A 57,237-nucleotide genomic window follows, 5' to 3' on the forward strand; every position below is an offset into this window, starting at 1 on the left:
TAGCCGGCCGGGTGGCCCAAAGTCAGGTCCAGGCTGGCGGACGTCACGCTCAGCGACGGCACGGCCTTGCCCGTCGCGATCAGGCGAACTGGAATCATGTTGGCCTTAACAAAGTAAAGTAAATATGGTTATGAGTTAATCGCGTGCCAGCGGCGGCAATGCGACACCGCAGTTCTTGCAGAAATTGGCATCGTCATCGAGCCCTTCTTTCAGGCACGTGGGACAGGTACGCGTGGTGACCAGCTTGGAACTGCGCTGTACCGTCATTTCGGCGCTGATAATGCCGGTAGGCACTGCCAGGATGCCCCAGCCGAGCAGCATCATCAGCGAAGCGATGGTGCGCCCGATGTCCGTCTTCGGCGTGATATCGCCGAAACCGACCGTGGTCATGGTGCTGATGGCCCAGTAAATCGACGTGGGGATACTGCTGTAACCGTTTTCCGGCCCTTCCACGACATACATCACAGTACCCAACAGAAAGACCACCATCATGACAAAAGACAAGAAAATGAGGATCTTGCGCCGGCTGGCCAGCAAGGCCCGCCCCAGCACCGTGTATTCATGCACATACGACGTGAGCTTGAGGATACGGAACATGCGCAGCAGGCGCAAAATCCGCACGTCGATCAGCACGTGCGCGCCCGGCAGCAGCAAGCCGATGTAGGTCGGCACGATGGCCAGCAAGTCGATGATGCCGAAAAAACTCTTGGCGTAGCGCACCGGATGCTGCAGGCACGCCAGGCGGGCGAAATATTCGATGGTAAATAAAATGGTGAAAAACCATTCGAGCGCCGTCAGCCAGCTGCCATAGCGCTCGGCCACGGAGGCGACACTGCTGAGCACGACCACCGTCACGCTGATCAGGATGGCGGCGATCAGCAGCAGGTCGAAGGCGCGGCCCGTGCGCGTTTCCGCCTCGAAAATGACGGTGTACACCTGCTCGCGCCAGCCCCGCTCGGGCTTGCCATATTTCTGTTGCGTTTCCTGCGCGGCAATTTGCTGCGGCGTCAACGGGGCCGCCCCGCTCTTCGTCGCGGCTTTCATGTGGGTAATGTGCTCATATACTATTATTGTATAGATAATTTACAAAGCACGGCCACACGCACTGTTGCGTTACGACAGCTTCTTCGCCAGCAGCACGGCATTGCGCCGGTCGCGCTCGGCCTGCACGATGTCCGTCGTGCGCGCTTCCGACAGGCCCACCGTGTGCAGCACGGTAGCCGTCAGCTGCAGCGCCGATTCCAGCGCCTCGGGCACGACGAGGGTGGCGCCCGCCTGTATCAGGGCCACCGCATGCGCCTCGTCGCGGGCCCGCGCATACACGGGCAGCAGCGGATATTCGCGGCGGATCGATTTCACGGCGTGCAGCACGGACGCCGCATGGTCCATCGTCAGCACCACGGCCGCGGCCCGGTCCGCATTGACCTTTTGCAACAATTCCGCGCGCGACGCATCGCCGAAATACACGGGAAAGCCGCGCGGATGCAGGGTCGTCACCAGCCGGGCATCGTTTTCAATCGCCACATACGCGATGTCCTGCTCCGTCAGCACCTTGGCCAGCAACTGCCCCACCCGGCCGAAACCGGCGATGATGACGGTGCTGCCCTGCGGCGGCGGCGCGCCGTGCGCCAGGTCGGCCAGCTGATGGTGGTGGCGCTTTTCCCACCAGTTGCCGAAGGCGCGCGCCGCCTTGGCCAGCGCCGGCGTGGCAAACAGGCTCAGGCCCACCACCAGCATGACGAACTGCGCCACCTGCGGGCCGATCAGCTTCGTGCCCAGCGCATATGCGACGACGATGAAGGCGAATTCGCCGCCCTGCCCCAGCAGCACGCCCGTTTCCACGGCGCGCCCCCAGTGAAAGCCGCCGAGGCGGAAAATCACGCTGATGACCAGGGTTTTTACCGCAAACAGGCTCAGCACGGCCAGCGGGATCAGAATCGGCGACTTGAGGATTTCGCGCACGTCGATCTGCATGCCCACCGACATGAAGAACAAGCCCATCAGCAAACCTTTGAAGGGCTCGATCGTCACTTCCACTTCATGGCGGAATTCCGTTTCCGCCAGCAGCAAGCCCGCCAGCAAGGCGCCCAGCGCCATCGACAGGCCCGCCAGGTAGGTCAAACCCGCGATGCCCAGGGTGCTGAGCAGGGTCAAGGCCATGAACACGTCGGGCTGGCGTTTCTTGACGAAAAACTGGAACAGGGGACGAATCACGCGGCGCCCCAGCAGATAGATCAGCAGGATGGCGCCCGCCGATTTCACGGCCGCAAAGCTGAGCAGGTAGGCCAGGTCATCGCTGCGCCCGCTGGCGAACACGTCGATCAGGATAAACAGCGGCACCACCATCAGATCCTGGAACATCAGGATGGAAAAGCCCGCCTGGCCGGCCGGCGTCTGCAGCGAGCGCTGATCGGTCAGCAGCTGCATCACCACGGCCGTGGACGACAGCGACAGCACCAGGCCCAGCACGATGGACGCTTCCAGCGACAGGCCGAAGTAATACGCGACGCCGCCGATCAGGCAGGCACTGACGGCCACTTGCCCCACGCCCGCGCCGAATACCCAGCGCCGCAGCGCCCACAGCCGTTCCGTCGACAATTCCAGGCCGATCATGAACATCAAAAACATCACGCCCAGCTCGGCCAGGCCGCTGACCTGCTCGGCGCGCACGAACGAGAAATACGTCAGCCACGTAAAGTCGCCCGCCCACAGGCCGAAGCCGAACGGACCGAACAGGCAGCCGACGGCCAGAAAACCAAGCACCTGGTTGACCTTCAGGCGTTGCAATAGCGGAATAAAAATCCCGGCCAGGGCGAGAAACAGCAAAGTTTCCCGCAAATACGGTAAGGCGTGTTGCTCTTCCAAGATAATCCTAACTTAATGACATCTATGTCGAATTGATAATTGTCGCATGCACTGCCGCAGCGAAGTCAGTGCACACCCGATATTTTTGCCACAAGGCAATATATTCGCTCCCGGCACCCTATTTCGGCGGCGCCAGCATGTCCGCGCGGGGGCGGTCCCAGCCCGGCACGTAGGCGGGACACGGGCGGCTGCGGAACTGCTGCAGTTCCACGGTCGTGAAATTGGGCAGCATGCCGGGATTGAAGCGCACGTCCGTCAGCTTGTCCGCATTCAATCTGGGCATGCGGGCAAAACGGAACCAGGCGTCCACATAGCAATTGTCTTCCTGCAAGGCACGCAAAGCGGCCAGGCTGCCGGCCGCCTGAGCGGAGACGGCGATGCCGGGCGCCAGTTGCTGGCCCCGCTTGCCCGTTTCCGCCAGGCCGGCCGGGCAGGCGGCGGGCGCCAGCGCCCCAGGCAACAGGCTCAGGGTGCCGCGCCGCAGAGTGTACACGTCCGTCTTGCTGTCGAGCGAAACGTAAATCCAGCACAGCGGGTTGCTGGGAAACGCCGTCATCGCCACGTCCCACACGCGCGTGCCCGGGTCCAGCCGCTGCACGGCCGCCTCGATGCGGCTGCGGCCGAGGGCCGACGCCACGCCCTGCGTGCCGATGAACGTGGCCGCCAGCGCAAAGGCCAGCAGCAGCGGTCCGCGCCCCCGCTCGCCGGCCCGCCCTTGCAGCACGGCCAGCACCACGCCCAGCCCCAGCAAGACGGCCAGCGAGGCGGGCGCCAGATAGGTTTTATAGGTGAAGAAGCACAGGGCCGCCGCCAATCCCGCCAGCAGCACGCTTTTAACGATGCCGTAGCGCAAAGACATGATCACGGGCACGCCCAGCAGCACCCAGAACATGGGCTCGACGATGAAGACCATATCGCCATACAGCCAGCGGCTGTTGAACGGATAAAACGGGTGCAAGCCATAGGAATTGAGGAAATCCATGCCCATGTGCAAGCAGAATCCCAGCAGCAGACAAGCCGCCAGGCCGATGCGGGCGGGCACGCTTTCCTTCAGCAAGCGCCGGGCGCCGGGCCACAGCAGCCACAGCAGGGCCAGCAACAGCAGCGCCTGCGGCAAGGCCAGCAGCAAGGTATGCGTGTGGCCCCGGTGGTGCAGCATGTAGCCGAAGGGGCGCGGCAGCAGCCTGGTCAGCACCAGGTCCAGGTCGGGCGCGTTGCTGGCGAACCAGGCCGTAAACAGAAACAGCGCACGCCGGGTGCGCTGGGCGGGGGCTTGCGGCTCGGGCGGCAGGCTGCGGTGTACCAGTTCGCCGACCCCGAGGCCGATGACCGAATGCGTAATATTATCCATCGGGCAATTTTACAGGATACGGCCACCCCAAGAGCAAAGGCTGGGGTCGTACCCTGAGGGTACGACCCCGGATTCTGCCATTGGGTTTGTTCAATCAAGCGGCTACAGCGCCTGTAAATCTTCCCCACGCATGCCCACCAGCAAGGCGCGGCCATCGGGCAGCACGCGGAACTCGCCATAGCGGGCCTTTTCCCAGCGCGCCGCCTCGCCTTCCTTGAAGAACCAGGCATCGCTGACCAGCACCCAGTTGCCATCCTTCGGCGTCAGCTCGAGCAGGAATTCGCCGGGCGCCAGCGCCTCCTTGGTGTACGGGCGCAGCAGTTCCGCCACGCCCCGTGCGTCGCGCCTGGCCACGACGAGGGGCCGGCCTGGCGCCCGCTCCACGCTGGCCAAAGTGGACAGGACGCCCAGGTTGACGAAATTGAGGCGCATGTAGTCGCCCTGCATCAGCGAGCGGGGATCGACGGGTTCCAGCGCCACGAAGATCGCTTGCCCCTTGGCGATCAGCTGCTCTTTTTGCCAAATGCTGCCATTGGCGACCAGCAACACCAGCAGCAAGCCTCCCAGCACGCCCAGGCGGACATGGCGGCCTTGCGCAACCACGCCCGCCGGTTTGCTTTCCACCAGGTGCAGCACGGCGCCGCGCATGGCCAGCCACGACAGGGCGCACAGCAGCGCGCCGGCCACGGCCAGCAGCGCCGCCTTGCTGGCCAGCGGCCAGGCCAGCTGGTAATAAAAGCTGCCGATGATCCACGCCGCCGCCAGCGCGGCCGCCACGGCCACGCGCGAGCGCCCGCTCGTCACGCAATACGCGAGGATCAGCAGCACGGGCCCCAGCGCCGGCATGAACCACGCCAGCACGACCAGCACCAGCGCCACGCCGATGGCAGGCAGCTGGCGCAGCGCCGGCCAGCGCCATCCCGTCCAGGCAGCCCCCGCCGTGGCCAGCACGAGCGAGACGCCATTCAATGCTTGCGCATACCAGGCGCCGGCCTGGTGCCGGGCCACTTCGCGCGCCACGTCGCCCGTGAAGCCGCCGCCCAGGGCACCGCCCAGCATGAAGGTCATGCCGGACCAGAAGACCAGCCCCAGCAAGATGGCCAGGACCCACCCCGTCGACAGCGATTCCAGGAAGGCGGCGACGGGTGCGCCGCGGCCATCGTTGAAGGCCTGCTTTTGCAGCCAGTGGACGCCAAGCCAGCAAGCCAGGGCCAGCATCCAGGCCAGATACAGTTGCGTCGGATCGTTGTCGAAAATCCAGTCGCGCGTGCTGTCGATGATGCCCAGCCCCAGCAAGCCGCAGGCGACCAGCCCCAGCAGCACGCGCAGCCAGTCGCGCGGCAAGGCGGCAGCCACCACCAGGGTTGCCAGGCACAGCAGCAGCGACGCCGTCTGCGTGGAATAGTCGCGGTACAAGGCGTAGCCGAGCAAACCGCCGCCCACCAGCAGGCAGGGCACGGCCAGCTGTTCGAGAAACAGCGCCACGCCGCGCGTGCGGATCAGCAGCACGGCCGCCACCAGCACGATGGCGGCCACGACATACGCGCCGGGGCCGTGGCGCACGACGCTTTCCAGGCCCACGCCCAGCGCAATCATCAGGGGAATGGCGGCCAGCCAGGCGCCGAAGGCAGTCATCAGCACCAGCGGCCACGGCCGGACATCCTGCACGGGACGGGCGGCGTCGGGCGGCAGCAGGCCGGCGCGCGTGGCGTCGTCGATCAGGGTGGCGAGCGCATCGGCTCGTTGGCTATTGATATTGCTCATGCCGCCTCCTGGCGCGTACGCCACAAAATGCCTTGCACGGTCAGCGCCAGCAGCACGGCGGCGACCAATCCCAGCATGATCAGCTTGCCCACCTCACTGCCGCCGCCACCGTTGAACAGCAAATACATCAAGCCCCCCACCAGCAGGGTATTCAGGCCCAGCGCCACGGCGCTCAGGCCGAACACGTCAAAGAACTGACTCGTGGCCAGCACCGTAGCGGCGACAGCCAGCAAGACCAGCCCCGCCCAGTACGGCGACCCGACCTCGCTGCCGAACAGGGCGCTGACAGCCGTGCCCGTGATGAGGATGGTGGCCAGCACCAGGCCCAGGCGCAAGGACCAGCTGCCCGCTCCCGTCCAGCGCGCCAGCAAAGGCGACACGAACGCACACGCGGCCAGCACGGCCAGCCAGCCGCCGACGAAGATGGACAGATCGCTTGAATCGATGCGCCAGCTGTGGTGCGCATGCGCCTGCATCCACAGGGGGACGGCCGTCGAAAAGATCAGCATCCATGGCGTCCACAGCACGTCGCTGCGCGCGACTAAACACAGGGGCAAGGCCAGCACGGCCCACAGGGCGAACAATTGCCAGGGATCGGCGCCCGTCTGGTAGGTCTGGCCGAAATATGCGAACAGGCCGCCGATGGTCAGCAAGGCCAGCAGCAGCAAGGGGACTCTCGCCTTGGGCACGGCAAACGCACCCACGCAGGCGGCGGCCAGCATGCCTTGCAGCAGGGCAAAGCGGCCCACGCGGCCCAGGTCTTCCCAGTTGGCGGCGACCCAGAAAATCAGACCCATGCCCAGCAGCGCGGCGCCCAGCACGGCCACGCCGCGCGGCAGCCAGTAGGCCAGGCGCGCCGGTTCGCGCTGGAAGCCGGCCACTTCCTGCAACTGCCGGGTTTGTTGGGCATCGAGCGCATGGGTCGAGGCGAGCTGATACACGGCGAGGCGTAGATCCATCGTCTGCTTTCTGTGGGAATGGTGGGGAAATCGGGGAGTCGGGTCAGCGCTCGACGCTGACGCCGCGCCAGAAGGCGACGTGGCCGGCAATTTGCTTGGCGGCATCCTTGGGCTGGGGGTAAAACCAGGCCGCGTTGGCATTCGTCTGGCCATCGACGACGAGGTCGTAATAGCTGGCCGTGCCCTTCCATGGGCAAATGCTGGTGTGGCTGCTGGGACGCAGATAGGCCTGCGTCACCGCCGACAAAGGAAAATATACATTGTTTTCAACGACTTGCACCTGCGCATCGGTGGCTTGCGCGATGACGGCGCCATTCCAGCTGGCTGTTGGCATTTGACTATCCTCCTTCTGCGCCGAGTGTAGCGCAAAAAGTCCGCCATGGCGCGCGCCGTTGGCGCCTGGCTTAAGCGCCGCTGATGATCTGGCGCAAGGCTTGCTCAAACACTTCGGGCGGCTGGCCGCCGGAAATCAGGTGACGCTCGTTGATGATGACGGCTGGCACGGAATTGATGCCGTTCTGCTGGTAGAAGCGCTCCTGCGCGCGCACCTCGTCCGCATACGCATCGGAGGCCAGCACCTCGGCCGCTTTCGCGGTATCGAGGCCCACGTCGCCCGCGACTTTCAGCAGCACCTCGTGCGAGGACGGATTCTGGCCTTGCGTGAAGTAGGCATCGAACAGCGCCATCTTGAGTTCCTTCTGGCGCCCCTCCAGAGCGGCCCAGTGCAGCAGCCGGTGCGCATCAAACGTGTTGTAGATGCGGCCGCGCTTGTCCATGGCAAACGTAAAGCCCAGCTGCTCGCCGCGCGCGCGGATCGCTTCGCGCGACTGCGCCATCTGTTCCGGCGTGGAGCCGTATTTGCGGGCGATGTGTTCGCCGATATCCTCGCCTTCGGGCGGCATGTTCGCGTTCAGCTCGAAGGGCTGGAAGTGGATCTCGGCCTGGACGGTGCCGTCCAGCTTGTCCAGCGCCTGCTCCAGCGATTTCAGGCCGATCACGCACCAGGGGCAGGAAACGTCGGAAACGAAATCGATACGGAGGGGAACGGGGGAGGCGGAGGAGGTGGAGACAGTCATGGTGGGCAGCCTTTGCGCGGGTCGGTGGCGGCCGCACCGCGCGGCGCCGCAAGCACAGCATATGCGTGCGGGCCGCGGGAAATCAAGCGCTTACTTCTTCTTCGCGGGCGCCTTGGCCCCATCCTTCTTGCCGCCGATCTTGCTTTCCTTGCCAGAGAGCAAGTTCGCGATATTCTGGCTGTGGCGATAGGCCAGCAGCACGCTCATGACGATGACGGCCAGCAAGATGGGGTCGACGCCGAACAGCAAGCCATAGTAAAACGGGGCGAACAGGGCCGCCACCAGGGCTGCCAGCGAGGAATAGCGGAACGCATAGGCAATGATCAGCCAGGTGGCCAGGGTCGCCAGGCCCAGCCAGGGATTGATGCCCAGCAACACACCGAGGGCCGTGGCCACGCCCTTGCCGCCGACAAAGCGGAAAAACACGGGCCACAGATGGCCGAGGAAGACGGCGATGGCGACCAGGGCCACGGCCGTGTCGCCCACGCCCAGCGCGCTGGCAAAATGGTCGGCCAGGAACACGGCCAGCCAGCCCTTGGCGCCATCGCCCAGCAGGGTCATGATGGCAGCGCCCTTGTTGCCGCTGCGCAGCACGTTGGTGGCGCCCGGATTCTTCGAGCCATAGGTGCGCGGATCGGCAATGCCGTAGACCTTGCTCATCACCACGGCAAACGATATCGAGCCGAGCAAGTAAGCGGCCACTGTCATTGCCACGGTTGTGATTACTGGATTCATTTCTTCCCTTTATTGTGTTTATTGCACCAGCATCGGGGCTGGCGCAGCAGAATATACACCAGCGTCCAGCCTACGGACAGGGTGGCGTCTGGTTTTCTTAATCCTGCAGCGCGCACTGCACCGGCTTGGCCTTGAGCAAGTCGAGCAAGACCTGCGGCGCCAGCGAGACGAGGAAACCGCGCCGTCCGCCATTGATGTAGATGCGCGGCAATTCCAGGATCGACGCTTCCACGTAGACGGGCATGGCCTTCTTCGTGCCGAACGGCGACGTGCCGCCGATCATGTAGCCGGAATGGCGCTGCGCCACTTCGGGCTTGCACGGCTCGACGGATTTGCAGCCGATGCCGCGCGCCAGGTTCTTGGTCGATACCTTGCAATCGCCATGCATGAGCACGATCAGCGGCTTGGCCGCCTCGTCCTGCATCACCAGGGTCTTGATCACCGCATGTTCCGGCACCCCCAGCTCGCGCGCCGAGACGCTGGTGCCGCCGTGTTCTTCATACGGATACGGGTGTTCTTCGAAGGAAACTTGATGCTTGCGCAGCAGCTGCGTCGCCTGGGTTTCGGAAATATGCTCTTTTTTAGCCATGCGTGATACGCTGATCGTTCAGTGAGGAGTCCTAATTATGCAGCAAGAAATCCGCTTTGCCACCTTCAATGTCTGCAACCTGGCCCCCGCCGGGGCAAAATTGTATGACAACCTGGAACCGTTGAGCCCCGCGCAATACGCAGCCAAGGCGGAATGGACGGCGCGGCAGATCGACCTGCTCGACGCGGACGTGATCGCCTTCCAGGAAATTTTCTCGCAAGCGGCCCTGCGCGACGTGCTGTCGCGCACGCGCCATTACCGCGAAGCCACCCTGGCCGGCTACGATGCGACGGATATTGCCGGACGCATGCTGCCCACGGTGGCGCTCGTGTCGCGTTTGCCGCTGGCGGGCGCCGGTGTTGCCTGGACGGATTTTCCGGCCGGCGTGACCGCGTCCGCCGACGACAATGCCTGCCGCTTCGCCCGCGCACCGCTGCACGTGCAGCTGCTCTTGCCGGGAGGACAACTCACCGACGTGGTCGTCGTGCATCTGAAATCGCGCCGGCCCGACTACCGCCATGGCGACGGCAACGACGCCATCGCCTACGCGCTGGCCAACCTGCGCTCGCTGCAGCGGCGCGGCGCGGAAGCGGTGGCCCTGCGCGTGCTGGCAAGCGAACTGGGTCACAGCGGCCGTCCCCGCATCGTGCTGGGCGACTTCAACGACATCGCCAATGCCGTCACCACGTCCATCGTCATGGGCGCGGGCGCGCCGTGCGAACCGGGCATGGAAATGCGCGCGCGCCTGTACGACGCCAACGCCATCGCCCTGCGCCAGGATGCGGCGCGCCACGCGGGCTACACGAATATCCACGACAGCGCCTACATGACGATCGACCACATCCTCGTGTCCGAGCATTTCCACGCCGCCTCGCCGCGCGCCATCGGCGCCGTGCTCGATGTGAACTACCTGAACGACCATTTGCTGCTGGGCCTGCCGCATGCCTCCGACCATGGCCAGGTCTTGATGCGCATCAAGCTGCTGGGAAACATTAACTAATTCAATAACTTCGCCAGCACACTGCCCGCCACTTGCGCGCTGGCAAAGCGCCCCTGGTATTGCTGGCAGCCCTGCGCCCGCAGATACGCGAGCTGCTGCGCCGTTTCCACGCCTTCCGCGATCACCGTCAATTGCAGCTCGCGCGCCATGGCGATGATGGTGGCGGCGACGGCCGTGTCGGACTCGCCTGCCGCGTCGTCCGCCGCGGCGGGCAGGAAGGATGGGTCGATCTTGAGTTTATCCACCGGGTAATGGCGCAGATTGGCCAGGCGCGAATAGCCGGTGCCGAAGTCGTCGATGGCCAGCCTGGCGCCCAGCGCGCGCAGCTGCGCCAGCACGCCGGCCAGGCGCGCGCCGCCCTTCATCAGCAAGGACTCCGTCACTTCCAGTTCCAGGCAGCCGGCGGGCAAGCCCGACATGGCCAGCGCCTCTTGCACGCTGAGCAATAAATTATTGTGCTGGCATTGCGCCGGCGACAGGTTCACGGCCACCCTCCAGGCATGGCCCGCATCGTGCCAGGCGCGTGCGCGCAGGCAGGCGTGGCGCAGTACCCAGTTGCCAATCGACACCATCAAGCCGCACTCCTCGGCCACGGCGATGAAGCGCTCGGGCGGCAGCACGCCCAGTTGCGGGTGGCGCCAGCGCAACAAGGCTTCGGCGCCGACGATTTGCCCGCTGGCAACGTCCAGCGCGGGCTGGAACTCGAGCACGAATTCATCGCGCCCCAGCGCTTCGCGCAAGCCGTGCTCCAGGCTGGCCCGCTCGACGATTTGCGCATTCATTTCGGCATTGAAAAACTGGAAATTGTTGCGCCCGCTTTCCTTGGCGTGGTACATGGCGATGTCGGCGTTGTGCACGAGGCTCTCAATATTGTCTCCATCGCTGGGAAAGATGGCCACGCCGATCGACGCCGACACCTGCAGCTCATAGCCGCCCAGCTGGTACACCTGCGTGACGGCATGCAGCAGGCTGGCCGCCACATGGGCCGCCTGGTCGATGCCGCCCACCTCGGCCAGGATGATGACGAACTCGTCGCCCCCATGCCGGCTGACCGTGTCGACGCCGCGCACGCAGCGCACGAGGCGCCGCGCCACCTCCTTGAGCAGCAAGTCGCCCACGTGGTGGCCCATGCTGTCATTGATGTGCTTGAAGTGATCGAGATCCAGGTACAGAATGGCCAGCATGCTCAGCTTGCGCCGCGCCGCCGCCAGCGCCAGCGACAGCCGGTCCAGCAGCAGCACCCGGTTCGGCAAGTCGGTGAGGAAATCGTGCTCGGCCAGGTGGCGCGTGTGCTCCTCGTTCTTCTTGCGCTCGCTGATATCGCTGAGGATGGCCAGGTAATTGCTCAATTGCCCCTGCGGGTCGCGGATGGCCGTCAGCGACAGCCAGGCCGGATAACGCCCGCCCGCCTTGCGCTGGCCCACGATATCGCCTTGCCAATAGCCATTCGCATCGACTTCATCCCACACGGGCTCGAAAAATGCCGGCGTGTCCGGCTCCATGCCGTGCAGGATGAAGTGCTTGCCCAGCATGTCGTCCAGGCTGTAGCCGCTGATCTCGCTGTACGCGGGATTCATGCTGACGACGCGCTGCTGCGGGTCCAGCACGACGATGGCCTCGCGTGCGTGCTCCACCACCTGCGCCGACAGGTGCCACGCCTGCTCGGCCAATTTACGGGAAGAAATATCGCGGATCACGGCGTAAAACAGATAGGTGTGGTCGAGCGTGACGGAGGTGAGCAGCACTTCGCCCCAGAACAGTTCCCCCAGGCACGTCTGATAGCGCCAGTCATAGCGACAATTGCCGTCCGCGTGCGCCTGCGCCGCCATCTGCGTGCCGCGCAACGAGGACAATTGGCCATCGGGCTGGCGCAACGGTGAAAAATCGCTGAGGCGGCGCCCCAGCAGCCGTGGCCGGTCTTCGCATTGAAACAGGGCAATGGCGGCCGGATTCGCCTCGGCGATATGCTCGTCGCGCAGCAGCACGATGGCGTCGGCGGACTTGTCGTACAACTGGCGGAAATTGTCGCCCATCAGCAACAAGGCGCCCTGCGCCGCGCCATCCTGGCCGCTGGCCGTGATGTCGACATCGATGCAGACCACTTGCCGCACGCTGCCGGACTGCATGACAGGAAACACGGTGGAACAGATGCAGCGCGGCGCGGCGCCGTCGGCATCGAGCTTCCACAGGCGCATGCCGCGCGCCTTGCCGCTGTCCCACACGGCCGCCAGTTCCGCGTGGCCGTCGTCGAACCCGCCCTGGCCTTGCGGCAAGGCGGCGGCCACGCCGGCCCAGGCCTGGCCCAGGGCCAGTTCGGCCGGCACGCCATACAGGCGCGCCGCGCCAAAGCTCCAGTAGCGCACGATGCCGTCGCGGTCGATGCCGCGCACGGCCAGGCCAGGCGCCTGTTCGACGGCAGCGACGATGATGGACAGCAAGTCGAGCGCCCTGGCGGCCGGTCCTGCATCCGGCGCGGCGGCAAGCAAACGGCCCGGCGACGGGGCGGCTGCGGCAATCCGGTCTGACATCAGGCCCCCCGTGGCGCGGCCACACCGCAACCGGCGACCGAGCGGCCCGTCCGGTGGCGCAACCATCACTGCCATTCTTGCGCGCCGGCGAATCGGCTCATTGAGGATGCTCAAGCATCGTCGCATGCCGTATCGGTCTTCAGTCGCCGTTTTCTGCATTCCAGCCCCGATTTTGTGCAATCTGTCGCACGGCGATGGCGGCCGGACTTGAATCTTCCTAAAGTGGCAACATGCGCATCGCCGTGAACGGCCGCAGCGGCAGGCGTGCTGTCTGCGGCCGCCACGGTGATGCGCTACCCGAATTCCCCCCGGCCCGCCGCAGGCCGGCCGCACCGAGACCTGGCGCCGAAACCCTGCGCCGCTCCTGAAAAAACCTATGAAAAACGAGACCCTGCCCCCCGCCTCCCCTCTTGCCGCCACGCGCCGCCGGCGCTGGCGCATGCCCCTCTTGATCCTCGTCGTGCTGGGCCTGGCCGGCGGCGGCTGGACGGTGATGCAGTCGAAGCAACAAGCCGCCAAGGCTGCCGAACAGCAAGCCAGCAAGAAGAAGCAGCAGGCAAAATCCCCCGTGCATGAACTGGCGCAGGGCGACGTGGCCGCCATCGATGCGCGCGCGCTGGCAATCAGCCTGCCCTTGTCCGGCTCCTTGGCGCCCGTGACCCAGGCCACCATCAAGGCCAAGGTTTCCGGCGTGATCCAGGAGACGACCTTGCAGGAAGGCCAGCAAGTGGCCAACGGACAAATCCTCGTGCGCCTCGACGCGGCAGACCAGCGCGCCCGCCTGACGCAGCAGCAAGCCATGCTCGACGAAGCGCAGGCGCGCCTGTCCATGGCGGCCAAGAACGAGGCGAACAGCCAGGCGCTGCTCAAGCAAAAATACATTTCGCAAACGGCCTACGACACGACACAGAATTCCGTCGACCTGGCGCGCGCCAGCGTCAAGTCCGCCGCCGCCATGGTCGACATCGCCCGCATCGCGCTGGCCGACACGGTGATCCGCGCGCCGATGGCCGGCATCGTCAGCAAGCGCCACCTGCAGGCGGGCGAAAAAGTCTCGCCCGACATGCCCGTCTACACCATCGTCAACCTGGCGCAGCTGACCCTGGAAGCGCCCGTGCCCAGCGCAGAGATTCCCCGCATCAAGCTGGGCCAGGAAGTGCGCTTCAAGGTCGACGGCTTCGGCGCGCGCGACTTTGCCGGCAAGGTCACGCGCATCAATCCCACCACCGAGAGCGGCTCGCGCGCCATGCTCGTCTACATCGCCGTCGACAATGGCGATGGCGCGCTGCGCGGCGGCATGTTCGCCAAGGGCAGCATCGTCACCGAGCGATCAATCGTCGCGCCGCTGGTGCCGCTGACGGCCGTGCGCAACGAAAAGCAGGGCCCCGTCGTGTATGCGCTGGTGGGCAACAAGGTCGTCGCCCAGCCCGTCACCCTGGGCTTGCGCAACGAGGATGAAGGCTATGCGGAAGTCAAATCGGGCCTGGTGCCGGGCGCGAAAGTCATCATCGCCAGACTCGATGGCGTAAAACCGGGCCACGGCGTGACCTTCGCCACGCAATCAGCGACACCCGCCGCGCCGGCGGCCGTGCTGGCACGGAAGGATTAAGCCATGTGGATGACCAAAGTCAGTATTCAAAACCCCGTCTTCGCCACCATGGTCATGGTGGCGCTGGTGGTGCTGGGCATCTTCTCCTACCGGGGCCTGGGCGTGGAGAGCATGCCCAGCGTGCAATTTCCGTTCGCCGCCATCGAAGTGAACTACCCGGGCGCCTCGCCCGAAGCCGTGGAAAACGACATCACGCGCCCCATCGAGGACGCCGTCAATACCGTCAGCGGCATCAAGACCATCCGCGCCAACTCGTGGGAAGGACGCGCCGGCGTCTACCTGGAATTCGAGCTGTCGACCAACATGGACAAGGCCATGCAGGACTTGCGCGACAAGGTGGCGCTGGTCCGTCCGCGCTTCCCGAAGGAAGCCAAGGACCCGTTCATCGCCCGTGCCGAGGGCGACAACGAGCGCCCCATCGCCACCATCGTGCTGACCTCGACGGGGCATGACCTGCGCTCGCTGTCGACCATGACGGAACAGATCATCAGCAAGCGTTTTCAGGGCGTGGCCGGCGTGGGGCAAGTCAAGCTGCGCGGCCTGCGCGCGCGCCAGATCCTCATCAGCATGAAACCGATCGAACTCAATGCCCAGGGCATCGGCGTCGATGAAGTCATCCGCGCCATCCAGGCGACGAATACCAATCTGCCGGCCGGCTCCATCAGCCATGGCGCGGCCGAACAGCTGGTGCGCGTGGAAGGCAAGATCAAGGATGCGCGCGAATTCGGCAAGATCATCGTCGCGCGCCGCGCCGTCGGCCCCGTCTACCTGGACCAGGTGGCCACCGTCGTCGACGGCGAGCAGGAAGAACTGTCGATTTCGCGCATGAACGGCCAGCAAGCCGTGACCATGGAAATCACCAAGGTGCAGGACGCCAACGTGGTCGAAGTGGGCACCGGCATCCTGAAAGTGGCGGCCGACCTGCAAAAAACGCTGCCGCCCGATATCACCCTGCGCGTGCTCGATGACGAGTCGGAACGCGTGCAAAGCCAGCTCAATAACGTCAAGCGCACCATCATCGAAGGCGCCGTGCTGACCATGGTGATCGTCTTCCTGTTCCTGCACTCGTGGCGCTCGACCATCATCACGGGCTTGACCTTGCCGATCTCCGTGCTGGCCAGCTTCATCGCCATGAAGGCCTTCGGCTTCACCCTGAACTTTTTGACCCTGATGGCGCTGTCGCTGTGCATCGGCCTGTTGATCGACGACGCCATCGTGGTGCGCGAAAACATCGTGCGCCACCTGGGCATGGGCAAGAACCACTACAAGGCGGCCAACGACGGCACCAATGAAATCGGTCTGGCCGTGATGGCCACCACGTTCGCCATCGTCGCCGTGTTCGTGCCCGTCGCCTTCATGGACGGCATCATCGGCCGCTTCTTCCTGCAGTTCGGCATCACCGTGGCCGTCGCCGTGCTGGTATCGCTGTTCGTCAGCTTCACGCTCGACCCCATGCTGTCGTCCGTCTGGCGCGATCCCGTCAAGGACCGCTTCAAGTACGCGCCGTGGCTGGGCCGCTTCATGGCCTGGATCGAGACGGGCATCGACCGCCTGCACGTATGGTACGGCAAGGTGCTGGCTGTCGCCTTGCGCTGGCGCAAGACCACGCTGGCCACGGCCGTGGCCCTGTTCGCGGGCAGCCTGATGCTCGTGCCGATGATCGGCGGCGAGATGTTCCCGGAAACGGACCAGGGCTGGGTCAACCTGCGCTTCAAGACGCCCGTCGGCTCCAGCCTCGAATACACGGATTCCAAGGTGCGCCAGATCGAAACGGCGCTGAAGGAATTTCCCGAGATCGACAGCCTGGTGGCCAACGTGGGCACCCAGGATGGACGCAATGCGGCCGACGTGAACCTGAAACTGACGGACATCAAGACGCACAAGCGCCGCTCGCAGCAGGAACTGGAAAAGCTGATCCGCGAACGCCTGGCGCCGATTGCCGGCATCACCCTGTCCGTCGGCCAGCGCCCCATCTTCATCGCCATCCTCGGTACCGACGAAGGCAAGCTCGATGCCGTGGCGCACACCCTGATGGACAAGATGCGCAACATCAAGGGCCTGGCCGACATGGAATACAGCCAGGAAGGCGCCAATCCGTCGACCACGGTGAAGATCAACAACGAACTGGCCAGCGACCTGGGACTGTCGGTGCAGCAGATCGGCAATGCCCTGCGGCCGTTCGTGGCGGGCGACACGGTCAGCCACTGGTTAGCCAGCGACGGGCAAAACTACGACGTCAACGTGCAGCTGCCGAAATCGGGCCGTCAGAAAGTGGCCGACCTGGCCGACCTGTCGCTGGCGTCCAGCAAGCTTGACGCAAACGGCAAGCCCGTCATGATTCCGCTGCGCCAGGTGGTCGACTTCGTGCCGTCATCGAGCCCGCAGGTGCTCAAACGCCAGGCCTTGCAGCGCCGGGTCGCCATCTATGCGGGCGTGCAGGGCCGCCCTGCCGGCGACGTCGACGCCGACGTACAAAAGGCCATCAAGTCCATCGACCTGCCGCCGGGTGTGCGCTTCGACGTGGCCGGCAATGCGCAGCAGATGGCCGAAACCATGGGCGGCGCGATGATGGCGCTGGGGATCGCCGTGATCTTCATCTACCTGGTGCTGGCATCGCAGTTCGGCAGCTTCCTGCAGCCGATCGCCATCATGGTGTCGCTGCCGCTGTCCCTGATCGGCGTGCTGCTGGCCCTCCTGATCACGGGCAGTACCCTGAACATCTTCTCCGTGATCGGCTTCATCATGCTCATGGGCCTGGTCACCAAGAATGCGATCCTGCTGGTCGACTTCACCAACCAGCGCCAGCGCGAAGGCCTGGGGCAGTTCGAGGCGCTGATGGAAGCGGGGCAAGTACGCTTGCGCCCCATCCTGATGACGACCCTGGCGATGGTCTTCGGTATGCTGCCGATGGCCATCGGCATGGGCGACGGCGGAGAATCGCAGGCGCCGATGGGCCGCGCCGTCATCGGCGGCGTGATCACCTCGACCTTGCTCACCCTGGTGGTGGTGCCCGTCGCCTACACCTACCTCGACAGCCTGGGCAAGCGCGCCGCGCGTTTCTTCGGCGGCGGCGAGCATGCGCATGCCGAATCCACCGACGACGGCAAAGCACACGCCCACTGATTGACCGGTCGCCTTCACCGTCCCCGCATTGGCGGGGACGACGCGGCGGCTTCCTGAAGAGAGCTTCAGTTGACCAAAGCGGCCCCACTGGCTAGACTGTCCCCGTTATCAATGATATGGAGTGACTCGTGGGTGCTTGTTCCAGTGACAGTAGTCGATTGACCATCGGCGATCGGCCTTAGGCAAGACGCGCGCATTCCGCCCGCCCTGCCCTCGGCAAGGTGCGGTTTTACCAGCGGCAGTACTCTCTCGCCGCCACTTCCCCCTCATCGTTCCACCGTGATCGTCTGCTGCCCCCTTGCGGGCGGATTGTCTTCGCCCTTGCACTCGCCTGTTCCTCCCCAGCCGGGAGAAACTGATGGTGGTATTTGATTTTGCGCTGCGCGTTGCCGCAGCATTGACCCTGGGCGCCATGATCGGCGCCGAACGCCAGCTGCGCCAGCGCATGGCGGGCCTGCGCACGAATGCGCTGGTGTCCGTCGGCGCCTCGCTGTTCGTGATGGTTTCCGTGCTCGAAGGCGATGCCTCTGGCCATATGCGCATCGCCGCGCAGGTGGTGTCGGGCATCGGTTTTCTCGGTGCCGGCGTCATCATGCGAGAAGGCATGACGGTGCGCGGCCTGAACACGGCCGCCACCCTGTGGTGCTCGGCCGCCATCGGCATCCTGTGCGGCCTGGGGTTTGCGCTGGAAGCGGCCATCGGCACAGGCTTCGTGCTGATCGCCAACCTGGTGCTGCGCCACCTGGCGCAACGCATCAACGCCCACGGCAGCGAAGCGGGCATCGAGACGGAAAGCATCTACCGCGTGACGGCCGTGTGCGAGGCGGAGCAGGAAGTCCAGGTGCGCAAGCTGATGCTGCGCCTGATCAGCGGCATGCCGGCCCTGATGCTGCAATCCTTGCACAGCGAGGATGCGGCGCACGCCGGGCGCATCGAAGTGCGGGCCGACCTGCTCACGCCCTTGTCCAGCCTGGGATTGCTGGAGCAGATCGTCAGCCAGGTCAGCCTGGAAGGCAGCGTTTCGGCCGTGCGCTGGGCGCTCGTGAACAACGCGGAATTTGTCGCCGAACGGGGAGTATGATGATGAAAAAATTCTTCCATTGGTTTGCCCGGCGCGGCCCCGTCGTGGCCACCTACCGCCTGACCGTCACCTGCCCGGCGGCGCAAGCCGACCACGTGGTGCGCCTGCTGCTGGCCGAACTGCAAGGCGCGGGCCTGGCGCCGTCGCAGATGCTGCGCAGCTGGGACGCGGCTAGGCAAGTGGTGCGGCTGATCGCCACGGTGCTGTGCCAGGCCGTGCAGCGCGCCGTGCTGGTGCGCTTCGTCAACCGCGCTGGCGCCTGGCCGCAAGTGCGGCAGGTGCGCTGGGAAGGCGTCGCCCCTTCACTCTGAGGCCGGCAGGCGCATGGTGAACAGCGCGCCGCCTTGCGGGCGGTTGCATGCCTCGATGCGCCCGCCATACGCGTGCACGATGGCCTGCGACAGGGCCAGGCCCAGGCCGAAACCGGGCGCCTCGCCCGCGCGCGCCTGGGCGCCCCGGTAAAAACGCTCGAACAGATGCGGCAAGTCTTCCACGCCGATGCCCGGCCCCGCGTCCGCCACGCCGACCAGGGCATGTTCGCCCTCGCGCGCCACGTGCACGGTGATGCTGCTTCCGGGCGGCGAAAACTTCACGGCGTTATCGAGCAGATTGGCCAGCACCAGGTCCACGGGGCCGGCCGCCACCCTGGCCTGCACGGCCACGCTGTCATCGAAGACGATGCGGATGCCGCGCTGCGCCGCCGTCTTTTCCAGCCGCTGCGCGGCCGCCCGCACGAGCGGGTTGAGCGCGATGGTTTCCACGGCATTGCGCTCCTGCCCCACGTCCAGGCGCGTGAGCATCAGCAATTCTTCCACCAGGGTCGTCAGGCGCTGCACTTCATCGAGGCAGGACGCCAGCGCATCGACATACTCGGGCGCTTCGCGCGGACGGCGCAGGGTGATTTCGATTTCCGTGCGCAGGCGCGACAGGGGCGAGCGCAATTCATGCGAGGCGTCGGCCGTGAAGCGGCGCTGCGCATCGTAGCCGTGTTCCAGGCGGTCCAGCATGGCGTTCAGGGTATCGACCAGGCGGCCGATTTCATCCTGCGTGCCGGGATGGGGCAGGCGCTGGTGCAGGCTGGCCTCGCCGATCGAATGCGCCTGGTCCACCACGTCGTCGATGGCGCCCAGCACGCGGCGCGTGAGCATTTCGCCGGCCAGCCCCACGGCCGCCAGCAAGGCCAACGCCATGGCGCCAAACAGCACGGTGGCCGCGGCCAGCACGTGATTCGTGTCGTCGAGCGAACCGGCCACCTGCACCGCCAGGCGCGAACCGGACGATGGCACGGGAATCGAGACCATGCGCAGCGGCTCCTCGCCGAACTTGGGCAGGGTCTCGAAGACGGTCTCGCCGGCCGCCAGGCGCGCCAGCAGGGCTGCCGGCGCCGGCAGCTGCGCCGCCTCCAGGTTGCGGCTGCGCGCCAGCACGCGCCCCTCGCCATCGATGATCTGCACCAGGCGGTCCAGCCGCGTCAACGACGGTGGCGCCAGGCCCGGCGCCACCTCGTGCACCTGCACGGGCTGGCGCGGCGCGGCCGGCAGCATGGCCATTTCCGTCTCCGCCAGCGCCAGCAGGGCCGCATCGAGCTGGCCATGCACGGCGCGCGACAAGCCCCAGTAGCCGGCCAGCGCCGTGCAGGCGACGATGGCGAGGATGACGGCCAGGTGCACCAGCAGCAATCGCTTGCGAAAGCTAGCCATCATGGTTTTCCGCCAGGCGGAAGCCGCGTCCGCGCACCGTGTGGATCAACGGCGGCAGGCCAGGTGCATCCACTTTTCCCCGCAAATTGCGCACGTGGACGTCGATCAGATTGTCGATGCCGATCAGGTCCGCCTGCCAGATCTGCTCGGCCAGGCGCGCGCGGCTGACCACTTCGCCCGCCTGGCGCAGCAGGATCAATAGAATCGCGTATTCCTTGGGGGTCAGCACCAGCGGCGCGCCGGCGCGCGTCGCCTGGTGGCTGACGGGATCGAGCGTCAGGTCGGCCAGCGCCAGCACCAGCGGACGGCTGATGTCGGAGCGGCGCAGCAAGGCGCGGATGCGCGCCAGCAGCTCCTCGAATTCGAACGGTTTGGTCAGGTAATCGTCGGCGCCCGTGTTCAGGCCCGCCACCCGGTCGACCGTGGCGTCGCGCGCCGTGAGCATCAGCACGGGCGTCTGGATGCCGCGCGCGCGCAAGTCGCGGCAAAAATCGATGCCTTGCTTGCCCGGCAACATCCAGTCCAGCACGATCACGTCGTAGTCGACGGCGTAGCTTTCGTCCTCGCCCTCTTCCGCGCTGTGCGCCACGTCGACGACAAAACCTTCTTCCTGCAAGCCACGCGCCAGCAGGCGCGCCGCCTTGCGGTCGTCTTCCACCAGGAGGATTCTCATGCCTGCCTTTCGCGTCGCGCCTTGTTTTCCATGCTGGCATTTTACCGCGCCGCACCATGCGCACACCGAACCTGAAGAATGATTCAGGCGTTCTTGGGCGCTTCTTCAGGAGCACATTGCTATGCTTTTCCGGCGCTGTCATACCGCTGCCCGCGCTCCCCTCTGACCGCCCGCCTGGGCACGGCATCCACGCATGCCCCATCACCATCAATAACAAGGAAACACGGGATGAACACGACCACCCGCAACGCCCTGGGCGCCAGCTGCGCCCTCGCTCTCGCCTGCTCGGCCCTGGCCGGCTGCGCCAAACCGACGGCGGCAGCCACGCCGCCCGTCCAATCGATGCATCTGGACGACGGCAGCATCGCCGTCGACAGGATGTCGCCGCTGCGCCGGCGCCTGCAGATCGCGCCCGTGCAGGAACAGGAGATCGCCACGCAGACGGAGGCGCCGGGCAGCATCGTAGCCATGCCGGAAAAACTGGTGAAAATCACGCCGCCCCTGGCCGGGCGCATCACGCGCTTGCAGCGCGCTCTGGGCGACAGCGTGAAGGCCGGCGATGCCCTGTTCACCCTCGATTCGGCGGAGCTGAGCGCCGCGCACGCGGACGACAGCAAGGCGAAATCCGCCCTGCTGCAGGCGCGCCAGGAACTGCAGCGCCAAAAAACCCTGTTCGAGGCGGAGATCGCCGCGCACAAGGATTACGAGGCTGCCCAGGCGGCCTTCGACCAGGCCAATAGCGATGCGCATGCCAGCGCCGACAAGCTGGCACAGTACGGCGCCAGCGCCGGCGGCTCGCGCCGCGACTACGTCCTGCGCTCGCCCATCACCGGCACCGTGATCGAGATGAGCGGCGCCCAAGGCGGCTACTGGAACGATATCAACGCGCCCATCATGACGGTGGCGGATCTCTCCACCGTGTGGCTGTCGGCCAACGTGGCCGAAAGGAACCTGGCGCAGGTGGCCGTCGGCCAGGCGGCCCGCATCACGCTCGACGCCTGGCCCGGCAAAGATTTTGAGGGCAAGGTCGCCTATGTGGGCGCCGTGCTCGATAGCGAGACGCGCACCGTCAAGGTACGCGTGGCCATCGACAACCGCAGCGGCATTTTCAAGCCGGGCATGTTCGCCCACGCCGGTTTCGCCGGCGCCACCCGGCGCGGCCTGGTGGTGCCTGCGGCGGCGCTGCTGCAAAGCGGTCTGGTGACGCGCGTGATGGTCGAACGCGGCCCGCTGCGTTTCGAACCGCGCGTGGTGCAGGTGGGCGCCAGCCGGGGCGACCAGGTGGAAATCGTCTCCGGCCTGAAGGCGGGCGAACGCATCGTCGTCAAGGAAGGAGTGCTGCTCAATGATTGACCGCTTCATCGCCACCTGCTGCCAGCGGCGCGGCATCGTCTGGCTGGTACTGTTGTGCGTGACCCTGTACGGCATCTACAGCTGGAAGCAGCTGCCCATCGAAGCCTATCCCGACATCGCCGACGTCACCTCGCAGATCGTCACGCAGGTGCCGGGCCTGGGCGCCGAGGAAATCGAGCAGCAGATCACGATACCGCTCGAGCGCGCCTTGCTGGGCACGCCCGGCATGCATGTGCTGCGCACGCGCAGCCTGTTCGCGCTGTCGCTGATCACCGTGGTGTTCGAAGATGGCAGCGACGGCTACTTCACGCGCGAGCGGCTGCAGGAGCGGCTCGCCAGCGTGAACCTGCCGTACGAGGCCAAGCCGGGGCTCGATCCCTACACCTCGCCCACGGGCGAAATCTACCGCTACACGCTGGAATCGAAAACGCGCTCCCTGCGCGAACTGTCGGAGCTGCAGTTCTGGACCGTGATTCCGCGCCTGCAGCAGGTGCGCGGCGTGGCCGACGTCAGCAATTTCGGCGGCCTGACGACGCAATTCATGCTGGAACTCGACCCCGCAAAACTGGACAGCTACGGCTTTTCGCTGGCGCAGGTGAAGGACGCCATCAACGCCAACAACATCAGCGGCGGCGGCAGCGTCATCGACCGCGGCCAGCAATCGTACGTGGTGCGCGGCGTGGGCTTGCTGCATTCGCTGGACGACATGGGCAACGTGGTCGTCAGCAGCAAGGACGGCGTGCCCGTGCTGGTGAAGGACCTGGGCAAGCTCGCCTACGGCAACGTGGAGCGGCGCGGCATCCTCGGCAAGGACAACAATCCCGACACCATCGAGGGCATCACTCTGCTGCTGAAGGATTTCAATCCCTCCGAGGCGCTGGCAGGCATCCATGCGGCCGTCGATGACCTGAATGCCAATGTGCTGCCGAAAGACGTCAAGGTGGTCGCCTACCTGGATCGCAGCTCGCTGATCGACGCCACCCTGCACACGGTGGGCTACACCCTGGGCGAAGGCATGCTGCTGGTCGCCCTGGTGCTGCTGCTGTTCCTGGGCAGCCCGCGCGCGGCCGCCATCGTCGCGCTGACGATCCCGCTGGCGCTGCTGATCGCCTTCATCTTCATGCACCACTTTAAAATTCCCGCCAATTTGCTGTCCTTGGGCGCGATCGACTTCGGCATCCTCGTCGACGGCTCCGTGGTGGTGCTGGAAAACATGCTGCGCCGTCGCGAGCGCGAACAGGAGCGGCCGCTCACCATCCATGACGCGATCGAGGCGACCCTGCAGGTAGCGCGCCCCATCATGTTCGGCATGGCCGTCATCATTGCCGCCTACCTGCCCCTGTTCGCCTTCCAGCGCATCGAATACAAGCTGTTCTCGCCGATGGCGTATGCGGTCGGCGCGGCACTCGTGGGTGCGTTGGTGGTGGCCTTGGTGCTGATACCGGGCCTGGCCTGGCTGGCCTTGCGCAAGCCGCGCCGCACCTTCCATAACCGCGTGCTGGAACAACTGGCGGCAGCATATGGCCGCTTCCTCGATCGCATGGTGGGCAAGAAGCGCTGGGTGGCGATGGTGTGCGCAGGATCGCTCGCAGCGCTTGCCATCCTGGGCGGCGGCATCGGGCGCGATTTTTTACCCTACCTCGATGAGGGTTCTCTGTGGCTGCAGGTGCAGATGCCGCCCGGGATCACCCTGGACAAGGCATCCGAGATGGCCAGTGAACTGCGGCGCGCCGCGCTGGAATTTCCGGAAGTGTCGACCATCGTCACGCAGACGGGGCGCAACGACGACGGCACCGATTACTGGACGCCGTCGCACATCGAGGCCAGCGTGGGCCTGCATCCGTATAAAAGCTGGAAGTCGGGCATGAACAAGCAGCAACTGATCGCCAAGATGAGCGAGCGCTTCGCACGCATGCCCGGCTACACGGTGGCCTTCATGCAGCCGATGATCGACGGCGTGCAGGATAAATTGTCGGGTGCGCACAGCGACCTGACGGTGAAGATCTTCGGCGACGACCTCGACGAAGTGCGCGGCATCGCCGGCAGGGTGGCGCAGGCGCTGAAAACAGTCCGTGGCGCCTCCGACGTGGCGGTGGACGTGGAGCCGCCGCTGCCCAACCTGAAGGTGGAACTCGACAGGGCAAAGGCGGCCCGCTACGGCATCAACGCGGCCGACGTGGCCGACCTGATTGCCACCGGCATCGGCGGCGCGCCCATCGGCCAGGTGTACGTGGGCGAGAAAAGCTACGACATCGCCGTGCGCTTCCCGCTCGCCACGCGTTCCAGCCCGGACGCCATCGCCAGCCTGATGCTCAACGCCGCCAACGGCGCCAGGATTCCGCTGGCGCAGGTGGCCACCATCAGCACCACCTCGGGCGAAAGCGTGATCGTGCGCGAAATGGGGCGGCGCCACATCATCGTGCGCCTCAATGCCCGCGGACGCGACCTGGCCGGTTTCCTGGCCGAAGCGCGCCCGCTGGTGGCGCAAGCCGTGGCGGGCGAGCACCAGCGCATCAGCGTCGAATGGGGCGGCCAGTTCGAAAACCTGCAGCGCGCGCAAAGCCGATTTGCCCTGATCCTGCCGATGACCCTGGGCGCCATGTTCCTGCTGCTGTTTGGCCAGTTCCGCAACCTGCGCCAGCCCGCGCTGGTCTTGCTGGCCGTGCCGCTGGCCATGCTGGGCGGCCTGGCCGCGCTGCACCTGCGCGGCATGACCCTGAATGTGTCGAGCGCCGTCGGCTTCATCGCCCTGTTCGGCGTGGCCGTGCTCAATGCCGTGCTGATGCTGGCGCAGATCAACCGCTTGCGCGCGGACGAAGGCCACAGCTTGCGCGACGCCGTGCTGGAAGGCGCGCGTGACCGCATGCGCCCCGTGCTGATGACGGCCACCGTGGCCGCCCTGGGCCTGACACCGGCCATGCTGGCCACGGGCCTGGGCAGCGACGTGCAGCGCCCGCTGGCCACCGTCGTGGTGGGCGGCCTGTTGACGGCGACGGCACTGACCCTGCTGCTGTTGCCGGCCCTGTATTACCTGATCGAGGCGTATGTACAGCAACGCCGGATCGATACCGAAGGAGTGAACCATGACACGTTTTAATGTAATGCTGGCGGCCTGGCTGATCGCCCCCTGCGCCAGCGCCGCCCCGTTGTCCTTCGAGACCTATTTGTCCGCGGTGGAGAGCCACAGCCTGGAACTGCAGGCGCAGCAGGAAGACATCGTCTCGGCCAAGGCCGGCATCGGCATCGCCGGCCTGCGTCCCGATCCCGAATTTACCCTGGGCGCCACGCGCGAGACCGTGCGCAGCGTCGAACACCGTCCCATCACGTGGAATCCCGCCATCAGCATGGCCATCGAGACGGGCGGCAAGCGCGCGGCGCGCTTAAAATCCGCACAGAGCCATGTCGCGCTGGCCGAGGAGACGGTGGCTGGCTTCAGAAGTGAACTGTATGGCACGGCCGCCGCCGCGTTCACGGAAGCGTGCCGCACGCGCGAGGTCCTCGCGCGCAAGGAGCAGACCATGGCGGCCCTGTCGAAGGTGGTCGAAGCGAATACCGTGCGGCGCAAGGCGGGCGACGTGGGCGGCATCGAGCTGCTGCAGTCGCGCGTGGAACGCGACCAGTTCCAGGCCGACCTGGCACAGGCGCGCAGCGAGGCGGACAGCGCCATGTTGAATTTGTCGCCCCCCTTGGGCCGCCAGTTCGACAGCCTGTTTCCGGACGCGCAGCTGGCCTGCGACTTCGCCGCGTATGAGAACAGGGATGCCTCGGTACTGGTGCCGCAGGCGCTCGAGGCGCGCAGCGATGTGCGCATCGCCCGCGCCACCGTGGACTATCTGCGCGACGGCGCTGCGCTCGTGCGCGCCAACCGCGCCGTCGACCCCACGCTGACGGTGGGCCTGGCCGCCGCGCGCGGCTACCATGACGGTTTTGACGCCAGCGGCAATCCCATCGACGGGTCGCCGCGCTCGCGCGCCTTGAGCGTGTCGCTGGCCATTCCGATCCCCCTGTCGCGGCGCGACAAGGGCGACGTGGTGCAGGCCGAAGCGGGCGTGACGCAGGCGATGCTGGCCCTGCGCCAGGCGGAACTGCAAGCGGAAACGCAGGTGCGCACGGCGCAGCGGCAGCTGCGTGCGGCGCAGGACAGGCTGGCGCGCTACCGCGACGGCGTGCTGGTCGATGCGCAAAAGGTGGTCGACGGCATGCGCCTGTCCTACTTCAGTGGCAATGCCTCGCTGCTGGAATGGCTGGCGGCGCAGCGTTCGGCCGATGAGGCGTATCAGGGCTATGTGCAGGCGCGCGCCGATGCTGCCAATGCCAGCACGCAGCTGCAACTGGCGATCGGCCAGCGGCCGCGCTTGTAGCGGAGGAAGGGGAAACGCGGGGAGACCGGCGCGGCGATGCCGCACCGGTCGTCAGGAACGGGGAATTACTGCGGCTGGGCGGGAGCGTCGGTGTCGTCCGCTTCAGGCTCTTCACCCTCGGCACCCTCTTCACCGTCGGCCGGCTTCGGATTGTTCTTCGCTTCCAGCTTGCGTCTGGCTTTTTCCTCGGCTTTCTTCTTCTTTTCCAGCTCTTTTTGCCGTTTTTCGTATTGGAAATTTGTCTTGGCCATTTACTACCTCTTTAGTTTTTTATTGTTACAGATAAGCACATAGGGCACATTATGACGTAATTGGACCAAACACCAAATGTTTAGCCGCGCGGATGATGCTGCGCATGCAGCAGTTTCAGCCGTTCGCGGGCCACATGCGTGTAAATTTGCGTGGTGGAAATATCAGAGTGCCCCAGTAACAATTGCACAACACGCAAGTCCGCGCCATGGTTCAGCAGATGCGTGGCGAACGCGTGGCGCAAGGTATGCGGCGACAGCGGCGCCGTGATGCCCGCGTTCAGCGCGTGTTTCTTGATGATGACCCAGAACATTTGCCGCGTCATGGCGCCCCCGCGCCGCGTGACGAACAGCGCGTCATCCATCTGACCGTCGAGGATGACGCCGCGCGCTTCCTTCAGGTAGCGCTCGATCCACAGCCGCGCCTGTTCGCCGAACGGCACCAGGCGCGTCTTGCTGCCCTTGCCCGTGATGCGCAGCACGCCATCGTTCAGGCTCAGTTCCACCGATTGCAAGTCCACCAGTTCCGACACGCGCAAGCCGCTCGCATACATGAGTTCGAGCATCGTGCGCTCGCGCAAGCCCAGCGGTGTGCTCACGTCGGGCGCCGCCAGCAAGGCTTCCACCTGCGCTTCGCTCAAGGTGTGCACGAAGCGCGCCGGCTGCTTGGCCGACACCATCTTCAGGCACGGGTCGGCGGCGATATGCTTGTGCCGCAGCGCCAGCTGGTAAAAGCGCTTGAGCACGGACAGACGCCGGTTCGACGAGGTCGCCTTGCTCTCGTCGTGGCGGGCGGCGAAATACGCCTCGATGTCGGCCGTGGATACCTCGTACAGCCCCTCGCGCCCGGGCCGCGCCACTTCCAGCCAGCGGGCGAACAGCCGCATGTCGCGCCGGTAGGCATCGAGCGAGTTTTTCGACAGGCCGTCTTCCAGCCACAGGCTGTCGCAGAATTCGTCGATCAGGGTGGCGTTGTCGGGCGCCAGCAGGCTGTTCATCATCGGTACGCTTCCACGCCTTCATGCGCCAGCAGCCAGCGCTTGACGCCCAGGTGGAATCCCGTCGCATCGTCGTGATGGGCAAAGCCGCCCAGGCCGCCGGCGGCCGTCACGCGGTGGCAGGGAATCACCACGGGAAACCAGTTGGCGCCGCAGGCCTGGCCCACGGCGCGCGGGGCCGAGCCGATCAGGCGCGCCACGTCGCCATACGTGCGCACCTGGCCGCGCGGAATCCCGGCGATCTCCGCCCATACGCGTTGCTGGTAGGCGCTGCCCGAAGCGGCCAGCGGCAAGTCGAACGGTGCATCGGGGTCGCGGAAATAGCGCGCCAGTTGCTGGCACGCCCGTTCGGAGACGGCATCCTGCGGCGCTTTCTCGTCGAAGTGCGGCGGCAAATACACCAGTTCGCGCAACTGGCCATCCTGCGCGCGCACGCCCATGGCGCCGAACGGCGCGGCCACGATGGCGCTGAACAGTTCACTGCCCTGTTGTTTTTTCATCTGCTGATCATTATTCAAGTGTGGCATATATGCAACCTGCCGGCGCGGAAACGGCGCCACGGGAATTATGCACCGACTTTGGGCGTGCCGGCGGACGTTTCCTGCGCGCGAAAAAAAAGCGCACCAGTCGGTGCGCTTCAAATATTGCTTCACGTTCCCGGTCGTTTGGGTCCGCCGGTGCCGGCTTGTGGCCGCAGACAGCTATGACTCAACAACTTCTGTGAAACGTGTGTCTCCTCAATATATCCCCGGTATCAATACCGTTTTTATAGACCACTCCCCCACTAACCTTGTTGCCAATTCTGTATTTCAGCCTTGCTACCGGGGCGTATATGCATATACGTGTTTCCCCTTAAGGCTGCCCATCATAGCGCATTTATTCGGCCGGATCGACTTTTTTTGCACCATGACGGGGACAACTGTTTTAGTTGTAAATTAAATTTGGCAGCCACAGCGAGATTTGTGGTACGTAGGTAATCAAGCCCAGGAAGGCGAGCATCGTCAGCAGCCACGGCATCACGGCTACGGTCAGCTCCGAGATGCCCATCTTGGTGATGCCGGACGCCACGTACAGGTTCAGGCCCACGGGCGGATGGCACATGCCGACTTCCATATTGACCACGATCAAGATGCCGAAGTGCACGGGGTCGATGCCCAGCTTCATGGCGACGGGGAACAGGATCGGCGCCATGATCAGCACGATGGACGACGGCTCCATGACGTTACCAGCCAACAACAGCAGCACGTTGACCACCAGCAAGAAGCTGATCACGCCCAGGCCCTTGCCCGTGATCCATTCCGCCATCGCCTGCGGGATGTTTTCGCTGGTCATCAGGAACGAGAACAGCACGGCATTCGTGATGATGTACAACAGCATCGCCGACATGGCGGCCGAATCGAGCAAGACCTTGCCCACTTGCTTGATCTTCAAGTCCTTGTAGACGAAGACGGCGATGATGAAGGCGTACACGGCAGCCATGGCGGCCGCTTCCGTCGGCGTGAAGGCGCCTGAATAGATGCCGCCCATGACGATGACGATCAGCAGCAGGCCCCAGGCGCTTTTCTTGAACGTGACGAAACGCTCGCCCCAGCTGGCCTTTTTCATGCGCGGATAGTTGTGCTTGCGCGCCAAAAACCACGTCGTCAGACCCAGCAGCATGGCCAGCATCATGCCGGGAATCACGCCCGCCATGAACAGCTTGCCAACAGAGGTATTCGTGCTGACGGAATACATCACCATCACGATCGATGGCGGAATCAGAATGCCCAGCGCACCCGAGGTGGTGATGACGCCGGCGCCGAAACCGCGCGGATAGCCCTGCTTGACCATGGCCGGCAGGATGATGGAGCCGATCGCCACCACGGTGGCGGGGCTGGAGCCGGAGACGGCCGCAAACAGCGCGCACGCCATCACGCCGGCCAGCGCCAGGCCTCCGTGCCAGTGTCCCACCATGGAGCTGGCGAAGTTGATCATGCGCCGCGCCACTCCGCCATGCGTGAGGAAGTTACCCGCCAAAATGAAGAACGGGATGGCCATGATTTCGAATTTTTCAATGCCCGTGAAGATCTTCAGGGCCACCGATTCGATGGGCACGCTGGTCATGGTGAACAGGAACGTCAGTACTGTCAGGCCCAGCGAGATGGAGATCGGCATGCCGGTCAGCATCAGCGCCAGCAGCAGCACAAAAATAATCAGCGCGTTCATGCCTTGGCTCCTTTTTCTTCCGCCGTCAGTTCGTCTTCCAGGCCCTCGACATGCGAGTGGTCGTGTTTTGGCAGGGCGCCCGTCTTGATGAAATGCACCATTACCTGCAGGAAACGGAAGCACATCAGGTAGGAACCGAGCGGCACGGCCAGGTAGACCAGCCACATCGGTACTTCCATGTCGGCCGAAGTCTGGTCCGTGTGGCCGATAGACCACACGAAGCTGGCGCCCAGGGTGCCCACGATACCGGTAAACAGGGCGCCGGCGGCCAGGCCGAAGACGATGAAACGGTCGCGCCAGCGGGGGTTCATGCGGTTGATCAGGACGTCGACGCCCACGTGGATGCCCGTGCGCACGCCATACGCGGCGCCGAACTTGGCCATCCAGACGAACATGTAGATGCACAGCTCCTGGGCCCAGCTGGTGTTGATTTGAATCAGGAAGTCTTGCAGGCCCGGTATCGGCAAGCCTGCCAGGTAGCGGTGCACGACCGCCACGAAGATGATGAAGGTGGCTGCGCCCATCAGGGACGCGATCAGCCACTCTTCCAGGTGATCCAGAAATTTCATGGTGGACTTTCAAAGAATGCGGGTACGCTGGCACCCGCGCAGGACGCGCAGGTGCCGTTGCTGCAGAAAGACAGGGATGTCCCTGAAAGCCGCGCCCGGTGGCGCGGCCAGCGCGGCTTACTTCGCGCTTTCCTTGTTGATGGCCGAGATCAGATCCTTGCCGATGCGCCCTTCCATGGCCTTCTGCACGGGCGCCAGCGCCTTGCGCCACTCGGCCTGTTCCTGCACCGTCAGCGTGTAGATCTGCGTCTTGCCCGCTTTCTTGATGGCGTCGAGGGCCTGGTCGTTGTCGCGCTGGGCGATGGCTTTCTCAAACGTGGTCGCCTCGCGCATGGCTTTTTCCAGCTGGCCGCGGATATCGGGCGGCAAGCCATCCCAGAATTTCTTGTTGACGATGACGGCATAGCCCAGGTAGCCGTGGTTGGACACGGTCACGTGCTTTTGCACTTCATGCATCTTTTGCGTGTACATATTCGATGGCGGGTTTTCCGTGCCGTCGACCACGCCCGTCTGCAGCGCCTGATACACTTCCGAGAAGGCCAGCACCTGCGGGTTGGCGCCCAGCGCGCGCATCTGCGCGTCGAGCACCTTCGACGACTGGATGCGCATTTTCAGGCCCTTGAAATCGGCCGGGGTGTGCAGCGGCTTGTTGGCCGACATCACCTTGAAGCCATTGTCCCAGTAGGCCAAGCCCGTGATACCCTTGGGTTCCAGCTTTTTCAGCAGGCTCTTGCCGATTTCACCTTCCGTGACGTTGTACAGCGCCGTCTTGGTAGGGAAGATGTAGGGCAGGTCGAAGGCTTCAAATTCCTTCACGCCCAGCGGGCCGAACTTGGCCAACGACGGCGCCAGCATCTGCACGGCGCCCAGCTGCAGCGCTTCGAGTTCTTCCTTGTCCTTGTACAGCTGGCTGTTCGGGTAGAGTTCGACCTTGACCTTGCCATTCGTGGCTTTTTCGGCCAGTTGCTTGAAGCGTTCGGCGGCCTGGCCTTTCGGCGTGTCCGTCGCCACGACGTGGCTGAACTTGATGACGATGGGCGCTTGCGCATAGGCATGGACGCCGGCGGTGGCGCCGATGGCCGCGCACAGTGCGACGAACAGGGTTTTCATTGGTGGCAGTTGCATTTTTGTCTCCTGAGTGGTTTTTAGAAAAACTTTATTATTTGTCTATTTGAATATTGTGCCAAAGAAACTGCCTCGGCTATTGTGGTTAACCACAATAGCCGCTTCCCGATAAGCCGCTACCCTGCCAGCCATGCCGACTCCCCCCACCCTTGCGCGCCGCTTCAAGCTATCGAGTCCGATGCGCTGGCTGCTGCCCGTCATCCTGCTGCTGCTGTTCCTCTCCGTCCTGTTCTGGCTGCCCTGGCAGGCGCGCCAGATGGAAAGCAACGAGCGCCAGGAGCAATTGATCGCCGACACGCTGTGGGTCGAGCAAACCATCCGTTTCCAGCTGGCGCGCAACGAGGAAAGCCTGTTCAACCTGGGCGTGGACATCGCCAGCGGCTCCCTGTCGGCGGAAAAAGTGCACGAACGGCTGCAGCAGATGCTGCGCAATGGCCGCGAATTGCAGCGCGTGCTGTGGCTCGACACGAGCGGCAAGGTGCTGGCCACCAGCGACAGCAATCCGCCGCACGCCCTGGCGTTTTCTCCCGCCTCGCTGACGGCGGCCGACAATGCGCGCCGCCTGCACCGGGGCCAGTACGCCCAGCCCTCGCAGCAGACGGGCTTTCCCGACGCGCCGCCGGGCGCCATGCTGATGGACTACCACCAGCCCCTGTTCGATGGTCAGCGCTATGTCGGCAGCCTGGTGGCCACCTATCAGATCAGCAGCCTGCTCGATGAAATGGTACCGTGGTGGTTCGCGCAGGATAACCAGATTTCGCTGATCGACCGCGACGACAAGGTGCTGGCGCGGCGCGCCGCCGCCGGTCCCGGCCACGGCGTGTACACGCACAAGCGCGCCCTCGACGTGCCCGGCGCCAGCATCACGCTGTTTACCGACAGCGTGAAAAGCCAGCCCAAGCTGCTGCCCAATCTGCTGGTCGGCTCCGTCATCGCCCTGTCGCTGGGTTTATTATGGAGCTTGCTGGCCCTGTGGCGCCACATTTCGCGCCGCCTGGTGGCCGAAGGCGCGCTGCGCCAGCAGATGCTGTTTCGCACGGCGATGGAAAACTCGCTGGTGACGGGCATGCGCGCGCGCGACCTGGAAGGAAGAGTCACCTACGTGAATCCCGCGTTTTGCCAGATCGTCGGCTATCCGCCCGAGGAAATCCTCGGGCGTTTGCCGCCCATGCCCTACTGGGTGCCGGAGGCGCTGGAGGAATACCAGCAGCGCTTCGTCAAGGCCCTGGCAGGCAATCCCACGCCGCAGTTCGAAACCTATTTCCAGCGCCCGGACGGCACGCGCGTGCCCGTGCTGATCTTCGAGGCGCCGCTGGTGGACAAGAACGGCCAGCAGACGGGCTGGATGGGTTCCGTGCTTGACATCTCGGACCGCAAGCGCGTCGAGGAACTCAATCGCCAGCAGCAGGAAAAGCTGCAAACGAGCTCGCGCCTGGCCACCATGGGCGAGCTGGCGTCGATGCTGGCGCATGAACTGAACCAGCCGCTGGCGGCCATTTCCAGCTACACGACAGGGGCCTTGAATTTGATCCGCCGCGCCATCGACAGCGGTACCCCCGTCGAGCCGAATACATTGAAACCGGCGCTGGAGCAGGCCAGCGCGCAGGCGCAGCGGGCCGGCCAGATCATCCGCAGCGTGCACGATTTCGTGCGCAAGAGCGAGCCGCAGCGCCAGGATATCGCCATCCGCACCCTGATCGACGGCATCCGCGCGCTGATCGACCTGCAGGCGCGCAAATACTATGTCACCATCCAGGAAGAGCTGCCGCCGGACCTGCCGCTGCTGCGCGCCGACCCCGTGATGATCGAGCAGGTGCTGCTGAACCTGACGCGCAACGCCATCGAGGCGATGCAGGACGCGGCGCCGGGACGGCGTATCATGCGCCTGCGGGCCAGCCACGACGCGCAGCAAGGCATGGTGACGGTGGACGTGATCGACCATGGCCACGGCATCCCGATGGACGTGGCCGAGCGGCTGTTTTCGCCGTTTTTCTCGACCAAGTCCGAAGGCATGGGCATGGGCCTGAACATCTGCCGCACCGCCATCGAATTTCACGGCGGCGCGCTGACCTTCGGCGCCAATCCCGCTGGCGGCACCATCTTTACCTTCAGCGTGCCGGCCGCGCCGCACGCCGCACCAGGCAATAACGCATAACGAATAACGAAACGACAAGCCGGAGACACCATGCTACACATTATCGACGACGAAGAGGTCGTACGCGACTCCCTGTCCTGGCTGGCCGCCTCGCGCAGCATCGAGGCGCGCAGCTACGCCAGCGCCCAGCAATTCCTCGATAGCCTCGACGGCGGCTTCGACGCCGCCGGCGACTGCGTGCTGCTCGACGTGCGCATGCCCGACATGAACGGCATCGCCATGTTCGACCAGCTGGTCAAGCGCGACCTGACGGCGCGCCTGCCCGTGATTTTCCTCACCGGCCACGGCGACGTGCCGATGGCCGTCGACAGCCTGAAACGGGGCGCCTTCGACTTCTTTGAAAAGCCGTTCAACGACAACGACCTGATGGACCGCGTGCAGCAGGGCCTGGCCAACTCGCGCCAGGCCGGCGAACTGGCCGCCGTGCACGCGCGCCTGGCCACCCTGTCGACGCGCGAACGCGAAGTGCTGGACCTGATTTTGGCGGGCAAGATGAACAAGGTGGTGGCCGACAAGCTGGGCATCAGCATGCGCACCGTGGAAGTCCACCGCGCGCATATCTTCGACAAGATGCAGGTCAAGACGGCGGTGGAGCTGGCGGGGTTGTTGAAGTAGTTGCGGTAATAATTGCGGTGATGTTGGATTACGCGGCGCTTGCGCGCCGCTAATCCAACCTACGCCGTATATTGCAACGTAGGTCGGCGTAGGTCGGGTTAGCGCAAAGCGCGTAACCCGACACCACTACCATCACGCATCGTGATGCTCATGGTGCTCCGCCGCCCCATGCTTCCAGTAACTGGCCACGTGCAGATGCTGCTTCGGCACCCCGGCGTCGATGAAATGCCCGCGCAAACCCTGCACCTGCGCATGCTCGCACGCCACCCACACGTAGCCATCTCCCTCTGACGGTAGCGCGATCTGGCGCAAGGCGTCGAGCAGCAGCGGTCCCTTGCGGCCATTGCGCGCCACCCAACGCACATCCAACTGCGCCGCGCACTCGAGCGCGATCTGCTCGCCGTCTTCGACGATCTCGATCACGGCGATAGCCAGCGCAGTGGCCGGCAGCTGCTCCAGGCGGCGGGCGATGGCCGGCAAGGCCGTCTGGTCGCCCACCAGCACATACCAGTCGAAGTCGAGCGGCACCAGCATGGAGCCGCGCGGGCCGCCCACGCCCAGGGTCTGGCCGGGCGCCGCTTGCGCCGCCCACAGCGATGCAGGCCCGTCGCCATGCAGCACGAAGTCGATTTCCAGCTCGCGCCGTGCGGCGTCGTAGCGGCGCGGCGTGTAGTTGCGGGCGATGGGGCGCGGCCCTTCCGCGTACTGGATCGGGTTGGCGCCGTTACCCAGCACGGGAAACACGGGCGTGGCCTGGCCCGGCGCGGGGAAGAACAGTTTCACGTGATCGTCATGCGCGGGCGAGACAAAGCCGTCCAGGTCATCGCCCGCCAGTGTGATGCGGCGCATGTGCGGCGTCAGCTGCTCGGTGCGCACGACGGTGAGCACGCGCAATTTCAAATCGTGGCGCACGCGCTCGATGGCGTGCGGGCGGGGTGCTGTTTGTGGTGCAGTGGTCATGTGCTTGTCCTTGTAAAGTGGGCTCAGTGGCCGTCGACGATGGCGTTCGCCGCCTGTTCCAGCACGGCGGAGACACGCTCGGCTTCCGCCTCGCTCCAGCTGGTCTTGTTCAGCAACAGCGCATGCTTGAGGGTGTGCATGGCCTGGCGCACGCGCTCGGGCAAGGCATTGCGCGCCTGGACGCGGGCAAACATGTCGAGGCGGGCCAGGATGCCGTCCACCTGGGCGCGGTTCTCGTCGAGATACGCACGGCCCAGGTCCGTGATCGTGTAAAGCTTCTTGCCGCTGGCGCTTTCGGAGGACGTCACATGGTCCTGCTCTTCCAGCAAGGTCAATGTCGGATACACGGCCCCGGGGCTGGGGGCGTAGGCGCCGCCGCAACGCTCTTCGATGGCCTTGATGATTTCATAGCCGTGGCGGGGGCTGATTTCGATCAGCGCCAGCACGATCAGCGGCAAGTCGCCGCGGCCGAAAACGCGCTCGGCACGTTCGCCGCGGCCGCCCCGCCCGCCAGGACCGCCGCCCATGCCGTCGCCGCGCTCGTCGAAGCCGCGCGGACCGCGGCCATGCATGAAGTAATCAGGGTTGTGTTCGTGGCGATGCTCGCCGTGATGGTGGTGGTGATGTTGGCCGCAATGGCCGTGTTCTGCGTGGTGTGAGTTTCTCATGTTTTCTCTTTAAAGATATATCGTTAGTAGGTATCGACATTTTATAACGATATATCGATAAGTCAAGGAGAAATTTGTTATGCTCGTCTTTTCCCAACCGACACGCCCATGCCATGCCTGAAAAAACCGTTGCTGAAAAAATGTATGTGAAAAATGCCAAGGCCCTGGCCGTGCTCAATGACTGCGGCGAGCATGCCGCCCTGCTGGCGCAGTTGCCTGCCGAGCGGCGAGCGAGTGAGGGAGAGCGCGCCGACTGGCTACTGCTGTTCGCGCGCAGCCGCACGGAACTGGAGCAGTTCCTGCCGGCGGCGCAAGCGCGCCTGGCGCCCGGCGGCACGGTCTGGGTGGCCTACCGCAAGGGTGGCATAAAAGCGGGCAGCGACATCCACCGCGACGCTATCCGCGACTTTGCGCAATCCGTGGGACTCGACAGCGTGGCGATGGTCGCCATCGACAGCGAGTGGTCGGCGCTGCGCCTGAAGCAGGTTTAATGTAGACGAAGGTCAAGCGATGCCGTGCAAGGCCAGCGCCCATTCGACGTGTTCGCGCACGATGGCCGACGGGTGCGCGCGGCGCGACAGCAGGGCCGCGACGATGTCGGGCTGACCACGGGCCTTGGTGACCGCGTTGCCCATGCCGACGGCCAGGTTGCGCAGCCAGCGTTCGTGGCCGATGCGGCGGATCGCGCTGCCTTCCATGCGGCGGTTGAATTCCTCTTCCGTCCAGGCGAACAGCTCCACCATGCCGGCGCTGCCCAGGCTGTGGCGCTCGTCGAAGTCGGGCACGACGGCGCGCTGGGCGAACTTGTTCCATGGGCAGACGGTCTGGCAATCGTCGCAGCCGTACACCTTGTTGCCGATCAAGGGGCGCATTTCGACAGGAATGGCGCCTTTCAGCTCGATCGTCAGGTAGGAGATGCAGCGCCGCGCGTCGAGCTGGTACGGCCCCAGGATGGCTTGCGTCGGGCACACCGTGATGCACGCCGAGCACTGGCCGCAGCGTGGGGTCTCCGGCGGGTCGACGGGCAGCGGCACGTCGATGAGGATCTCGCCGAGGAAAAAGAAGGAACCGCCCTGGCGGTTGATCAGCAAGGTGTGCTTGCCGCGCCAGCCCAAGCCGCCCTTTTGCGCCAACTCGACTTCCATCACGGGCGCCGAGTCGCTGAAGACGCGGTAGCCGAAGTCGCCGATCTCGCCCTTGATGCGCTCGGCCAGCTGCTGCAGGCGCGAGCGCATGACCTTGTGATAGTCGCGGCCCCGCGCATACACGGAAATCACGGCCGCCGACGGATCGGCATCGCGCGCCGCCTCGTGCGCGCGCCAGTCGGGCCCCAGCGCCGGCGGCAGGTAATTCATGCGAGCGCTGATGGCGCGCACCGTGCCCGGCACCAGTTCGGCCGGGCGCGCGCGCTTCATGCCGTGGCTGGCCATGTAATCCATTTCGCCGTGATACCCTGCATCGAGCCAGGCCTGCAAGGGCGCTTCCATGTGCGACAGGTCCACGTCGGCGATGCGCACCTCGGCAAAACCCAGCTCGCGCCCCCATTCCTTGATGGTGCGCGCCAGGACGGCGAGATCGGTGGTGGTGGCGGACATAGGGGACTTTACGGAAAACGGCAGGCGCGCGGGCGGTTACAATGACAGCAGCCTCCATTTTATGCGATACGGAAGATAATGACCGAACACTTCAAAGCCCACCTCCACGACGAAGCTGGCACCGCCGCGCTGGGCGCCGCGCTTGCGCGCGCGCTGGCGCCGGGCCTGGCGATCTACCTGCACGGCGACCTGGGCGCCGGCAAGACGGCCCTCACGCGCGCCCTGCTGCACGCGGCCGGCCATGCGGGCCACGTCAAAAGCCCCACCTACACCTTGTCCGAACCGTACACGGTGCAACTCGACGGCCAGAGCGTCAACGTCATCCACTTCGACCTGTACCGCATGGGCAGCGCCGAGGAATTTCTCGACGCGGGCTTTCGCGAAGACTTCGACGGCCGCAATATCTGCATCGTCGAATGGCCCGAGAAAGCCGAACCGGTGCTGCCGCCGGCCGACCTGAATGTTTATTTGAGCGTTGCGGGTACAGGACGTGATGTAGAATTGCAAGCGTCTTCTGAATTGGGTCTGTCATGCCTTCACCGTCTCAAATTCGCCCCGAACCTTTGATCTCCTCGCCCATCACCCGGCGCACGGTACTCAAGGCCGGCGGCACCCTGCTGTTGTCCGTGTTCGCGCCCATGTCGGCGATGGCGGCGCAAATCCTCGCCGTGCGCGTCTGGCCGGCCGAGGACTACACGCGCGTCACCCTGGAAAACGACAGCATCCTCAAGGCGACCCACTTCATCGTCAAGGACCCGGAACGGCTGGTGGTCGACATCGAAGGGCTGGAACTCAATCCCACCTTGAAGGGCCTGGTGGCAAAGATCCAGTCGAACGACCCTTACATCAAGCAGGTGCGCGTGGGCCAGAACCGGCCAAACGTCGTGCGCCTGGTCTTCGACCTGAAAGAGGAAGTCACGCCGCAGCTGTTTACCCTGCCGCCGGCCGGCTCCTACAATCACCGTCTGATCTTCGACCTGTATCCCGTGCGCGAGCCGGACCTGATCGCGCAAATGATCGAAAAAGGCGACTGGTCGAGCGACCCCGCCAAGCCGCCCATGGCCGGCACGCATACGCCGCCGCCCGCGCTGCCCCTGCCCGACAGCGGCAAGCCGCCCGTGGCCGCCGTGGCGCCGCCGGTAGCGCCCATCATGCCGCCCGTGCCCGATATCCGCCCGGAACAGCGTCCCGAAGCGCGGCCCCTGCCGGGCCAGAAAGTGGTGCGCATGATTACCATCGCGCTCGATCCCGGCCACGGCGGCGAAGACCCGGGTGCCATGGGCAGCCGGGGCAGCCGCGAAAAAGACGTGGTGCTGGCCATCGCCAAGCGCCTCAAGACCAAGCTGGAACTGCAACCGAACATGCGCGTCATGCTCACGCGCGACGCCGATTTCTTCGTCCCGCTGGGCATGCGCGTGGAAAAGGCGCGCAAGGTGCAGGCCGACCTGTTCGTCTCGATCCACGCCGACGCCTTCATCCAGCCGACGGCGCGCGGCTCGTCCGTCTTCGTGCTGTCCGAAAAGGGCGCCACCTCGACGGCCGCGCGCTGGCTGGCCAACAAGGAAAACCAGGCCGACCTGATCGGCGGCGTGAACGTGAAGAACCACGACAAGCAGCTGGCCAGTGTGCTGCTCGACCTGTCGACGACGGCGCAGATCAATGACAGCATGAAGCTGGGCAAGGCCGTGCTGCGCGAAATCGGTGGCATCAACCGCCTGCACAAGGGTTCCGTCGAGCAGGCCGGCTTCGCCGTGCTGAAAGCGCCCGACATCCCTTCCATCCTGATCGAAACGGCCTTCATCTCGAATCCGGAAGAAGAAGCCAAGCTGACCGACAACGGCTACCAGGACCAGATGGCCGACGCCATCGTCACGGGCATCAAGAATTACTTTGCGAAGAATCCGCCGCTGGCGAAAAGCCGTTTGACCTGACATGAAAGCCTAGCATGAGCAACAGCACCTTTGGCCAGCTGCCGGCCGTGACCATCCATGCCGCCGACGGCGCGCAGGCGACCGTCACCCTGTACGGCGGCCACCTGGTCTCGTGGCAAACCAGCGATGGCCAGGAGCGCCTGTTCTGCAGCCGCGATTCCGCCCTCGACGGCAGCCGCGCCATCCGGGGCGGCGTACCCGTGATCTTCCCCCAGTTCGGCGCGCGCGGCACGGGCATGCGCCACGGCTTTGCGCGCGTGTCGACGTGGCAGCTGGAATCGAGCGGCAACAACGATGGCGCCGCATGGGCGCAATTTGCCCTGACCGCGGCTGACTTGCCGGAAGCGATCGCCGCAAGCTGGCCCTACGCGTTCACGTTGCGCCTGCGCGTGGCCGTCAAGGCGCAGTCGCTGGAGCTGCACCTGTCCGTGCACAACACGGGCGAACAGGCATTTCCGTTCTCGGCCGCCCTGCACAGCTATTTTGCGATCGATCAGTTGAGCGAGGCGCGCGTCAAAGGCCTGCAGCGCGTGCGCTATTCGGACGAGACGCCGCAAGATGCCTTGCAGGCGGAAGAGGAGCTGCAATTTTCGGACAAGCTGGACCGCATCTACTACCAGCTGCCGGGCGCCCTGACCCTGCAGGCGGGCACCGCCACCCTGCGCCTGGAGCAGCAGGGCTTTACGGACGCCGTCGTATGGAACCCGGGCGCGCAAGACGCTGCCGCCCTGCCCGACCTGGCCGACGACGAATACCAGCATTTCATCTGCATCGAACCTGCCCTGATCCAGCCCGATACGCTGGCCGCCGGCGCCGCATGGAGCGGCCGCCAGCGCCTTGAATTCGTTTAATTCGATTCCTTGATGATGCGTCCATTACCGGGTTGCACCGGGCGCGCATTCAAGGGATACAAACGGCTGAACAGCGCCATCTGCGCCGGCGATGCCTGCACCGGCTGCTTCATCACCAGCCACAGCACGCCCTCGCTGCACGGCGGCGAGGTCAGCGATCCCATATACGTGTAGTAGTCGCGCCGCGCCGGCAGCATCTCGGCCGGATCGAGCAAAATGGTCGGCTGCATGGTCTCGAATTTTTCCAGCGGCAGGTTGTTCCACACGGTCTGGATGGTCGCTTGCGGCGCGCCCCGCTCCAGCAACAGGGCCAGCACGGCCAGCCGGCCTTCCGCGTCGCGGTGCACCAGGTGCACCACCATCTCGAACGCCTTGCCATTGATGCGCTCTTCGGACGGGCGGTGGAAATGGAATTGCTGCAGCTCGAACATGCGGTTCTGCACCGTGATGTAATTGCCGCCGCTCACGCCCACCTGCACCGTGTGGCCATTGTCGACCACGCTGAACGACGAGGGGTGGTAGTCAAAGCTGATCTGTTCGAGCTCGACCTTCATGCCGTCGCGGATGTCGATCGGCGACTGGCGGCTGCCATTGCCGCATTTGGCCCAGTCGACATTGATCTTGCTCCAGTTGGCGGGGCCACTTTCCCCATCGTACGACCAGTGCGTGCCACGCGGCACGGGCGGTGGTGGCGGCGGCGCAGCCTTCACCACGGCGGCGCGCTTGGCGCGGGCAGCGGCGCGGGCCGCCTGCGTGGCGCGCATTTCCGCCAGGCGCGCCGCGATGCGTTCGGACAGGTCGACTTCGGCCGCTTCTTCCTTCTCGCGCGCCGTGGGCGCGACGACGACAGGCGCCTTGGCCTCCTTGCCCTTGACCGATTCCGTCAGGGTTTTCATGGCGGCCGCGCGCGCCGACGCCGACATGGGCGCGGATGCGGCGGCGCTCGCCGAGGCGGGGGCATCTTTGGCGCTTGCCATGGCCGCCATCGCGGCAAGGCTGCAAGCTAACAGGGCGCTCAAATGTCGCATGGAAATCCAGAAAGTGAGAATACCCTCTGGTTTACGGCTGGAAAGCAACAAAACTTGAATCAGCGCGGGAGTAAAAAGAAACAACCTGGAGAAAAACGGGATCCGGGGCCGGCTGCGGACTGAGCCGCAGCGCGCTTGCCCTGGATTCATGCGGCCTTACGCCGACTTGCCGACCATGCGCTTGTAGAGTTTCCACATGCCGCCCAGTACTACCGGCACGACGGCGGCACCGACACCGATCAGCACGATCAAGGTCAGGTGGTCGCGGATCCATGGGATATTGCCGAAGAAGTAGCCCGCCGTCACCAGACCGACCACCCACAACAGGGCGCCCGTCACGTTGTACATCTGGAAGCGCGCATGCGTCATGTCGGAAATGCCGGCCACGAAGGGGGCGAAAGTGCGCACCACCGGCACGAAACGGGCCAGGATGATGGTCTTGCCGCCGTGCTTTTCAAAGAATTCATGCGTGCGGCGCATGGCATCCTTGTTGATCCAGCGGTAATCGTGGGTAAACACCCTTTGCCCGATGGCCTCGCCTATCCAGTAATTGAGCGTGTTGCCCGTGACGGCGGCCGTCACCAGCAAGGCGATCAGCAAGCCCAGGTGCATTTGCCCCGTCGCGCAAAACGCGCCGGCGATAAACAACAAGGTATCCCCAGGGAAGAAAAACAGTACCACGAGGCCTGTCTCGCAAAAAATAATGGCAAACAGCACTGCATACACGAGGGTACCGTACTGCTCGATCAAGAGGCCCAGCGTCTTGTCGACATGCACGATCATGTCGAGGAATTGCACAAAATCCATATATTTTTCCCTAAAGGTAGCGGCGGAATCATACACCACCCGGCCAGCGCAACGGCAGTCCCCGGCCCGATATTTCAGGATTAATTATGCGTCGCCCTTGCGCGTGTGGCAATTTAAGTAAAGGTTAAGGAAACGCCGTCTCGGCAGGCAACTGCCGGGATTACCACCCGCAATGTTTTTACAACGAAATATTGCCATTCCGGTATACACTTTCTGCACGGCGCAACCCGCGCCCACCAGGAGAAAACATGTATCGACACCCATTGAGCGGCCTGACCATGGCCACCGTACTGGGCCTCGCCCAACTGTCCGCCCATGCGGCGCCCGTCCAGATCAAGGCACCCGCCGAGCTGCCCGCCAAGGCGACCTTGGCCGACGTGATCAAGGCCTCGAAGCCATCCGACTGGCGTGCGCTGGACCCGGACAACACCTTGTACATGGACATTCCCGCCGGCCGCGTGGTGATCGAACTGGCGCCGGACTTCGCGCCGAAACATGTGGCCAATATCAAGGCCCTGGTGGCCGAACAGTACTACGATGGCCTGGCCATCACGCGCGCGCAGGATAACTGGGTAGCGCAGTGGGGCGATCCGAACGAGAAGAATCCCAAGCCGATCCAGCACGCCCGGCGCACCCTGCCCGGCGAATTCACAGTACCTTTGACAAACATCAAGAGCTTTACCCGTCTGCCGGACGTCGATGGCTACGCGCCGCAGGTCGGCCATTCGAACGGTTTCCCGTCCGCGCGCGATCCGAAAACCGGCACGGCCTGGCTCACGCATTGCTATGCGACCGTGGGCGTGGGCCGCGACAGCACCAGCGACAGCGGCGGCGGCACGGAGCTATACGCCGTCATCGGCCAGTCGCCGCGCCACCTGGACCGCGACATCACGGTCGTCGGCCGAGTCGTCTCCGGCATGCCGCTGTTGTCGACACTGCCGCGCGGCGCCGGCCCCATGGGCTTTTATGACAGCCCCGAGAAAAACGTGCCGATCAAGTCCATCCGCCTGGCCGCCAGCGTGCCTTTGGCACAGCGCAGCAACCTGGAAGTGATGCGCACCGACAGCGCCGCCTACCAGGCCGTACTGGAAGCCCAGCGCCACCGCGGCGGCCCGTGGAGCAAGGTCACGGCCGGCCACGTCGACCTGTGCAATGCGCCGATACCGGTGCGGGAGGCAGGGAAGTAAACGCCCCGAAGGGCAAATTCCGGGGTCGTACCCTGAGGGTACGACCCCAGTCTTCGTTTTGGGTTTAAGGCATCAGCACAGCAGTGCCTCCCCTTGCGAACCCGCTATAATCAGGGGATGAACGCTCCCATCACGCCCCACCGCCCGATCCAGGCCCTGCCTGACCAGTTGATTTCGCAAATCGCCGCCGGCGAGGTAGTCGAGCGGCCATCGGCCGTGGTCAAGGAACTGCTGGAAAACGCGCTCGACTCGGGCGCCACGCAGATCACGGTGCGGCTGGAAGAAGGGGGCGTGAAACGCATTGCGATTACCGACAACGGGCGCGGCATTGATAAAGATCAATTACCGCTGGCCTTGGCGCGCCACGCCACCTCGAAGATCGCATCGCTGCACGACCTGGAAAACGTGGGCACCCTGGGATTCCGGGGCGAGGCGCTGGCCTCGATCGCCTCGGTCGCCGCCGTCACCATGACCTCGCGCACGGCGGACGCGGCGCACGCCTGGGAAATCGTCGGCTCGCACAACGGCAGCGTGTCGCCGTCGTCGGGCGCGCACGGCACCACGGTCGACGTGCAGGACCTGTATTTCAACACGCCCGCGCGGCGCAAATTCCTCAAATCCGAACAGACAGAGTATGGCCATTGTGCCGAAGTCGTGCGCCGCATCGCGCTGGCGCGGCCCGACGTGTCGTTCTCGCTGTCGCACAATGGCCGCACCATCGACCAGTGGAATATCAGCGAACTGGCCAAGCGCAGCGCCCACATCCTGGGCAACGACTTCGCCGAGGCGCGCCTGGCGCTGGACGAGTCGGCCGGCAGCCTGCGCATTCACGGCTTTGCCGGCTTGCCGACGGCATCCAAGGCGCGTGCCGACGGCCAGTTCTTTTATGTCAACGGGCGCTTCGTGCGCGACAAGCTGCTGGTGCACGCCGTGCGCATGGCGTATCAAGACGTGCTGCACGGCGACCGCTTCCCGTCGTACGTACTGGCGCTCGACCTCGATCCGGCGCTGGTCGACGTCAACGTGCACCCGTCGAAGATCGAAGTGCGCTTCCGCGACAGCCGTTCAGTGCACCAGTTCGTCTTCCACGCGGTGCAGCGCGCGCTGGCGCAAACGTCGGCCACGGCCTTCGGCAGCGTGCCGGCACCGCTGCCGGCAGCCTCCAGCCTCGGCGGTGATACCGCAGGCGCGGGTTTGGGCGGCCCCGGCATCTGGCGCCGCGAACAGACGCAGACCTCGTTCGGCGCGCAATTCACGAATACCTTTGCACCGGCCTCGCCCGGCGCGGCCCGCCCCTTCTTTGCCGACGCGCCAGGCGTGGGACAAGACACGGCGGCCTACGGCGCCCTGTTCGGCGGCGGCGCAGGTGCCGCCAACTCGCCGGTCACGCAGGCGGAGCCCTACATCGCCTCGCCCGAAGCGATGGCGCGCGAAGAATATCCGCTGGGCTTTGCCCTGGCCCAGCTGCACGGCATCTACATCCTGGCGCAAAATACCAAGGGCCTGGTGCTGGTCGACATGCACGCGGCGCACGAGCGCATCCTGTACGAACAGCTGAAGAACGCGCTGCAGGCGCAGGTGTCGGGCCAGGACATGCAGGTGCAATCCTTGCTGATTCCCGTGACGTTTTATGCGGACGCCATCGAAGTGTCGACGGCGAATGAAAACCAGGACACCTTGAAAGCGCTGGGCTTCGACATCGCCGCCCTGTCACCCACCACCCTGGCCGTGCGCTCCGTGCCGACCCTGCTGAAGAACGCCGACGCGCAAACGCTGGCACGCGACGTGCTGCGCGACGTGCGCGAATACGGCGGCTCGCGCGTGCTGATCGAGCGCCAGAACGAATTGCTGGGCACCCTGGCCTGCCACACGGCCGTGCGCGCCAACCGGATTTTATCGGTGCAGGAAATGAACGCCCTGCTGCGCCAGATGGAGAGCACGGAACGCGCCGACCAGTGCAACCATGGACGCCCGACCTGGGTGCAGGTCGAGATCAACGCGCTGGACAAGCTGTTCCTGCGCGGCCAGTAAAAGAGCCTGAAAAACGTCCATGGCGGCGTTGCACTGCCTCGCCGTGCTAGCCGTACTGTCTTCGGCAATGCGCCTTGCCCTGAACGTTTTGCCAGTCTCTTTTGCACCACATCATACAAAACCAACATGCAAAACACCCCACACCTCCCCCTGGCCGTCGCCATCATGGGCCCCACGGCCAGCGGCAAGACGGCCAGTGCGCTGGCCATCGCGCAAGCCATCCCGTCCGAGATCATTTCCGTCGATTCCGCCCTCGTTTACCGGGGCATGGATATCGGCACGGCCAAGCCCTCGCAAGAGGAGCTGGCCCAGGTTCCGCATCATTTGATCGACATCATCGACCCGCTCGATGCCTATTCTGTGGCGCAGTTCCGCAACGATACCCTGCGCCTGGTGGCGGAGATCTCGGCGCGCGGCAAGCTGCCGCTGCTCGTCGGCGGCACCATGCTGTACTTCAAGGGCCTGGCCGATGGCCTCGACGACTTGCCCGGCGCCGACCCTGCCCTGCGCGCCCAACTGGAAGAGGATGCGGCCGCCATCGGCTGGCCCGCCATGCATGCGCGTCTGGCCGAGCAAGACCCGGTCACGGCGGCGCGCCTGGCGCCGCAGGACGCGCAGCGCATCGGCCGCGCGCTGGAAATCATCGCCCTGTCGGGCCAACCCATGTCGGCCCTGCTGGACCGGCGCGAAAAGACCGTACTGCCATTCCGGCTGCAATCGTTCGCGCTGGAGCCGTCCGACCGCGCCGTGCTGCATGCGCGCATCGCCTCGCGCTTCGACCTCATGCTGAAAAACGACGCCCTGCTCGATGAAGTGGAGCAGCTGCGCCGGCGCGGCGACCTGCACCCGGGCCTGCCATCGATGCGCTGCGTGGGCTACCGCCAGGCCTGGGAATACCTCGACGGCCGCATCGACCGCGCCACCCTGCGCGAGACGGGCATCATCGCCACGCGCCAGCTGGCCAAACGGCAGCTCACCTGGCTACGCTCGATGCCGGAGCGCATCGTCATCGATTGCCTGGGACGTGACCCGGCCGCGGCCATGCTGGCGCAGATCCAAGCGTTGCTGAAATAGTCACGACAACAATCCACCACGAAAAATCCACACATTTTTTTGCGCCGGCATTGACAAGGAAATGGGAAGACTGGATAATGCTCGGCTGTTGGGTGATATAGCTCAGTTGGTTAGAGCACAGCATTCATAATGCTGGGGTCGGTGGTTCAAGTCCACCTATCACCACCAAAGAACATCGATCAGGTTTCCCCTGATCACAACCAGCATCCGGTCTGACCGGTCTGTTTGGTGATATAGCTCAGTTGGTTAGAGCACAGCATTCATAATGCTGGGGTCGGTGGTTCAAGTCCACCTATCACCACCAAGAATTTGCAGCACTGATAAACCCGCCTCTGCCCCGTGCAGCGGCGGGTTTTTTCATTTCCGGCACCGCCGCACATGCGGCCTGCGCGCAACACCTGCCCCAGCCGCATGCAATCGGGGATTGTGGCGAGACGCCGCTCGCGCTTACAATGAGAATAATTCTCATTTATAATATTCATCATCCATGTCCACCATCCAGCCCAGCCTGCAACAGCAAGTGCAGTCGCTCTACAGCGAGCATCACGGCTGGCTGGTCGGCTGGCTGCGCAAAAAACTCAGCTGCCCGCATGGCGCGGCCGACGTGGCGCAAGACACCTTTGTGCGCATCATCGCCTCGCGCGACGCGCTGTTCGGCATGCGCGAACCGCGTGCCTACCTGTCCACCACGGCAAAGCGCTTGCTGCTCGACCGCGCGCGCCGGCAGGTACTCGAGCGCAGCTACCTGGCGGAACTGGCCCTGCTGGCCGACAGCCTGCCCGGCGCGCCCTCGCCGGACGAGATCCTGATGGCCGTGCAGGCGCTCGGACAGATTGCCACGGCGCTGGCCGGCTTGTCCGCCAAAGCGCGCGATGCCTTTTTGCTGCACTACCTGGAAGAACAACCGCAGGCCGCCGTCGCCGCGCAGCTGAACGTCTCCACGCGCATGGTGCAAAAATACCTGGTGCAAGCCTTGCTGGCCTGCCGCCACGCCTGCCCGGGCATGGCGGCATGAATCGCCCCCGCACGGATATCGCCGCCGAACAGGCCGCCCGCTGGATCGTGCGCCTGAGCGCCGACGACCCGGCCGAGCGCGAACAGGCACGCTCCGGCTTCGCCGCATGGAAGGCGGCCGACCCGCGGCACGCCAACGCAGCGGCCGGCATGGAAAACCTGCTGCGTCAATTGCACGCCGTGCGCGAGCCGGCCGGCGGCGACCATCGGCCCGCGCGCGCCGCCCTGGCCGCCATCGCCCCCGATCGTCCCCGACAGCGTCTGCGCCAATTGGCCGCCGCCAGCGCCGTTGCCGTACTCGCGCTGACCGGTGCGCTGGTCATCAGCGAGCGCCCCGCCTACCTGCTGGCCGACCTGCGCAGCCCAACGGGACAATGGCACACGCACACCCTGGCCGATGGCAGCCGCCTGACCCTGGGCAGCGACAGCGCCGTCAACGTGCATTTCAATGCGGGCGAACGGCATGTGGAACTGGTGCGCGGCGACATCCTCGTCGACGTGGCCAAGGATGCGCAGCGCCCCTTCATCGTCGACAGCGGCCAGGCGGCGATCCGCGCGCTGGGCACGCGTTTCAGCGTGCGCAGGGATGGCGCCGCCACCACCCTGAGCATGCTGGAGTCCAAAGTGTCGGCGCAGGTGCCGCGGCATCCGGCCATCGTGGTGCAGGTGGGCCAGCGCACGCGCATCACGGACGATGGCGTAGGCCCCATCACGGCCATCGATGCGGCCGGCGTGCAGGACGCCTGGCGCGCGCACCAGCTGGTGGTCGATGACCAGCCGCTGGCCGAGGTGCTTGACGAGCTGGCGCGCCACCGCCCCGGCCAGCTGCATTACGACCACGCGCAAATCGCCGGTATCCGCGTGGCGGCCGTGCTGCCGCTGGACGACACGGACAAGGCGCTGCAGCTGTTGATCGACAATTTCCCGCAACTGCGCATCCGCATGCTGACGCGCTACCTGGTGATGGTCGACGCGCCAAGCTCTGGCACCGCAAAAAAATAATTTGCCACGCTGGTTCGTGTTGGCGCATCTCGTGCGTCAAGGCAGCTGAGATCATTTAAAAAAGGCTGTCACCATGTACGCTCAAGTCGTTGCCGTTTCCTCCCCGAACACCCTGCGCACGCGTCTGCGCCCGCTGGCCCTGGCGGCCATGCTGCTCGCTGGCGCCGGCCTGCACGCCCAGGCTACCGCCCAGACCACCCCGGCTGTCGCCAGCTACGCCATCCCCGCCGGCCCGCTGGCCGGCGCCCTGAACCGCTATGCGCAGCAGGCGGGCGTCTCCATCGTCATCGATGCATCCCGGGTGCAGGGCTTGACCAGTGCAGGCCTGCAAGGCAGCTACGCCATCGATGACGGTTTCGCCGTGCTGCTGCGCGGCAGCGGCTACGCCATCGGCAAGACGTCCACCGGCTATGTGCTGGTGGCCGCGCCGGCGCCCACGCCCACGGCGGCGATCGGCACTGCTTCAGCGGCCGAACGCACCATGCCCTCGATTACCATCGTTGGCCAGGCCGAGCAAGGCGCCACCACCGAAGGCAGCGGCTCCTACACGGCGCGCAAGCTCACCATCGGCAAGGGCGAGCAAGCGATGAAGGACATCCCCCAATCCGTGAGCGTGCTGACGCGCCAGCGCCTGGACGACCAGGGCATCACGGATCTGCGCGAAGCCGTCAACAACGTCACCGGCGTGGTGGGCGTGCATGGCGTGGGACCGGGCGTGGTGATCACGGCGCGCGGCTTCCAGATCGATCAATGGCAGTACGATGGCGTGCCCATCGACCGCAACACCTATGCGCTGGGCAACTGGGGCCAGGAAAACATGGTCATCTACGACCGCCTGGAAGTGCTGCGCGGCGCCTCGGGCATGCTGGTCGGCACGGGCAGTCCCGGCGGCTCCGTCAGCCTGGTGCGCAAGCGCCCGACCGCCGCGCGCAGTGTCAGCATGACGGCGCGCGCCGGCTCGTGGGACCATTACGGCGCCCAGCTCGACGTCAGCATGCCCCTGAATGCGGACGGCAGCCTGCGCGGACGCGCCATCGTCGATGAAGACGATACCCATTCCTTCGTCGACCGGGTGTGGAGCCAGAACCGCACCCTGTACGCGGCACTCGACTACGACCTGGGACCGGCCACCACCCTGGGCCTGGCGATCAGCAACGTCAACGACCACGGCCGTCCCACCTTTATCGGACTGCCCCGCTACGCGGACGGCAGCGCGCTGAACCTGCCCCGCTCCACCTTCACGGGCGCCGACTGGAACCGCAGCGAAGCCAGACAAACCAACGTGTATCTCGATCTGGAACACCATTTCAACAGCCAGTGGAGCCTGAAGGCATCCGCCGTGAACATGAAGGAAAACACCGGCTCCGTGCACCAGCGCGTGGCCTTGCCCATTAATCCCGACGGCAGCGGTGCGAGCTATGCCGACTTTGGCATGGATTTCGACAACCGCAAGCGCGGCATCGATACCTACGTGCGCGGCAAATTCGACGGCCTGGGCATCGCGCAGGAAGTCCTCGTGGGCGCCAGCTACGTCACGATGGCGTCGGACGACGTCTACGCCCGCGTTTGGGAATCTGGTGCGGACGTCTTCAACATCAGGCACAACCGCCCATGGCAAGACCTCGACAGCATCGCCGCGCGCCCGAAGGGCGTGCGTCCCGTCAGCACCTATGAAATACGCCAGAAAGGCCTGTATGGCAGCTGGAACGGCCAGTTGACCAGCAAGCTGAAAGCCGTGCTGGGTGGACGCTTCAGCTGGTACGACTTCGTGTATGCGACGCCCAAAGGTCCTGAAGAACAGCTCAACGCCACCGCCAAGTTCACGCCATCGGTAGGCCTGATCTACGCGCTCGATCCGCAATGGTCGGCCTACGCCAGCTATGCCGACATCTTCACGCCACAAAGCATCCGCGATGCGCAAGACAAGGTCCTCAAACCCATCACGGGCAGCAACTACGAGGCGGGCATCAAGGGTGAGCTGATGGATGGCAAGGTCAACACCTCGCTGGCCGTGTTCCGCTATGACCACAAGAACCGTGCCGTCACCGACTATGCTGCGGGCATGGTGTGCGCCGACGGGTACTGCTCGCGCGCCTCGGGCAAGGTGCGCAGCCAGGGCCTGGAAGCGGAAGTGTCGGGCGAAGTGGCGCGCGGCTTGCAGCTGTCGGCCGGCTACGCCTATACGACGACGACCTATCTGAACGACCCGGACAGCCAGGGCAAGGTCTTTTCCACGTGGACGCCGAAACACATGCTGCGCGTGTGGTCCAGCTACACCCTGCCGGGCGCATGGGACAAGTTCAGCGTCGGCGCCGGCGTCAACACGCAAAGCCATACGCTCGATACCAATAGTACCTTCAAGGTTGCAGGCGTCTCGATCTGGAATGCACGCATGGCCTGGCAAGCCACGCCCCAAGTGGCCCTGTCGCTCAATGTCAACAACGTCTTCGACAAGAGCTACATCATCCCGGCCTACAATACCACCGGGTCGAATAACTACTATGGCGACCCGCGCAACGTGCAGTTCACCTTGAAATACACGCCGAAGTGGTAAAACGATTGAAAAGCTGAAGGCCGGCACGCTGGCCGCGCCGCGTGACTGATAGTGCAACCGGCATTCAGTTCGCGCCGCGGCCGGGATTTTCGGCTAAGATGATGGCGCGGCATTGCGCCGCACCGCATCGTGCATCGGCCTCTCAATCATCTACACCGTCAATGGAACAAAAAGACAAGTCCTGGGTCACTTCGGTGGACGTCGCCAAACGGGCCGGCGTCTCGCGCTCCGCCGTCTCGCGCACGTTCACGCCCGGCGCCAGCGTGGCGCCCGAAACGCGGGCCCGCGTGATGGAAGCGGCGCAGTCGCTGGGCTACCAGGTCAACATCCTGGCGCGCAGCATGAACCAGGGCCAGAGCAATCTGGTGGGCGTCGTCATCACGGGCTTCACGGACCCGTTCCGCGTGGCCCTGCTGGGCGAAGTCACGCGCAGCCTGAGCGAACATGCGCTGGTGCCGCTGCTGATGAATGCGGAAGATCCCGAGCGCCTCAGCGAACTGCTGCGCATCCTCCTCAGCTACAAGATTTCCGGCGTCATCATGACGTCCGGCTCGCCGCCGTCCGCCGTCGCCACGGAATACCTGCAGCGGCAAGTGCCGGTGGCCATGATCAACCGCGCGCGCGACCTGAAAGGCGTGGACGTGGTCAACAGCGACAACCGCCACGGCGGCGAACTGGCGGCCAGCACCCTGCTCGACAGCGGCGCCAAACGGCTGGCCTTCGTCAACACGCGCGCCAGCAGTTTCAGCGGTATCGCGCGCGGCAAGGCCTTCCTCGACCACCTGGCGCCGGCCGTGGCGAAGAAGCGCTGCACGGCCGGCGAATACCTGGCCGAGGCCATCGGCTACCAGGCGGGCCAGGAAGCGGCCGACGCCCTGCTCGCATCAAGCAAGCTGCCCGACGGCGTCTTTTGCGCCACCGACCTGATCGCCTGCGGCTTCATCGATGCGGCGCGCAGCAAGTACGGCATCGACGTGCCCGCGCAATTGCAGGTGATCGGCTTCGACGACATTCCCATGGCGGCGCTGGACGCCTACCAGCTGACCACCATCCGCCAGGATGCGGGCGAACTGGCGCGCCGCGCCGTCAAGAGCCTGGTCGAGCGCATGGAAAAATTCGCCATGCCGGGCCGCCTGAAGGAAGTCCCCGTCACGCTGGTGCGGCGCGGCACGACGCGCTAAGCGATCCAATACGGCAGATGGCGCAACGCCGTCTGCCCGCCCCCACCGCCCCGCAGCGCCCGCCGTTTCCCGTTTTCCACACTTTTTCGTCCCCCGCCCGTACTTGTTGACATCAAAAAAAATCCGGGTTACTGTTTGCACACGTGTACTGCACACGTGTGCAATTTCTTCAAAAAGCCTGTTCTGGCCACACCACTAAAAAAAGCGCCCCGTCCGCGGAGGCGTATCAAGGAGACCGTTATGTTGAACCACATTCTAAGAATCGCCCTGTTCGGCGCCGGGGCCATCGGCCTGGCGGCCTGCACCACGCCCGCCGGCATGCAGCACAATACGGCTGCCAGTGCCGCCGCCGATCCGAAGCTGGCGAAGATCGGCCAGATCGTCGTCGTGTACATGGAAAACCGCAGCTTCGACCACCTGTTCGGCACCTTCCCCGGCGCCGACGGCATCGCCAATGGCCGCTCGCCCGACACCACCACGCAGACCGGTCCCGACGGCAAGCCGTATGCGATGCTGCCCGCCGTGGTGCTCGACAAGGGCGGCCTGGACCAGCGCTTCAAGGGCGACATCGCCAACGCGCCCTTCCACATGGAGCCGAGCGTATCGCTGGGCGACAAGACGGCCAGTCCCGTGCATGCATTCTGGACGCACAAGCGCCAGATCAACGACGGCAAGAACGACCGCTTCGTCGTCGAGGGCAACACGGGCGCCCTGCCCATGGGCTATTTCGACGGCAGCAAGCTCAAACTGTGGGCCCTGGCGCAGCGCTACACCCTGGCCGACCGCTTCTTCCAGTCCGCCTACGGCGGCTCCTTCCTCAACCACATGTGGCTGACCTGCGCCTGCACGCCCGTGTTCCCGAACGCGCCCAAGTCCATCGTCGCCCAGGATGAGCGCGGCACGGGCCACAAGAAGGGCGAGGAAGCGGAAGTGACGCAGGACGGCTACGCCGTCAACACCATGCAGGGCCCGCTGCTGTTCGATCCGACCAAGAAGCAGACCTTCCTGCCGCCGCAAACCATGCCCACCATCGGCGACCGCCTGACGGACAAGGGCATATCCTGGGTCTATTATGCGGACGGCTACGACATCGCCGTCGCCTCGACCAAGTCGGGCAAGAAGGCCGACGATTTCTCATATCACCACCAGCCGTTCACCTACTTCAAGCGCTTCATCGACAGCCCGCAGCAGCGCGCCACGCACCTGAAGGACCGCTCCGACATGCTCGCCGACGTCCAGGCGGGCAAGCTTCCGCCCGTCTCGTTCTACAAACCGATGGGCAAGAAGAACATGCATCCGGGGATGGACAAATCGAGCGTGGCGGCCGGCGATGACGAGGGTGTGGCCATCATCAACGCCATCATGGAAGGCCCACAATGGAAGGACACCGTCATCATCGTCACCACCGATGAAAACGGCGGTTTCTGGGACCACGTGGCGCCACCGAAAGGCGACCGCTTCGGCCCGGCCACGCGCATCCCCGCCCTCGTCATCTCGCCGTTCAGCGAAGGCGGGCATATCGACCATACCGAGTATGAAACCGTGTCGATCCTGAAATTCATCGAGGAACGCCATGGCCTGGCGCCATTGAGCGAGCGTGATGCGCGCGCCAACAGCCTGGCCAAAGCCCTCAAGCTCTAAATTCCACTCTCCTGCCTGTCTACCCTGGGTGCGCCGTCCTGCGCGGCGCGCCCGGGCAACTCACATCCAAAGGAAACGCCATGCTGCACGCACGCCATCTTCCCCTGTCCATCCTGATGCTCTCCCTGGCCGCCTGTGGTGGCGGCGAGACAACGCCGCCGGTAACGCCCCCTGTCACGCCGCCGGTGACACCTCCTGTGACGCCGCCGCCCGCCACCTTCTACCAGACCAAGACGCCGTACACGCCGCAGCAGGAGGCGGCCACGTATGAAGCCGCGCCGGCCGGCTACGCGCCCGTGTTCACCGAACTGGTGGCGCGCCACGGTTCGCGCGGCCTGTCGAGCATGAAGTACGACGCCGCCTTCTACAACGTCTGGCAAAGGGCCGCCGCCGACGATGCGCTCACGCCGCTGGGGCAAAAGCTGGGCGCCGACATATTGAAACTGATGAAGGCCAACGCGCTGCTCGGCTACGGCGTGGACGGCATCACGGCGCCCGGCTACGGCAACCTGTCGCAAACGGGCATCAATGAGCACAAGCAGCTGGCCGTGCGCATGCTGGCGCGCCTGCCCGCCCTGTTCACGCAACTGGGCGCGAGTGCCGCCAGCGCGCCGCGCCAGATCGTCACCATCAGTTCCGGCGTGGACCGCGCCAAGGACAGTGCTGCGTATTTTGCGCAATCGCTGGCCGCCACGGCACCAAACGTCGCGCCGCTGATTACCCTGCCGCCCGCGCCCGCCGGCTACCCAGCCGGCAAGCCCGTGGCGCAGCCAGCTGGCACCAACCGCTTCCTGCTGTATGCGCACAAGCTGGTGCCGAAGACGGACCTGGTCACCGATGCCCTCGACGGCTACTACCAGACCTACCAGGACAGCCAGGCTTACCAGACCTACCTGAAAAGCCCCGACTTCCTGGCCAAGTACACGGCCATCGACACGGACGCCACGGCGCGCACCCTGGGACGCGAAGTGCTGGAGCGGCTGTTTACCAAGGCCTTTGTCGACAAGATCGACAACGGCACCTACAGCTTCGCCAATACGGGCACCTACAGTTTCACCAGCGACGACGGCAAATTCACCAACACCGTGACGGGCGACGGCGAGACCACCATCAAGGGCCTGGCCGATGCAGCTTCCGTGCTGTACAACCTGTACGCCATCATGGCTGGCATGACGAACGAGGTCAAAGCCGACTTCGTGCAGTACATGCCGTCGGACGCGGCCAAGTACCAGGCCTTCGTGCAGGATTACCAGGATTTCTACAACAAGGGTCCCGGCACCACCGAGAGCGCCGGAGTGACCTGGAACTACGTGCGCGCGCTGCGCGACGACTTCTTTACGGAAGTGGACGCCATCGCGCGCGGCGACCTGTCGCACGGCGCCAAGCTGCGCTTCACGCATGCGGAAGCCATCATCCCGCTGGCCACGGCCATGGGCCTGAAGACCGTCGTCGGCGCGCTGCCGGCGGCGCAGACCTACAGCTATGACAACAGCAGCTGGCGCGGCCTGTACGTGGCGCCGATGGCGGCCAACATGCAGTGGGACGTGTACCGCGACGCCAGCGGCAATGTGCTGGTAAAAATGCTGTACAACGAAAAGGAAACCGACTTCCAGGCCGCCTGCGATGGCGCGCGCTTTGCGGCCGGCAGCCATTTCTATGTGTATGCGAAGCTGAAGACCTGCTACGGCCACGTGGCGCAGTAATCACGGAGTGCAGGCGGGCAGCCGTGCCCGCCTGATTGACGTTTGATGCTAGGCTTGCGCCTAGATAATCACGTCACGGACTCCCATGCCTCCATCGCTTCCCCTGGCCAGCATCCCGCTGGCCCTGGCTCTCGCCATGTGCGCCGGTCCCACGCTGGCCGTCGAAGGCCATTACCAGACCAAGACGCCGTATGCGCCGCAGCAGGATCCGGCGACCTATGCCGCGCCGCCGGACGGCTTCCAGCCCATCTTCACGCAGCTGGTAGCGCGCCACGGCTCGCGCGGGCTCACCAGCATGAAGAACGACGCGACCCTGTATGCGATGTGGCAGCAGGCCGCTGCGCAGGATGCGCTCACGCCCCTGGGCCGCGAACTCGGCCCCGACATCCTGTCCCTGATGCGGGCCAATGCCTTGCTCGGTTATGGCGTGGCCGGCATCGAGCGGCCCGGCTACGGCAATCTGTCGCAGACGGGCATCGACGAGCATCGGCAACTGGCCGTGCGCATGCTGGCGCGCCTGCCCGCCCTGTTTGCGCAAGTGGGGCAAGACGCCGCGACGGCGCCGCGCCAAATCGTCACCATCCATTCCGGCGTGGACCGCGCGCGCGACAGTTCGCGCTTCTTCACGCAATCGCTGCTCGAGCACGCGCCCGCGCTGGCGCCCTTGGTATATCTGCCGCCCGCGCCGGCGCCGTATCCGCAAGGGCGCAAGCCTGCGGTACAGCCGATATTGCAGCCCGATGGCGTTAACCGCTTCCTGCTGTACGCGCACAAGCTGGCGCCGCAGACGGACCGCGTCACCGATCCGGCCAATCCGCATTACGCCACCTATGCCGCCAGCCAGGCCTACCAGTACTATGAAAGAACCAAGCAGCTGCATGCGCTGATGGACGCCCCGGCCAGGCTGCCTGCTGCGACCGCGCATGCGCGCCACGTGCTCGAACGGCTGTTTTCTCCCGCCTTCCTCGACCAGTTTGAAGGCGGCCGCGCCAGCTATGCGGACACGGGCAGCTACACCTTCACCAGCGACGACGGCAAGCTCACGCGCACCATGACGGGCAGCGGCAAGACCGTCATCCGCAGCCTGAATGCGGCCGCGACGAAACTGTATGAGTTGTATGCGATCGCCGCCGGCATGCGGCATGAAGTGCCGGCCGATTTCAGCCGCTACATGCCTGCCGAGGATGCGCGCTACTACGCGTATATCGCCGACCACGAGGATTTTTACCAGAAGGGACCCGCCACCACGGAAAGCAGCGGCGTGACCTGGCGCTTTGCGCTGGCCTTGCGCGACGATTTTTTCAATGAAGTCGATGCGCTGGCCAGGG

General features: G+C 64.9%; 48 protein-coding genes and 2 tRNA genes (2 of these 50 only partly in view). 26 read left to right on the top strand and 24 right to left on the bottom strand.

Going from position 1 to position 57,237, the window contains the following annotated elements; translation table 11 throughout:
• The 10 genes from IGS61_RS12875 to ybaK all read right to left on the bottom strand — a co-directional run.
• A protein-coding gene (locus IGS61_RS12875; RefSeq protein WP_230539934.1) for a 3-oxoacyl-[acyl-carrier-protein] synthase III C-terminal domain-containing protein crosses the window boundary here: on the bottom strand, positions 1-98 show its beginning. The gene continues 883 nt to the left of window position 1, outside the view; only the first 98 of its 981 coding nucleotides appear in the window; the start codon lies at positions 96-98; its stop codon lies off the left edge, out of view.
• 37 nt (positions 99-135) lie between these two features.
• Complete coding sequence (locus tag IGS61_RS12880) at positions 136-1,044, bottom strand: ion transporter (RefSeq protein ID WP_230539935.1); 909 nt, start codon at positions 1,042-1,044, stop codon at positions 136-138.
• A gap of 69 nt (positions 1,045-1,113) precedes the next feature.
• On the bottom strand, positions 1,114-2,865 hold the full coding sequence (locus IGS61_RS12885) for a cation:proton antiporter domain-containing protein (RefSeq protein WP_230539936.1): 1,752 nt from the start codon (positions 2,863-2,865) through the stop codon (positions 1,114-1,116).
• A gap of 118 nt (positions 2,866-2,983) precedes the next feature.
• A complete protein-coding gene (locus IGS61_RS12890; RefSeq protein WP_230539937.1) occupies positions 2,984-4,216 on the bottom strand; it encodes a metal-dependent hydrolase in 1,233 nt (410 codons plus the stop codon).
• 102 nt (positions 4,217-4,318) lie between these two features.
• Entirely contained in the window at positions 4,319-5,980 is a 1,662-nt protein-coding gene (locus tag IGS61_RS12895; RefSeq protein ID WP_230539938.1) for a GDYXXLXY domain-containing protein, read from the bottom strand.
• A complete protein-coding gene (locus IGS61_RS12900; protein WP_230539939.1) occupies positions 5,977-6,939 on the bottom strand; it encodes a DUF2157 domain-containing protein in 963 nt (320 codons plus the stop codon). The genes IGS61_RS12895 and IGS61_RS12900 overlap by 4 nt, the downstream gene beginning before the upstream one ends.
• Positions 6,940-6,982: 43 nt before the next feature.
• Complete coding sequence (locus tag IGS61_RS12905) at positions 6,983-7,273, bottom strand: DUF427 domain-containing protein (protein ID WP_230539940.1); 291 nt, start codon at positions 7,271-7,273, stop codon at positions 6,983-6,985.
• Between the two features lie 70 nt (positions 7,274-7,343).
• Entirely contained in the window at positions 7,344-8,015 is a 672-nt protein-coding gene (locus IGS61_RS12910; RefSeq protein ID WP_230539941.1) for a DsbA family oxidoreductase, read from the bottom strand.
• 90 nt (positions 8,016-8,105) lie between these two features.
• Positions 8,106-8,750: a glycerol-3-phosphate 1-O-acyltransferase PlsY gene (gene plsY / locus IGS61_RS12915; RefSeq protein WP_230539942.1), complete on the bottom strand. Its 645-nt coding sequence runs from the start codon at positions 8,748-8,750 to the stop codon at positions 8,106-8,108.
• Positions 8,751-8,847: 97 nt separating this feature from the next.
• Positions 8,848-9,339 (bottom strand): Cys-tRNA(Pro) deacylase, encoded by a 492-nt coding sequence (gene ybaK / locus IGS61_RS12920; RefSeq protein ID WP_086143850.1) that lies wholly within the window; start codon positions 9,337-9,339, stop codon positions 8,848-8,850.
• A gap of 37 nt (positions 9,340-9,376) precedes the next feature.
• Between ybaK and IGS61_RS12925 the strand changes: the two genes are divergently transcribed.
• A complete protein-coding gene (locus IGS61_RS12925) occupies positions 9,377-10,339 on the top strand; it encodes an endonuclease/exonuclease/phosphatase family protein (protein ID WP_230539943.1) in 963 nt (320 codons plus the stop codon).
• Here IGS61_RS12925 and IGS61_RS12930 read toward each other — a convergent pair.
• Positions 10,336-12,867 carry a sensor domain-containing protein gene (locus IGS61_RS12930; RefSeq protein WP_230539944.1) on the bottom strand — a complete coding sequence of 844 codons (2,532 nt, stop codon included), beginning with the start codon at positions 12,865-12,867 and terminating at the stop codon, positions 10,336-10,338. The genes IGS61_RS12925 and IGS61_RS12930 overlap by 4 nt on opposite strands.
• Before the next feature lie 376 nt (positions 12,868-13,243).
• On the opposite strand from IGS61_RS12930, the gene IGS61_RS12935 reads away from it, so the two are divergent.
• From IGS61_RS12935 to IGS61_RS12950, 4 genes are all read left to right on the top strand, one after another.
• Entirely contained in the window at positions 13,244-14,476 is a 1,233-nt protein-coding gene (locus tag IGS61_RS12935) for an efflux RND transporter periplasmic adaptor subunit (protein WP_230539945.1), read from the top strand.
• Positions 14,477-14,479: 3 nt separating this feature from the next.
• Complete coding sequence (locus IGS61_RS12940) at positions 14,480-17,599, top strand: efflux RND transporter permease subunit (protein WP_230539946.1); 3,120 nt, start codon at positions 14,480-14,482, stop codon at positions 17,597-17,599.
• A 361-nt stretch (positions 17,600-17,960) separates the two neighbouring features.
• Positions 17,961-18,680, top strand: coding sequence for an MgtC/SapB family protein (locus IGS61_RS12945; RefSeq protein ID WP_205412515.1), 720 nt, complete (start codon positions 17,961-17,963; stop codon positions 18,678-18,680).
• A gap of 2 nt (positions 18,681-18,682) precedes the next feature.
• Positions 18,683-18,991: a hypothetical protein gene (locus tag IGS61_RS12950; RefSeq protein WP_230539947.1), complete on the top strand. Its 309-nt coding sequence runs from the start codon at positions 18,683-18,685 to the stop codon at positions 18,989-18,991.
• Here the strand turns inward: IGS61_RS12950 and IGS61_RS12955 are convergent.
• Together IGS61_RS12955 and IGS61_RS12960 are read right to left on the bottom strand one after the other, a co-directional pair.
• Complete coding sequence (locus IGS61_RS12955) at positions 18,983-20,380, bottom strand: sensor histidine kinase (RefSeq protein ID WP_230539987.1); 1,398 nt, start codon at positions 20,378-20,380, stop codon at positions 18,983-18,985. The genes IGS61_RS12950 and IGS61_RS12955 overlap by 9 nt on opposite strands.
• Positions 20,373-21,053 carry a response regulator transcription factor gene (locus IGS61_RS12960; RefSeq protein ID WP_230539948.1) on the bottom strand — a complete coding sequence of 227 codons (681 nt, stop codon included), beginning with the start codon at positions 21,051-21,053 and terminating at the stop codon, positions 20,373-20,375. Before IGS61_RS12960 ends, IGS61_RS12955 begins: the two co-directional genes overlap by 8 nt.
• A 228-nt stretch (positions 21,054-21,281) precedes the next feature.
• Between IGS61_RS12960 and IGS61_RS12965 the strand changes: the two genes are divergently transcribed.
• From IGS61_RS12965 to IGS61_RS12975, 3 genes are read left to right on the top strand one after another with little or no spacing between them, the layout of a single operon-like run.
• Positions 21,282-22,406, top strand: a complete 1,125-nt coding sequence (locus IGS61_RS12965; protein WP_230539949.1) for an efflux RND transporter periplasmic adaptor subunit — start codon at positions 21,282-21,284, stop codon at positions 22,404-22,406.
• Positions 22,399-25,503 (top strand): efflux RND transporter permease subunit, encoded by a 3,105-nt coding sequence (locus IGS61_RS12970; protein WP_230539950.1) that lies wholly within the window; start codon positions 22,399-22,401, stop codon positions 25,501-25,503. The genes IGS61_RS12965 and IGS61_RS12970 overlap by 8 nt, the downstream gene beginning before the upstream one ends.
• The gene (locus tag IGS61_RS12975; protein ID WP_230539951.1) at positions 25,490-26,767 is read left to right on the top strand and encodes a TolC family protein; all 1,278 of its coding nucleotides are present in this window, start codon (positions 25,490-25,492) and stop codon (positions 26,765-26,767) included. The genes IGS61_RS12970 and IGS61_RS12975 overlap by 14 nt, the downstream gene beginning before the upstream one ends.
• A 65-nt stretch (positions 26,768-26,832) precedes the next feature.
• Here the strand turns inward: IGS61_RS12975 and IGS61_RS12980 are convergent, their stop codons facing one another.
• The 6 genes from IGS61_RS12980 to IGS61_RS13005 all read right to left on the bottom strand — a co-directional run bounded on the left by IGS61_RS12980 (position 26,833) and on the right by IGS61_RS13005 (position 31,897).
• On the bottom strand, positions 26,833-27,018 hold the full coding sequence (locus tag IGS61_RS12980) for a hypothetical protein (protein ID WP_076567759.1): 186 nt from the start codon (positions 27,016-27,018) through the stop codon (positions 26,833-26,835).
• An 80-nt stretch (positions 27,019-27,098) separates the two neighbouring features.
• Positions 27,099-28,016 (bottom strand): site-specific tyrosine recombinase XerD, encoded by a 918-nt coding sequence (gene xerD / locus IGS61_RS12985; RefSeq protein ID WP_257218035.1) that lies wholly within the window; start codon positions 28,014-28,016, stop codon positions 27,099-27,101.
• Positions 28,013-28,513 carry a methylated-DNA--[protein]-cysteine S-methyltransferase gene (locus IGS61_RS12990; protein ID WP_230539952.1) on the bottom strand — a complete coding sequence of 167 codons (501 nt, stop codon included), beginning with the start codon at positions 28,511-28,513 and terminating at the stop codon, positions 28,013-28,015. The genes xerD and IGS61_RS12990 overlap by 4 nt, the downstream gene beginning before the upstream one ends.
• Positions 28,514-28,937: 424 nt before the next feature.
• Complete coding sequence (locus IGS61_RS12995; protein ID WP_034746868.1) at positions 28,938-30,218, bottom strand: TRAP transporter large permease; 1,281 nt, start codon at positions 30,216-30,218, stop codon at positions 28,938-28,940.
• Positions 30,215-30,787, bottom strand: a complete 573-nt coding sequence (locus IGS61_RS13000; protein ID WP_230539953.1) for a TRAP transporter small permease — start codon at positions 30,785-30,787, stop codon at positions 30,215-30,217. The genes IGS61_RS12995 and IGS61_RS13000 overlap by 4 nt, the downstream gene beginning before the upstream one ends.
• 117 nt (positions 30,788-30,904) lie before the next feature.
• Entirely contained in the window at positions 30,905-31,897 is a 993-nt protein-coding gene (locus IGS61_RS13005; protein WP_230539988.1) for a TRAP transporter substrate-binding protein, read from the bottom strand.
• 145 nt (positions 31,898-32,042) lie between these two features.
• On the opposite strand from IGS61_RS13005, the gene IGS61_RS13010 reads away from it, so the two are divergent.
• Positions 32,043-34,067: a sensor histidine kinase gene (locus tag IGS61_RS13010; protein WP_230539954.1), complete on the top strand. Its 2,025-nt coding sequence runs from the start codon at positions 32,043-32,045 to the stop codon at positions 34,065-34,067.
• A 30-nt stretch (positions 34,068-34,097) separates the two neighbouring features.
• The gene (locus IGS61_RS13015) at positions 34,098-34,682 is read left to right on the top strand and encodes a response regulator transcription factor (protein WP_230539955.1); all 585 of its coding nucleotides are present in this window, start codon (positions 34,098-34,100) and stop codon (positions 34,680-34,682) included.
• Positions 34,683-34,814: 132 nt separating this feature from the next.
• On the opposite strand, the gene IGS61_RS13020 is transcribed toward IGS61_RS13015, so the two are convergent.
• Positions 34,815-35,642: a siderophore-interacting protein gene (locus tag IGS61_RS13020; protein ID WP_230539956.1), complete on the bottom strand. Its 828-nt coding sequence runs from the start codon at positions 35,640-35,642 to the stop codon at positions 34,815-34,817.
• A gap of 23 nt (positions 35,643-35,665) precedes the next feature.
• A complete protein-coding gene (locus IGS61_RS13025) occupies positions 35,666-36,310 on the bottom strand; it encodes a PadR family transcriptional regulator (RefSeq protein WP_230539957.1) in 645 nt (214 codons plus the stop codon).
• 113 nt (positions 36,311-36,423) lie between these two features.
• Here IGS61_RS13025 and IGS61_RS13030 point away from each other — a divergent pair, with 113 nt between their 5' ends.
• Positions 36,424-36,801: a DUF3052 family protein gene (locus IGS61_RS13030; RefSeq protein WP_230539958.1), complete on the top strand. Its 378-nt coding sequence runs from the start codon at positions 36,424-36,426 to the stop codon at positions 36,799-36,801.
• Between the two features lie 12 nt (positions 36,802-36,813).
• Here the strand turns inward: IGS61_RS13030 and queG are convergent, their stop codons facing one another.
• A complete protein-coding gene (gene queG, locus IGS61_RS13035; protein WP_230539959.1) occupies positions 36,814-37,905 on the bottom strand; it encodes a tRNA epoxyqueuosine(34) reductase QueG in 1,092 nt (363 codons plus the stop codon).
• 78 nt (positions 37,906-37,983) lie between these two features.
• On the opposite strand from queG, the gene tsaE reads away from it, so the two are divergent.
• From tsaE to IGS61_RS13050, 3 genes are read left to right on the top strand one after another with little or no spacing between them, the layout of a single operon-like run.
• On the top strand, positions 37,984-38,472 hold the full coding sequence (gene tsaE / locus IGS61_RS13040; protein ID WP_230539960.1) for a tRNA (adenosine(37)-N6)-threonylcarbamoyltransferase complex ATPase subunit type 1 TsaE: 489 nt from the start codon (positions 37,984-37,986) through the stop codon (positions 38,470-38,472).
• A complete protein-coding gene (locus IGS61_RS13045; RefSeq protein ID WP_230539961.1) occupies positions 38,436-39,836 on the top strand; it encodes an N-acetylmuramoyl-L-alanine amidase in 1,401 nt (466 codons plus the stop codon). Before tsaE ends, IGS61_RS13045 begins: the two co-directional genes overlap by 37 nt.
• A 14-nt stretch (positions 39,837-39,850) precedes the next feature.
• Positions 39,851-40,687 (top strand): D-hexose-6-phosphate mutarotase, encoded by an 837-nt coding sequence (locus IGS61_RS13050; RefSeq protein ID WP_230539962.1) that lies wholly within the window; start codon positions 39,851-39,853, stop codon positions 40,685-40,687.
• Here IGS61_RS13050 and IGS61_RS13055 read toward each other — a convergent pair.
• Both IGS61_RS13055 and IGS61_RS13060 read right to left on the bottom strand, forming a co-directional pair.
• The gene (locus IGS61_RS13055) at positions 40,684-41,664 is read right to left on the bottom strand and encodes a carbonic anhydrase (RefSeq protein ID WP_442908062.1); all 981 of its coding nucleotides are present in this window, start codon (positions 41,662-41,664) and stop codon (positions 40,684-40,686) included. The genes IGS61_RS13050 and IGS61_RS13055 overlap by 4 nt on opposite strands.
• A gap of 207 nt (positions 41,665-41,871) precedes the next feature.
• Positions 41,872-42,522 carry a VTT domain-containing protein gene (locus IGS61_RS13060; RefSeq protein ID WP_071075583.1) on the bottom strand — a complete coding sequence of 217 codons (651 nt, stop codon included), beginning with the start codon at positions 42,520-42,522 and terminating at the stop codon, positions 41,872-41,874.
• 248 nt (positions 42,523-42,770) lie between these two features.
• On the opposite strand from IGS61_RS13060, the gene IGS61_RS13065 reads away from it, so the two are divergent.
• The 12 genes from IGS61_RS13065 to IGS61_RS13120 all read left to right on the top strand — a co-directional run.
• Positions 42,771-43,709 (top strand): peptidylprolyl isomerase, encoded by a 939-nt coding sequence (locus IGS61_RS13065; RefSeq protein WP_230539964.1) that lies wholly within the window; start codon positions 42,771-42,773, stop codon positions 43,707-43,709.
• Positions 43,710-43,826: 117 nt separating this feature from the next.
• Complete coding sequence (mutL, locus tag IGS61_RS13070; protein WP_230539965.1) at positions 43,827-45,740, top strand: DNA mismatch repair endonuclease MutL; 1,914 nt, start codon at positions 43,827-43,829, stop codon at positions 45,738-45,740.
• Positions 45,741-45,866: 126 nt separating this feature from the next.
• Positions 45,867-46,814: a tRNA (adenosine(37)-N6)-dimethylallyltransferase MiaA gene (miaA, locus tag IGS61_RS13075; RefSeq protein ID WP_230539966.1), complete on the top strand. Its 948-nt coding sequence runs from the start codon at positions 45,867-45,869 to the stop codon at positions 46,812-46,814.
• 91 nt (positions 46,815-46,905) lie between these two features.
• Positions 46,906-46,982 (top strand) — tRNA-Met (locus tag IGS61_RS13080).
• Between the two features lie 59 nt (positions 46,983-47,041).
• Positions 47,042-47,118, top strand: a tRNA-Met gene (locus tag IGS61_RS13085).
• Positions 47,119-47,301: 183 nt separating this feature from the next.
• Positions 47,302-47,829 (top strand): sigma-70 family RNA polymerase sigma factor, encoded by a 528-nt coding sequence (locus tag IGS61_RS13090; protein ID WP_230539967.1) that lies wholly within the window; start codon positions 47,302-47,304, stop codon positions 47,827-47,829.
• Positions 47,826-48,830 carry a FecR family protein gene (locus tag IGS61_RS13095; protein ID WP_230539968.1) on the top strand — a complete coding sequence of 335 codons (1,005 nt, stop codon included), beginning with the start codon at positions 47,826-47,828 and terminating at the stop codon, positions 48,828-48,830. Before IGS61_RS13090 ends, IGS61_RS13095 begins: the two co-directional genes overlap by 4 nt.
• A 73-nt stretch (positions 48,831-48,903) precedes the next feature.
• Positions 48,904-51,384: a TonB-dependent siderophore receptor gene (locus IGS61_RS13100; protein ID WP_230539969.1), complete on the top strand. Its 2,481-nt coding sequence runs from the start codon at positions 48,904-48,906 to the stop codon at positions 51,382-51,384.
• 161 nt (positions 51,385-51,545) lie between these two features.
• The gene (locus tag IGS61_RS13105) at positions 51,546-52,565 is read left to right on the top strand and encodes a LacI family DNA-binding transcriptional regulator (RefSeq protein WP_230539970.1); all 1,020 of its coding nucleotides are present in this window, start codon (positions 51,546-51,548) and stop codon (positions 52,563-52,565) included.
• 240 nt (positions 52,566-52,805) lie between these two features.
• Positions 52,806-54,206 (top strand): alkaline phosphatase family protein, encoded by a 1,401-nt coding sequence (locus IGS61_RS13110; RefSeq protein ID WP_230539971.1) that lies wholly within the window; start codon positions 52,806-52,808, stop codon positions 54,204-54,206.
• An 80-nt stretch (positions 54,207-54,286) separates the two neighbouring features.
• Positions 54,287-55,909: a histidine-type phosphatase gene (locus tag IGS61_RS13115; protein ID WP_230539972.1), complete on the top strand. Its 1,623-nt coding sequence runs from the start codon at positions 54,287-54,289 to the stop codon at positions 55,907-55,909.
• 85 nt (positions 55,910-55,994) lie between these two features.
• Positions 55,995-57,237, top strand: partial view of a histidine phosphatase family protein gene (locus IGS61_RS13120; protein ID WP_230539973.1) — the 5' portion only. Its footprint extends 344 nt past the window's final position; 1,243 of the gene's 1,587 nt are visible here — the first part of the coding sequence; its start codon is at positions 55,995-55,997; the stop codon falls past the right edge of the window.

Source organism: Janthinobacterium sp. FW305-129 (genome assembly GCF_020858115.1).
Classification (GTDB): Bacteria; Pseudomonadota; Gammaproteobacteria; order Burkholderiales; family Burkholderiaceae_D; genus Janthinobacterium.

Bases quoted from the DNA above. Each gene is read 5' to 3' on its own strand.
- IGS61_RS12880 (WP_230539935.1), bottom strand. From the start codon at position 1,044: ATGAAAGCCGCGACGAAGAGCGGGGCGGCCCCGTTGACGCCGCAGCAA.
- IGS61_RS12890 (WP_230539937.1), bottom strand. From the start codon at position 4,216: ATGGATAATATTACGCATTCGGTCATCGGCCTCGGGGTCGGCGAACTG.
- IGS61_RS12895 (WP_230539938.1), bottom strand. From the start codon at position 5,980: ATGAGCAATATCAATAGCCAACGAGCCGATGCGCTCGCCACCCTGATC.
- IGS61_RS12900 (WP_230539939.1), bottom strand. From the start codon at position 6,939: ATGGATCTACGCCTCGCCGTGTATCAGCTCGCCTCGACCCATGCGCTC.
- IGS61_RS12905 (WP_230539940.1), bottom strand. From the start codon at position 7,273: ATGCCAACAGCCAGCTGGAATGGCGCCGTCATCGCGCAAGCCACCGAT.
- IGS61_RS12910 (WP_230539941.1), bottom strand. From the start codon at position 8,015: ATGACTGTCTCCACCTCCTCCGCCTCCCCCGTTCCCCTCCGTATCGAT.
- plsY (WP_230539942.1), bottom strand. From the start codon at position 8,750: ATGAATCCAGTAATCACAACCGTGGCAATGACAGTGGCCGCTTACTTG.
- ybaK (WP_086143850.1), bottom strand. From the start codon at position 9,339: ATGGCTAAAAAAGAGCATATTTCCGAAACCCAGGCGACGCAGCTGCTG.
- IGS61_RS12925 (WP_230539943.1), top strand. From the start codon at position 9,377: ATGCAGCAAGAAATCCGCTTTGCCACCTTCAATGTCTGCAACCTGGCC.
- IGS61_RS12930 (WP_230539944.1), bottom strand. From the start codon at position 12,867: ATGTCAGACCGGATTGCCGCAGCCGCCCCGTCGCCGGGCCGTTTGCTT.
- IGS61_RS12935 (WP_230539945.1), top strand. From the start codon at position 13,244: ATGAAAAACGAGACCCTGCCCCCCGCCTCCCCTCTTGCCGCCACGCGC.
- IGS61_RS12940 (WP_230539946.1), top strand. From the start codon at position 14,480: ATGTGGATGACCAAAGTCAGTATTCAAAACCCCGTCTTCGCCACCATG.
- IGS61_RS12950 (WP_230539947.1), top strand. From the start codon at position 18,683: ATGAAAAAATTCTTCCATTGGTTTGCCCGGCGCGGCCCCGTCGTGGCC.
- IGS61_RS12955 (WP_230539987.1), bottom strand. From the start codon at position 20,380: ATGGCTAGCTTTCGCAAGCGATTGCTGCTGGTGCACCTGGCCGTCATC.
- IGS61_RS12960 (WP_230539948.1), bottom strand. From the start codon at position 21,053: ATGAGAATCCTCCTGGTGGAAGACGACCGCAAGGCGGCGCGCCTGCTG.
- IGS61_RS12965 (WP_230539949.1), top strand. From the start codon at position 21,282: ATGAACACGACCACCCGCAACGCCCTGGGCGCCAGCTGCGCCCTCGCT.
- IGS61_RS12970 (WP_230539950.1), top strand. From the start codon at position 22,399: ATGATTGACCGCTTCATCGCCACCTGCTGCCAGCGGCGCGGCATCGTC.
- IGS61_RS12975 (WP_230539951.1), top strand. From the start codon at position 25,490: ATGACACGTTTTAATGTAATGCTGGCGGCCTGGCTGATCGCCCCCTGC.
- IGS61_RS12980 (WP_076567759.1), bottom strand. From the start codon at position 27,018: ATGGCCAAGACAAATTTCCAATACGAAAAACGGCAAAAAGAGCTGGAA.
- xerD (WP_257218035.1), bottom strand. From the start codon at position 28,016: ATGATGAACAGCCTGCTGGCGCCCGACAACGCCACCCTGATCGACGAA.
- IGS61_RS12990 (WP_230539952.1), bottom strand. From the start codon at position 28,513: ATGAAAAAACAACAGGGCAGTGAACTGTTCAGCGCCATCGTGGCCGCG.
- IGS61_RS12995 (WP_034746868.1), bottom strand. From the start codon at position 30,218: ATGAACGCGCTGATTATTTTTGTGCTGCTGCTGGCGCTGATGCTGACC.
- IGS61_RS13000 (WP_230539953.1), bottom strand. From the start codon at position 30,787: ATGAAATTTCTGGATCACCTGGAAGAGTGGCTGATCGCGTCCCTGATG.
- IGS61_RS13005 (WP_230539988.1), bottom strand. From the start codon at position 31,897: ATGAAAACCCTGTTCGTCGCACTGTGCGCGGCCATCGGCGCCACCGCC.
- IGS61_RS13010 (WP_230539954.1), top strand. From the start codon at position 32,043: ATGCCGACTCCCCCCACCCTTGCGCGCCGCTTCAAGCTATCGAGTCCG.
- IGS61_RS13015 (WP_230539955.1), top strand. From the start codon at position 34,098: ATGCTACACATTATCGACGACGAAGAGGTCGTACGCGACTCCCTGTCC.
- IGS61_RS13020 (WP_230539956.1), bottom strand. From the start codon at position 35,642: ATGACCACTGCACCACAAACAGCACCCCGCCCGCACGCCATCGAGCGC.
- IGS61_RS13025 (WP_230539957.1), bottom strand. From the start codon at position 36,310: ATGAGAAACTCACACCACGCAGAACACGGCCATTGCGGCCAACATCAC.
- IGS61_RS13030 (WP_230539958.1), top strand. From the start codon at position 36,424: ATGCCTGAAAAAACCGTTGCTGAAAAAATGTATGTGAAAAATGCCAAG.
- queG (WP_230539959.1), bottom strand. From the start codon at position 37,905: ATGTCCGCCACCACCACCGATCTCGCCGTCCTGGCGCGCACCATCAAG.
- tsaE (WP_230539960.1), top strand. From the start codon at position 37,984: ATGACCGAACACTTCAAAGCCCACCTCCACGACGAAGCTGGCACCGCC.
- IGS61_RS13045 (WP_230539961.1), top strand. From the start codon at position 38,436: ATGCCTTCACCGTCTCAAATTCGCCCCGAACCTTTGATCTCCTCGCCC.
- IGS61_RS13050 (WP_230539962.1), top strand. From the start codon at position 39,851: ATGAGCAACAGCACCTTTGGCCAGCTGCCGGCCGTGACCATCCATGCC.
- IGS61_RS13055 (WP_442908062.1), bottom strand. From the start codon at position 41,664: ATGGCAAGCGCCAAAGATGCCCCCGCCTCGGCGAGCGCCGCCGCATCC.
- IGS61_RS13060 (WP_071075583.1), bottom strand. From the start codon at position 42,522: ATGGATTTTGTGCAATTCCTCGACATGATCGTGCATGTCGACAAGACG.
- IGS61_RS13065 (WP_230539964.1), top strand. From the start codon at position 42,771: ATGTATCGACACCCATTGAGCGGCCTGACCATGGCCACCGTACTGGGC.
- mutL (WP_230539965.1), top strand. From the start codon at position 43,827: ATGAACGCTCCCATCACGCCCCACCGCCCGATCCAGGCCCTGCCTGAC.
- miaA (WP_230539966.1), top strand. From the start codon at position 45,867: ATGCAAAACACCCCACACCTCCCCCTGGCCGTCGCCATCATGGGCCCC.
- IGS61_RS13090 (WP_230539967.1), top strand. From the start codon at position 47,302: ATGTCCACCATCCAGCCCAGCCTGCAACAGCAAGTGCAGTCGCTCTAC.
- IGS61_RS13095 (WP_230539968.1), top strand. From the start codon at position 47,826: ATGAATCGCCCCCGCACGGATATCGCCGCCGAACAGGCCGCCCGCTGG.
- IGS61_RS13100 (WP_230539969.1), top strand. From the start codon at position 48,904: ATGTACGCTCAAGTCGTTGCCGTTTCCTCCCCGAACACCCTGCGCACG.
- IGS61_RS13105 (WP_230539970.1), top strand. From the start codon at position 51,546: ATGGAACAAAAAGACAAGTCCTGGGTCACTTCGGTGGACGTCGCCAAA.
- IGS61_RS13110 (WP_230539971.1), top strand. From the start codon at position 52,806: ATGTTGAACCACATTCTAAGAATCGCCCTGTTCGGCGCCGGGGCCATC.
- IGS61_RS13115 (WP_230539972.1), top strand. From the start codon at position 54,287: ATGCTGCACGCACGCCATCTTCCCCTGTCCATCCTGATGCTCTCCCTG.